The 44,725-nt window shown below is 55.5% G+C and carries 45 protein-coding genes (1 of these 45 cut by a window edge); 21 read left to right on the top strand and 24 right to left on the bottom strand.

Annotated elements, in window-relative coordinates:
- Both AC007G_RS23140 and AC007G_RS23145 read left to right on the top strand, forming a co-directional pair.
- On the top strand, nt 1–497 hold the end of the coding sequence (locus AC007G_RS23140) for an MFS transporter (protein ID WP_032696120.1). Its footprint begins 691 nt before the window's first position; the window shows 497 of its 1,188 coding nt (coding positions 692–1,188); the start codon falls outside the window, past its left edge; it ends in the stop codon at nt 495–497.
- Between the two features lie 18 nt (nt 498–515).
- Nucleotides 516–1,544 (top strand): alpha/beta hydrolase, encoded by a 1,029-nt coding sequence (locus tag AC007G_RS23145; protein WP_049267312.1) that lies wholly within the window; start codon nt 516–518, stop codon nt 1,542–1,544.
- Between the two features lie 231 nt (nt 1,545–1,775).
- Here AC007G_RS23145 and AC007G_RS23150 read toward each other — a convergent pair whose 3' ends face one another.
- On the bottom strand, nt 1,776–2,543 hold the full coding sequence (locus tag AC007G_RS23150) for an arylamine N-acetyltransferase family protein (protein ID WP_142630747.1): 768 nt from the start codon (nt 2,541–2,543) through the stop codon (nt 1,776–1,778).
- A gap of 38 nt (nt 2,544–2,581) precedes the next feature.
- On the opposite strand from AC007G_RS23150, the gene AC007G_RS23155 reads away from it, so the two are divergent.
- Complete coding sequence (locus tag AC007G_RS23155; RefSeq protein WP_142630748.1) at nt 2,582–4,078, top strand: aminotransferase-like domain-containing protein; 1,497 nt, start codon at nt 2,582–2,584, stop codon at nt 4,076–4,078.
- Nucleotides 4,079–4,313: 235 nt separating this feature from the next.
- Here AC007G_RS23155 and AC007G_RS23160 read toward each other — a convergent pair whose 3' ends face one another.
- The 3 genes from AC007G_RS23160 to AC007G_RS23170 form a co-directional block, all read right to left on the bottom strand.
- Entirely contained in the window at nt 4,314–4,826 is a 513-nt protein-coding gene (locus AC007G_RS23160) for an anti-virulence regulator CigR family protein (protein ID WP_032687546.1), read from the bottom strand.
- Nucleotides 4,827–5,121: 295 nt separating this feature from the next.
- Entirely contained in the window at nt 5,122–5,703 is a 582-nt protein-coding gene (locus AC007G_RS23165) for a cytochrome b/b6 domain-containing protein (RefSeq protein ID WP_142630788.1), read from the bottom strand.
- Between the two features lie 91 nt (nt 5,704–5,794).
- Nucleotides 5,795–5,941: a hypothetical protein gene (locus AC007G_RS23170; RefSeq protein WP_155417121.1), complete on the bottom strand. Its 147-nt coding sequence runs from the start codon at nt 5,939–5,941 to the stop codon at nt 5,795–5,797.
- A gap of 128 nt (nt 5,942–6,069) precedes the next feature.
- Here AC007G_RS23170 and AC007G_RS23175 point away from each other — a divergent pair, with 128 nt between their 5' ends.
- Complete coding sequence (locus tag AC007G_RS23175) at nt 6,070–6,849, top strand: MerR family transcriptional regulator (RefSeq protein WP_032696118.1); 780 nt, start codon at nt 6,070–6,072, stop codon at nt 6,847–6,849.
- A 217-nt stretch (nt 6,850–7,066) separates the two neighbouring features.
- Nucleotides 7,067–8,026 (top strand): YbgA family protein, encoded by a 960-nt coding sequence (locus AC007G_RS23180; protein ID WP_032696117.1) that lies wholly within the window; start codon nt 7,067–7,069, stop codon nt 8,024–8,026.
- Nucleotides 8,027–8,082: 56 nt separating this feature from the next.
- On the opposite strand, the gene AC007G_RS23185 is transcribed toward AC007G_RS23180, so the two are convergent.
- Nucleotides 8,083–8,646 carry a YagU family protein gene (locus tag AC007G_RS23185; RefSeq protein ID WP_004862371.1) on the bottom strand — a complete coding sequence of 188 codons (564 nt, stop codon included), beginning with the start codon at nt 8,644–8,646 and terminating at the stop codon, nt 8,083–8,085.
- Between the two features lie 56 nt (nt 8,647–8,702).
- Here AC007G_RS23185 and AC007G_RS23190 point away from each other — a divergent pair, with 56 nt between their 5' ends.
- Nucleotides 8,703–8,867, top strand: a complete 165-nt coding sequence (locus AC007G_RS23190; protein WP_155274634.1) for a hypothetical protein — start codon at nt 8,703–8,705, stop codon at nt 8,865–8,867.
- Nucleotides 8,868–9,039: 172 nt separating this feature from the next.
- On the opposite strand, the gene AC007G_RS23195 is transcribed toward AC007G_RS23190, so the two are convergent.
- The 4 genes from AC007G_RS23195 to AC007G_RS23210 form a co-directional block, all read right to left on the bottom strand.
- Complete coding sequence (locus AC007G_RS23195) at nt 9,040–9,375, bottom strand: TonB family protein (protein ID WP_048619437.1); 336 nt, start codon at nt 9,373–9,375, stop codon at nt 9,040–9,042.
- 147 nt (nt 9,376–9,522) lie between these two features.
- Nucleotides 9,523–9,951, bottom strand: coding sequence for a glycine zipper 2TM domain-containing protein (locus tag AC007G_RS23200; protein ID WP_032687540.1), 429 nt, complete (start codon nt 9,949–9,951; stop codon nt 9,523–9,525).
- A 78-nt stretch (nt 9,952–10,029) separates the two neighbouring features.
- Nucleotides 10,030–10,401, bottom strand: a complete 372-nt coding sequence (locus tag AC007G_RS23205; protein WP_046852789.1) for a Spy/CpxP family protein refolding chaperone — start codon at nt 10,399–10,401, stop codon at nt 10,030–10,032.
- A 498-nt stretch (nt 10,402–10,899) separates the two neighbouring features.
- Nucleotides 10,900–11,964 carry a LacI family DNA-binding transcriptional regulator gene (locus AC007G_RS23210; protein ID WP_032696114.1) on the bottom strand — a complete coding sequence of 355 codons (1,065 nt, stop codon included), beginning with the start codon at nt 11,962–11,964 and terminating at the stop codon, nt 10,900–10,902.
- Nucleotides 11,965–12,184: 220 nt separating this feature from the next.
- Here AC007G_RS23210 and AC007G_RS23215 point away from each other — a divergent pair, with 220 nt between their 5' ends.
- Together AC007G_RS23215 and AC007G_RS23220 are read left to right on the top strand one after the other, a co-directional pair.
- Nucleotides 12,185–15,292: a beta-galactosidase gene (locus tag AC007G_RS23215; protein WP_142630750.1), complete on the top strand. Its 3,108-nt coding sequence runs from the start codon at nt 12,185–12,187 to the stop codon at nt 15,290–15,292.
- 184 nt (nt 15,293–15,476) lie between these two features.
- Nucleotides 15,477–16,742 (top strand): MFS transporter, encoded by a 1,266-nt coding sequence (locus AC007G_RS23220; RefSeq protein WP_032696111.1) that lies wholly within the window; start codon nt 15,477–15,479, stop codon nt 16,740–16,742.
- Between the two features lie 42 nt (nt 16,743–16,784).
- Here AC007G_RS23220 and AC007G_RS23225 read toward each other — a convergent pair whose 3' ends face one another.
- A complete protein-coding gene (locus tag AC007G_RS23225; protein ID WP_142630751.1) occupies nt 16,785–17,825 on the bottom strand; it encodes an AAA family ATPase in 1,041 nt (346 codons plus the stop codon).
- A 101-nt stretch (nt 17,826–17,926) separates the two neighbouring features.
- The gene (locus AC007G_RS23230; RefSeq protein ID WP_015584254.1) at nt 17,927–18,190 is read right to left on the bottom strand and encodes a hypothetical protein; all 264 of its coding nucleotides are present in this window, start codon (nt 18,188–18,190) and stop codon (nt 17,927–17,929) included.
- A gap of 292 nt (nt 18,191–18,482) precedes the next feature.
- Here AC007G_RS23230 and AC007G_RS23235 point away from each other — a divergent pair, with 292 nt between their 5' ends.
- Nucleotides 18,483–19,358, top strand: a complete 876-nt coding sequence (locus AC007G_RS23235; RefSeq protein WP_032687534.1) for a class A beta-lactamase PLA-4 — start codon at nt 18,483–18,485, stop codon at nt 19,356–19,358.
- Nucleotides 19,359–19,466: 108 nt separating this feature from the next.
- On the opposite strand, the gene AC007G_RS23240 is transcribed toward AC007G_RS23235, so the two are convergent.
- Complete coding sequence (locus AC007G_RS23240) at nt 19,467–19,697, bottom strand: hypothetical protein (RefSeq protein WP_004862401.1); 231 nt, start codon at nt 19,695–19,697, stop codon at nt 19,467–19,469.
- Nucleotides 19,698–20,081: 384 nt separating this feature from the next.
- On the opposite strand from AC007G_RS23240, the gene AC007G_RS23245 reads away from it, so the two are divergent.
- Nucleotides 20,082–20,324 (top strand): DinI family protein, encoded by a 243-nt coding sequence (locus AC007G_RS23245; protein WP_032687533.1) that lies wholly within the window; start codon nt 20,082–20,084, stop codon nt 20,322–20,324.
- Nucleotides 20,325–20,482: 158 nt separating this feature from the next.
- On the opposite strand, the gene dcp is transcribed toward AC007G_RS23245, so the two are convergent.
- A complete protein-coding gene (gene dcp, locus AC007G_RS23250; protein ID WP_032696102.1) occupies nt 20,483–22,528 on the bottom strand; it encodes a peptidyl-dipeptidase Dcp in 2,046 nt (681 codons plus the stop codon).
- Between the two features lie 98 nt (nt 22,529–22,626).
- Complete coding sequence (locus tag AC007G_RS23255; protein ID WP_255379489.1) at nt 22,627–22,749, bottom strand: hypothetical protein; 123 nt, start codon at nt 22,747–22,749, stop codon at nt 22,627–22,629.
- A gap of 520 nt (nt 22,750–23,269) precedes the next feature.
- Here AC007G_RS23255 and ydfG point away from each other — a divergent pair.
- Entirely contained in the window at nt 23,270–24,019 is a 750-nt protein-coding gene (gene ydfG / locus AC007G_RS23260) for a bifunctional NADP-dependent 3-hydroxy acid dehydrogenase/3-hydroxypropionate dehydrogenase YdfG (RefSeq protein ID WP_142630789.1), read from the top strand.
- Nucleotides 24,020–24,111: 92 nt separating this feature from the next.
- The gene (locus AC007G_RS23265; protein ID WP_032687529.1) at nt 24,112–24,798 is read left to right on the top strand and encodes a GntR family transcriptional regulator; all 687 of its coding nucleotides are present in this window, start codon (nt 24,112–24,114) and stop codon (nt 24,796–24,798) included.
- 57 nt (nt 24,799–24,855) lie between these two features.
- On the opposite strand, the gene AC007G_RS23270 is transcribed toward AC007G_RS23265, so the two are convergent.
- The 5 genes from AC007G_RS23270 to AC007G_RS23290 form a co-directional block, all read right to left on the bottom strand.
- Complete coding sequence (locus tag AC007G_RS23270) at nt 24,856–25,287, bottom strand: universal stress protein (protein WP_142630752.1); 432 nt, start codon at nt 25,285–25,287, stop codon at nt 24,856–24,858.
- A gap of 308 nt (nt 25,288–25,595) precedes the next feature.
- On the bottom strand, nt 25,596–27,059 hold the full coding sequence (locus AC007G_RS23275; RefSeq protein ID WP_142630753.1) for a mannitol dehydrogenase family protein: 1,464 nt from the start codon (nt 27,057–27,059) through the stop codon (nt 25,596–25,598).
- A gap of 217 nt (nt 27,060–27,276) precedes the next feature.
- Nucleotides 27,277–28,653 carry an MFS transporter gene (locus AC007G_RS23280; RefSeq protein WP_032696100.1) on the bottom strand — a complete coding sequence of 459 codons (1,377 nt, stop codon included), beginning with the start codon at nt 28,651–28,653 and terminating at the stop codon, nt 27,277–27,279.
- 49 nt (nt 28,654–28,702) lie between these two features.
- A complete protein-coding gene (locus AC007G_RS23285) occupies nt 28,703–29,716 on the bottom strand; it encodes a Zn-dependent oxidoreductase (protein ID WP_032687524.1) in 1,014 nt (337 codons plus the stop codon).
- Between the two features lie 430 nt (nt 29,717–30,146).
- A complete protein-coding gene (locus tag AC007G_RS23290) occupies nt 30,147–30,473 on the bottom strand; it encodes a YnfA family protein (protein ID WP_004862432.1) in 327 nt (108 codons plus the stop codon).
- A 154-nt stretch (nt 30,474–30,627) separates the two neighbouring features.
- Between AC007G_RS23290 and AC007G_RS23295 the strand changes: the two genes are divergently transcribed.
- Together AC007G_RS23295 and speG are read left to right on the top strand one after the other, a co-directional pair.
- Complete coding sequence (locus AC007G_RS23295; protein WP_032687521.1) at nt 30,628–30,969, top strand: DUF1283 family protein; 342 nt, start codon at nt 30,628–30,630, stop codon at nt 30,967–30,969.
- Between the two features lie 61 nt (nt 30,970–31,030).
- The gene (speG, locus tag AC007G_RS23300; RefSeq protein WP_004862437.1) at nt 31,031–31,591 is read left to right on the top strand and encodes a spermidine N1-acetyltransferase; all 561 of its coding nucleotides are present in this window, start codon (nt 31,031–31,033) and stop codon (nt 31,589–31,591) included.
- On the opposite strand, the gene AC007G_RS23305 is transcribed toward speG, so the two are convergent.
- The gene (locus AC007G_RS23305; RefSeq protein ID WP_155032412.1) at nt 31,585–32,262 is read right to left on the bottom strand and encodes a YnfC family lipoprotein; all 678 of its coding nucleotides are present in this window, start codon (nt 32,260–32,262) and stop codon (nt 31,585–31,587) included. The genes speG and AC007G_RS23305 overlap by 7 nt on opposite strands.
- A gap of 135 nt (nt 32,263–32,397) precedes the next feature.
- On the opposite strand from AC007G_RS23305, the gene AC007G_RS23310 reads away from it, so the two are divergent.
- The 5 genes from AC007G_RS23310 to clcB all read left to right on the top strand — a co-directional run bounded on the left by AC007G_RS23310 (nt 32,398) and on the right by clcB (nt 38,292).
- Nucleotides 32,398–32,661: a DUF1161 domain-containing protein gene (locus AC007G_RS23310; protein WP_032687519.1), complete on the top strand. Its 264-nt coding sequence runs from the start codon at nt 32,398–32,400 to the stop codon at nt 32,659–32,661.
- 144 nt (nt 32,662–32,805) lie between these two features.
- Complete coding sequence (ynfE, locus tag AC007G_RS23315; protein WP_142630754.1) at nt 32,806–35,256, top strand: selenate/tellurate reductase subunit YnfE; 2,451 nt, start codon at nt 32,806–32,808, stop codon at nt 35,254–35,256.
- Nucleotides 35,257–35,310: 54 nt separating this feature from the next.
- Entirely contained in the window at nt 35,311–36,168 is an 858-nt protein-coding gene (locus AC007G_RS23320; protein ID WP_142630755.1) for a dimethyl sulfoxide reductase anchor subunit family protein, read from the top strand.
- A gap of 42 nt (nt 36,169–36,210) precedes the next feature.
- Nucleotides 36,211–36,819: a Tat proofreading chaperone DmsD gene (gene dmsD, locus AC007G_RS23325; protein WP_032699738.1), complete on the top strand. Its 609-nt coding sequence runs from the start codon at nt 36,211–36,213 to the stop codon at nt 36,817–36,819.
- 177 nt (nt 36,820–36,996) lie between these two features.
- Nucleotides 36,997–38,292, top strand: coding sequence for a voltage-gated ClC-type chloride channel ClcB (gene clcB / locus AC007G_RS23330; RefSeq protein WP_064385701.1), 1,296 nt, complete (start codon nt 36,997–36,999; stop codon nt 38,290–38,292).
- On the opposite strand, the gene bioD is transcribed toward clcB, so the two are convergent.
- The 3 genes from bioD to AC007G_RS23345 all read right to left on the bottom strand — a co-directional run bounded on the left by bioD (nt 38,245) and on the right by AC007G_RS23345 (nt 41,315).
- Complete coding sequence (gene bioD / locus AC007G_RS23335) at nt 38,245–38,940, bottom strand: dethiobiotin synthase (protein WP_032687514.1); 696 nt, start codon at nt 38,938–38,940, stop codon at nt 38,245–38,247. The two genes, clcB and bioD, sit on opposite strands and share 48 nt — an antisense overlap.
- A 127-nt stretch (nt 38,941–39,067) precedes the next feature.
- Entirely contained in the window at nt 39,068–40,288 is a 1,221-nt protein-coding gene (mlc, locus tag AC007G_RS23340) for a sugar metabolism global transcriptional regulator Mlc (RefSeq protein WP_032687686.1), read from the bottom strand.
- A 118-nt stretch (nt 40,289–40,406) separates the two neighbouring features.
- Complete coding sequence (locus tag AC007G_RS23345) at nt 40,407–41,315, bottom strand: LysR family transcriptional regulator (RefSeq protein ID WP_142630757.1); 909 nt, start codon at nt 41,313–41,315, stop codon at nt 40,407–40,409.
- A gap of 117 nt (nt 41,316–41,432) precedes the next feature.
- Between AC007G_RS23345 and AC007G_RS23350 the strand changes: the two genes are divergently transcribed.
- The gene (locus AC007G_RS23350) at nt 41,433–42,683 is read left to right on the top strand and encodes an MFS transporter (protein ID WP_032687512.1); all 1,251 of its coding nucleotides are present in this window, start codon (nt 41,433–41,435) and stop codon (nt 42,681–42,683) included.
- A gap of 34 nt (nt 42,684–42,717) precedes the next feature.
- Here AC007G_RS23350 and AC007G_RS23355 read toward each other — a convergent pair whose 3' ends face one another.
- Nucleotides 42,718–42,810, bottom strand: a complete 93-nt coding sequence (locus tag AC007G_RS23355; RefSeq protein ID WP_004862449.1) for a KPN_01571 family protein — start codon at nt 42,808–42,810, stop codon at nt 42,718–42,720.
- Between the two features lie 267 nt (nt 42,811–43,077).
- Here AC007G_RS23355 and AC007G_RS23360 point away from each other — a divergent pair, with 267 nt between their 5' ends.
- A complete protein-coding gene (locus AC007G_RS23360; protein ID WP_479466687.1) occupies nt 43,078–44,565 on the top strand; it encodes a carboxypeptidase M32 in 1,488 nt (495 codons plus the stop codon).
- Nucleotides 44,566–44,725 lie beyond the last annotated feature (160 nt).

Below are 44,725 nucleotides of genomic sequence, written 5' to 3' on the forward strand. Positions count from 1 at the left end.
AGTTCTCATTATTCACCTACGTACGGCCGTTTCTTGAAACCGTCACCCGGGTGGATATCAGCACCTTATCTCTCATTTTACTGACCATCGGGATAGCCGGTTTTATTGGCACGCTGGCGATCAGTCATTTTTTAAAGAGGGGCCTCTATTCGACGCTTGCAGCCATCTCTTCACTCATGGCTGTCGTCGCCGTAACGCTCATACTCACGGGCCAACACCTCGGGTTTGTCGTGCCGCTACTGGGGTTCTGGGGACTGATGGCGACAGCTGCGCCGACCGGATGGTGGGCCTGGATAGCGCGTACGCTGCCTGATGATGCCGAAGCCGGCGGCGGACTGATGGTTGCGGTTATCCAGCTTTCTATCGCCCTGGGTTCCACGCTTGGCGGTCTGACGTTTGATCACACCGGCTGGCAAAGCACTTTTGCTCTTAGCGGCGGGCTGCTGATTGTCGCAGCAGGGTTAACCATTCTGACATCACGTAAAACACACCACTGACAATTAAGGATAAACTCCATGAAAAATATGACTCTGGCGCTGGGGCTGTTAATCAGTTCGTTTGCCGCCACTGCGGCGGATATAACAAAAGGCGCCGACAACTTTTATAAAAGCGATAAGGTTATCCAGCAAAAGGTGACCTTTAAAAACCAGTACCAGATGAACGTTGTGGGCAATTTGTTTATTCCGCAAACCCTGAATCAGAATGCGAAAAACCCGGCGATCGTCGTCGGGCATCCGATGGGTGCGGTAAAAGAGCAAAGCGCGAATCTGTATGCGCAAAAACTGGCGGACCAGGGCTTTGTAACGCTGGCGATTGATCTCTCCTTTTGGGGGGAAAGTGCAGGTGAACCGGGTCATCTGATTTCGCCGGAAATTTATGCTGATGACTTCAGCGCGGCTGTGGATTACCTCAGTACCCAGCCGTACGTTGATCCTGAGAATATCGGTGTGCTAGGGATTTGCGGCAGCGGCAGCTTTGTTATCAGTGCGGCCAAAATTGACCCCCGTATGAAAGCGATTGCCACTGTCAGCATGTATGACATGGGAGCGGCTTTCCGCAATGGCCTGAATCATTCCCAGACGCCAGAGCAGCGTAAGGCCTTTATCCAGTCGGCCATCGAACAGCGAATGGCCGAATTTAAAGGCGCAGAGAAGGCGTACATTCCGGGGACCGTAAACCAACTGGATGATTCAACACCGGCCATACAGCGTGAGTTTTTTGATTTCTACCGTACAGCGCGAGGCGGTTATACCCCGCAGGGTGAGCAACAAGAGCTGACCACCAAACCTCTGTTAAGCAGCATCGGCAAATTTATGAACTTCTATCCGTTTAACGATATTGAAACCATTGCGCCGCGCCCGATGCTGTTTATTACCGGCGCCAATGCGCATTCCAAAGAGTTTAGCGAGGATGCTTACAAACGCGCCGCTCAACCGAAAGAGCTCTATGTCGTTGCTGGCGCAGGCCATGTCGACCTGTATGACCGCACTGACCTGATCCCTTTTGCGAAGCTGACGTCATTCTTTAAAAGCAATCTGAAATAGTGATACCCGCCGCTCCCGTAAAGGGGGCGGCAAATTGACCTTCCCGGGGGGGGGGTTAAGCGTTGCAGCGTATTGCGGTACCTGCACAATCAGCGAGCAGGCTTCGAAGCCTGCCCCGGCAGCATCAACGACATAATCTGCCAGGGTCTGTGGCAAGTTTCGGCCTCAGTGGTGAGGCCGTTTTCTGCAACGTGTCCGTGTAGCTGCAGACTTATCGGCCATTTGGCTTCATTAGCGGACAGACAACGCAAAACGGTTTTCAAGCGCATGCGCAATTTCATCTTCTGTCAGCGACTGCTTTTCTACCCTGTCTGCAGTAATGGTCTTCAGCATATTGCCGAGCAGAATAAAGCGCCCCTGGGGTCGATGCTGGATGACCAGCAGCTTTTGTACAAAGACCGCGTCGAGGTGCGTGGAGTTAAGGTAATTGGCCGGAACAAAATCAATCCATTCCTGAGGCGACAGGTCAAAACCGTATTGATCGCACCAGTTTCCCTCAACCCTGGCCTGAAGCAGATAGTATCCACTCGCATCACGACTAAGCCGGAACGTATCAAAATCCTGAATGATGTCCGTATCAAGTTCGTCTAAGGCCAGCGGCGCGCGGATACCGTAGCTACCAAACCCAAGGTCGCAAAGCCATTGACGACCATCAACTTCGGCGATGACCGCCATATGCGTTTTAGGCCGGCGCGCGGGATAGAACATTGGCCGTGCCGCAACAAAACGGTAGGTTATACCCAGCGTCTGCAGCGCCATCGTAAACAGCCCGTTGAGTTCATAGCAGTAGCCGCCCCGTCTCTGCTGTAATAACTTGTTGGCAATATCATCAGGTGCCATCGACACGATTTTACCTGCCTGTACGTCCAGATTTTCAAAGGGGATCGCAAAGAGCTGGTGACGCATGAGCGCATGTAGCGTCGCGGTATTAGCCGCCGCAGGTCCGCTATAGCCTATGCGCCGGAAATAGAGGGAAAGGTCGAAATTGTCGCTGTGCATGTGACTACCCTGGCTGGTTTGTGTGGCACACACTATAGATGGCGCCTCGTATCGCCTGTATAGTCAGATTTATCAAAAATCAGACTATACAGATTACGATGTCCGAGCCATCCCCGCCGACTCCCCACTACCGCCGAATAGCCGAAATGCTGCGGCTGACTCTGACTTCAGGCGCTTTGCGAACGGGAGATCGGATTATCTCCGCGCGTAAACTGGCCGAGCGCGAGCAGGTCAGTCTCCCCACGGCGCTGGAAGCACTACGTTACCTGGAGGCGGAAGGTCTGATTATCGCGCGCCCACGTTCAGGTTACTTTGTCCGCCAGATAATTCCCGCCGGGGAGACGCAGAGCACCGCTTCTGTCCCCGTACCCGTGCCGGTGACCATGTCCGCCATTGCCAGATCCCTGTTCGGGAGCGCGGAGGCGCGCCTGGTCCCGCTTGGCGCCGCGCTACCCGATCCGGCCTGGCTTCCCGTAGATACTCTGCACAGGGCATTGCAGACGGCAGGTCGTCGGCTTGATGCGCGCGGGCAGAGCTACAGCCTGCCCCCGGGAAGAGCAGACCTGCGCAGAAAGATTGCCGCACGCGCGGCACAATGGGGGGCTCTTTTTGGCGCGGATGGCCTTATCATCACCGCAGGCGCTACCCAGGCGCTGCGTCTGGCTCTCCGCGCCGTGTGCCGGCCGGGCGATGCCGTGGCGATTGAGCAGCCGGCCTACTTCGGCACGCTCCTGCTGCTGGAGGATCTGGGGCTGAAGGCATTGCAGATCCCCACTGATCCTGTTGAAGGGTTACTGTTAGCGCCACTCGAAGAAGCCATTCAGCGCCACCGTCCTGCAGCCGTTCTTGCCTCACCCACGGTGCAGAATCCGTCAGGAGCCAGTATGCCCGTCGCCCGCAAGCGGGAGCTGGTGGCTCTGCTTGCCAGTAAGGGCATCCCTTTAATTGAGGACGATGTGTATGGCGATCTGGCCGGTGATGCGCAGCGTCCGCCTGCGTGTAAAGCCTTCGACAGGTGCGGAAATGTTATTTATTGCAGCTCGCTGTCTAAAACCCTGGCGCCGGGCTGGAGAATTGGCTGGATTGCAGCCGGACGCTATCACTCAACGGTATTGCAGGCGCGAATGGCCGGAGAGTGGGCCGGCGCGCCGCTGATTGAAGCCGCGGCGAACGAGATCCTGGCCAGCGGTGATTATGACAGGCATCTGCGGCACCTGAAGCTCCACATTGCGCAAGGGATACAGGCTATCATCGCAAAGGTTGAAACAAGCTTCCCACCGGGCACGCGGGTCGCCGCCCCGGAAGCCGGTTTTCTGATTTGGGTAACACTCCCGTCACAGATAGATGCGCTGGAGGTACATCGTCGCGCACTCGCCCTTGGCATTGGTGTCAGTCCGGGCCCGTTGTTTTCCCCGGGAGCGGCAGAACTGAAAAACTTCCTGCGCTTGAACGGTGCGAATGAACCCACCCGCCATCTGTTGAATGCCGTGGAACAACTCGGTCTTTTGTGCCATGAGTTGGCCGCGGGACATTGACAGCGGAAGTGTTCTGCAGTCAGCGAATCCATCCTGTGAAGGCGCCAGAGGCTAAATGCTTGCTCGGTTCACGATACCAGCCTTGTGCCGGGGGCGGACGTTAGCGAGAGGTCTCCATTAACCTGATGAAGACAAATTCAGCCGCTCGTAAGACGCTTTGCCCTGTCTGCCCTGTGCAGCTTTCGCCGATAAAAAAGCCCCGCATTTGCGGGGCCTCAGAGCAAACAGGTTAGCGTTAGTCAAAAACACCATTAATAATTGATGTCACGATTGCCGTACTTAATGCGACCAGCACCAAATCATCGCCAACCGCACGCCATTCATATCCTGGGTAATACGGTAAATCGTTAATCATGGATGCCGGGAGCGTTTTCTTCGCAATCCCCGGAGGCAACGGTTTGCCGCGGACTAAATTCTTCGCGATACCCGGGGGAAGCGCCTTATAACCCACCAGACCATAATTGACTGCCAGGGAGCGCGCCCGCGAGAAGCTGATATCGGAGTCAACGTGGTCTGGTTTTCCGTAGTTCTTGCGGTTGCCATGATCCTCACCAGACTTCCCATTCCCCTGGCCTTTGTTGCTATGGTCTGCGCTGTTGCCATGATTGCCGCTGTTCCCGTGGTTACTCCCCCCATTGCCATGCCCACCGCCATTTCCATTTCCTGGGTTTGCATAAACCGGTGCAGCAACAACGACAAGCGATATAACCGCCGCAAGTGCAGTTTTGAGAGTGCGACGCTTAAACATGATGACGGTTCCTTAAGATTACGTGGACACTTTAAACATATGACAAAGCTATACCCTTAACAATTTCATGTTTTCTTATTTTTGGCAGATGTTGCAACCCGCATCATCTCCCATCGTACCTTCAGAGAATGAACCGGCATCATTTACCGGAAAGAAAAGTTCAGCATTCCAGATGGCCGCCAGGTAAAGTCCTGACGGCGGTTTGAGTGCCGGGAGAACGGTTATTTGAGAAATACAGTACAAGACATCGGCATTTGTCGGGCACAATAATGCAGCCGCTCTCTCGCTAACATAATTATTCCGTCACCGGGTTATTCCTTTGACTGCGGACTTTGAGGAAAATATGCAGTAATCCCATGGCTCCGTGGGCCCAGAAATAAGTCTCAATGAATACGGTCAGGAATCTATGCAAGCCCAGAACATCATGTGCCAGCGCAGAGGATGGACCAAACGCGGTATTCAGCACAAACCAGAGCCCGCCACACAAAGCCACGCCCAGCAGTGCCAGAACACCCAGTCCCTGAATGAATGCCGCCACTCCCCCGGCATGCGCGTCAGGTAGACGCAATGCAATCAGCGTCTTGAGATCGGCAGCCATGCCGCGAAAATCGAGCGTCAGCCAGGCAAAATAGTAATGAAAACCACGCTGTGTCAGCATCCAGATAAGCATCACAATACCCAGAGCAATCAATGTAAATCCAGAGATAACATGAAACCATGTCATGAACCCAACCAGGTTAACGTCGCCGAGGGCCTCGCTTTCAGTAAAGTCAGAGTTAATAATCTGCAATAAAACCAATACCGCTACGCTGATATGTAGCGCACGAAAAAAAGGGGTGTCGCGGTGAGGAAGTGCATTACATAACCGGTCTTTCATCATTTAACCATGTTGTTTACGGGAAGGTTGATTTCATCAGTATCGTTGCGGTTAATTAACGAAACCTTAAAACCACACTGAAGTTATCAATTTATTCCATTTCAGGATCCGCGGGACGCGCCTGCGGTTGTTCGCGAACACCGGTGGCCGGCGGGTGCCTGGAGTCGACGCCAAAGCGGTCGCGGAAAGAGGCATTTGACATCGTCGCGAACGCTGAAATAACGCCGTTCGGCGGCATGACCGGAGCCTGATATCATCTGCGCGATAGCAGCGACCGCGCAGGGCTACGCGGCCGTAGTCATTTAACATTTACCCGGCAATGATTCATAGTATATTGGGACTATCCTCTCTTTTCAGGTCTCCTTCATGTCTTACTCCATCGGTGAATTTGCCCGGCTTTGCGGGATTAACCCCACCACGCTTCGCGCCTGGCAGCGTCGATATGGTCTGCTCAAACCGCGGCGTACAGAGGGTGGACACCGTCTGTACAGCGATGATGATGTTCAGCAGGCGCTCAAAATTCTCGACTGGATTCAAAAAGGCGTTCCCGTCAGCCAGGTGAAACCTCTGCTGGATAGCCCCGTCACGAGGCGTACTGACAACTGGTTAAACCTGCAGGAAACCATGCTGCAGCGGCTTAAGGAGGGTAAAATCGATGCCCTGCGCCAGCTGATCTACGATTCAGGCCGCGAGTCCCCTCGCCCAGAGCTGGTAACGAAAGTATTGCGTCCGCTACGCGGTAAACTGTCTGCCCGCATCCCGACGGTGATGACGCTGCGCGAAATCCTCGACGGGATTATTATCGCCTATACCTCGTTTTGCCTCGAAGGCGACAAAAAAGCGCCGGGAGATAACTGGCTGATAACCGGCTGGCATCTCTCCGACTCCTGCGAAATCTGGCTGGAGGCCCTCGCCCGTAGCGGCCAGGGCCAGCGTATCGATCTCCTTCCCGTCCCGCCGGCGGCTCTGGCGCCCGAGGTTTTCCCGCAGCGCAACTGGCTGCTGGTCACCTCCGGAAAACTGACCGCAGCCCGCAAAAAACAGATTGCATGCTGGCGGCAGCAGGTCAATGCCCTCGACGTTATCTCCCTCTCCTGCGGCGATGCCTCGCCGGAAGCGGCCGCCGATACGGCTCAAGGAGATTGAGTCCTCCGCGCTTTTCCACATCGCCTGACGGAAAGGGCCGGTAAAAATCGTCAAATATAACTTCATGAATTAAATAAATAATAATAAATATCCTCGCCAATACTTGGACAAATATTAGTTATTGTGTAAGTTTTAGGTATGTGAAGACGTCGCGCGGCCCGGCAACCGACGCGGCTCCTGTTGTTCCTACAACCAATGCAATCATGAGGATGGCACCATGAACACGCAACCCGCGGTCGGCATCAGCGCATGTTTAACCGGCTCCGCCGTACGCTTTGACGGTGGACATAAACGGATGGGCTTTGTCATGGATGAACTGGCGGATTGGGTCGCCTTCAAACCCGTCTGTCCGGAGATGGCCATCGGCCTGCCCGCGCCTCGCCCGGCCCTTCGTCTGGTGCACACCACCGAAGGGACCATTGAGATGCGTTTTAGCCAAACGCCCCACGATGATGTGACGGAGAAAATGGCCGAATTTACCCGCTCATTTCTCCCCAGCGTGGACGCCCTCTCTGGCTTTGTTGTCTGTGCGAAATCGCCCAGCTGCGGTATGGAGCGCGTGCGGCTGTATGACGAAAACGGTAACCGCGGGCGTAAAGAAGGAGTGGGTCTTTTCACGCAGCAATTGCTCACGCACTACCCGTGGCTGCCCGTAGAAGAGGATGGCCGCCTGCACGATCCGGTGCTGCGGGAAAACTTTGTCGAGCGCGTCTTCGCTCTGCACCAGTTGAATACCCTGCGCGCGCAGGGACTCAGCCGTCGTGCGCTCCTGGACTACCATAGCCAGTACAAGCTGCAGCTGCTGGCGCATGACCAGGCGGGCTATCGCGAAATTGGGCCTTTCGTTGCCTCCCTTCATCAGTGGGAAGATCTGGATGCCTTCTTTGTCGCTTATCGCACTAAGCTGATGGCCATTCTGAAACAACCCGCTTCGCGGAAAAACCATACCAACGTGCTGATGCATATCCAGGGCTACTTCCGCGAACGGCTCAATAGCCGCCAGCGCGGCGAACTTCGCGAGGTGATCCTCAACTATCGCGCCGGTTTGCTGCCAATACTCGCGCCGATGACATTGCTCAAACACTACCTGGGCGAATTTCCGGACCGCTATTTGCTGACGCAAAACTACTTTAACCCCTATCCACAGGATTTAGGTCTGCGCCTGAGACTCCTCTGATGACGTAAAACGGGCCCGCCGTCGCGAGCCCGTCATTGCTGTCGCTTTTGCGGCAATTATCTGAACGGTGAATTCAGCGGAACTTCGGCATCAGGTTCATGAGTGATGCGGTTTCGCAGATCGCGACGGATCATCTCTATCGCCCAGAACCAGAAAATATGCCCGACCAGTTCCGAAATATATTCGTCGGCGGGGATATTAAGCAGAGAAGGCGTCAGACCTAATAAAGGGAAAGAGATCCAGTGAACGGCGATAGTGGCGACAATACCCGCCCATACCCCCTGCCATAGTTTTACTTTGGGGAACACTTCTGCCACCACGCAATAGCCAATGGCAAATACCAGCGAGAAAATAATATGTGTCACCATCACCGGATTGATGATGTGTTCTGAGAAGGTATAAACGGTGTGAGTAGGATCAATCCCCAGGTAATCACGTAAAAAAAGATAGGGCGGGTTAAACTCATCCCTGCCGCCGGAGAAAGTACGGGGCGGTAACGGAACTTCGGCCCCCCACTTCACAAATGCCGACATAATACCTGCGATAATCCCCACGCCTGTTGCCACGCCATAACGTCGGCGTCCGGGTTCCGTTTGTGCAAAGAAGTCCTTGATAGCCATCGAATACCACCTGATTATTTTTAGAATGAATACATTAGCTATGTTTAATGTTACTCATGGCTGGTCATATTGATCGCGATCACACTTTTGTCTATGAGAACAATTTTTATTCGTATCTCTTTGCTCGTCAGGTCAATGCTTTACCTTCTCACGGCATACGTTTCTCGCCGCAAAAAGTCGCCATCGGCCTTATTTTTATTGCAAAAATAGCGGCAAATTAGCGCACAACCGTGAAGTGACTTCGGGGAATCCAGCCGTTCTGGCCCTCGTCTTTGCCCTCGCTATCCCGGCACGCCGATGTTTTGCCTGAATGACAAAGGACGACCAACGGCAAAGAGATCCTGAACAATTCCGGGTGAACGTAGAACAGAAAGATCGGCTGCCGAATTAACGCTAACCGGCATTGTTTAATTTAAAGCGGATGGTTTTGGTCATTCCCTTATAGGGCTTATTGCTCTCAAAACGCCATTTTGCCACGGCGGAAATGACGGCATCATCGAAGAGGTGCTGTGGTTCAGAGGTTAATATCCACATTTTCTCCACTTTACCGTTGGCGCCAACATCAAAACGGATCTTCACTTCCCCATCAAGATGGTTGGCCAGAGCGTAATAGGGATAAACGGGTGGCGTGGAGACCAGCTGCTCAGGCGCAACTCCTTTCATCTGGCTGGTGCAGGCGGATATCAGGCAGCAGCCGGCAAACAGAAAGGCCCTGGATATTTTCATCATCAGCTTCCATATTGATAATAATTCTCAATACTATCACAAGAGGCTGATGCTCAGAGGATTTTTTCCTCTTTTTATGCGCAGTGAAGGCGTAACCGGCAAGCGGCAAAGAGAGAGGCCGCCTGCCTCTATCCGCAGGCGGCCTGCGGGTTACACGGATTTATCAACGTTGGTATTTGCACCGGAGGTCAGGATGCGAACCTTATCGCCTTTATTGAAGGTCAGTCGACCATCATCTGGCTGCAGCACCTGGATTAGCTGGCCAGATTGCGTTTTGATCGTCAGTTCGATCTGCCGGGCGGCCTGGCGCTGCGTTTGCCGGTGATGCGACGCGCTGGCTCCGGCAACCGCGCCCACCGCCGTCATCGCCGTTTGCCCGCTCCCGTTACCAAACTGGTGGCCAATAGCACCGCCAACCGCGCCGGCGGCAAGCGTTCGCAGCGGCTGACTGCGAGTCTCGCGGGTGATGATTTGACTTTGCTGCACAACGCCGTAATCCACCACGGTTTTGCTACCCGCAAAGCCGGGCTGGCAGGTAAAGGCGAGAAAGCCGAGAGCGATGAACAGGAATCTCTTCATAATGGCTCATTTTTCATTCTGTCGCTGGTGATGCGATCCTGCAAAAAGAGAATCCCGCCATTGCTGGCGGGTTCGAAATTAATTCAGCGCTTCCTGGAGATCTTTTTTAACCTGGGTACGCTGTTCCGGGGTCAGCACCTGGTTGACGCCAAAATAGTATTTCACGCGGTAGTAACGGACCTGCTGATCTAATTGTCCAAAAGCAGCCAGCTGTTGTTTCACTTTCGCCTCATCCCACTTGCCGGACTGGATAACATCGATCAGCGCGCCATCTTTGAAACCTTCGATTTTGATATTGTTGACGTTGGTTTCAAACTCCTGATGCAGACCCTTAATTTTTGTCACCTGATCGTTACTCAGCTTAAGGTGCTGCACCACCGGGTCCTGAGAAACCGGCGGTACTTCGTCAGCGGTGGCTGCCTGAGCGGCCATGGAGAAACCCGCGGTCATCGCCACGGCAAGCAGGGTGTTACGGAAAAGTTTATTCACAATCAATTATCCTTAATGTGCAAAACAAGAGATTTGATTATTACGATCAAATTGAAAGCCTTCTGTAACAAAGAGTTAAATTTAAATTTGGATCATAATCCGCTGGACATAGCGCCATTTTTACCGGCACGGAGAGCGGGATACTCCGCCCCTCTTCAGCAGCATTTTATGCTGGGTGAAAAACTATAACCCGCGAGAGTCGCCGCACCGCCGCCTTGCTAAACAGCGCTTTTATTCTTCTCAGTGTACGTTTAATGGACAAGTTGCAGAATAAAACAAAATAGCGATAGCTGAGGCGGGAATGGCGGCAAAAAAAAACCGCCAGATAGCTGGCGGTGAATAAATGCTTGCATGGATAGATTGTGTTTTGCATTTTACGTAGAGGCATTTTCCCTCTCCTTCTACGCCTGGCCATACGCTAGCATAGTTATCTTCAATGAAAGTTAAACCGACGTCCGCTTACAGTTTATCCACCAGCGCTTTGAGCTGCGCAATCAGCGGATCGCGGGAATATTCCCCCTCACGAGGCCAGGTTGACTGGCGGACGATCAATCGGGTGGGGAGCAGTTCGCGGATCGGCACCTGCGGCGCCGCCATCTGCTGGGTCAGCAGCTCCACCGCCCGTTTACCAAGCAGATCGAAGTTTTGCGCCACGGTCGTCAGCGGCGGCTGAAAGTAAAGACTGTCCGCCGTATCGTCATAGCCGGTGACCGAAACGGCACTGTTGCCGGTACGATTAAGCTGCGCCAGCGCGCTGAGTACCCCTAATGCCATCTGGTCATTAGCCACAACGATGGCGCTGATCCGTGGCTGCAGGTGGAGCAGTTCAAAGGTTTTCTGCCAGCCGCTGGCGGCGCTCCAGTCGCCAAATACCGTCACGGCCTGGCTCACGCCCAGGCGATGCAATGTCTCCCGCCAGCTACCGAGGCGCAACCGGGCAGAGACCGAGCTTTCCGGACCGGCCAGCAGGCCAAAATCGCGATGGCCGAGTTCCCAGAGATGCCGCACGCAGGCGCCGCAGCCATCACGATGATCAAAACGCACGCAGGAGACTTCCGTCTCCGGTGACACATCAAGAAACAGACAGGCGATATCGGGGTTTTCCTGCACCAGCCGTTCCGCGATGCTGCTCTCCAGCGGCAGGCTGATAATCGCGCCGCGAATATGCTGAGCGCGAAACTCATCCAGCCGGGTCTGAAGTGAAGCGTAATCGCTGCGTTCGGGCATGGCGATGGACACTTCCAACTGATGAGCCCCGGCATGGCTTTTCACCGCCGACGCGATTTGTGATGGCGCGTGCAGCGTCAGCGACGCCGTAATCAGCCCGATTGAAGGTGCCGCTTTCCCCGCCAGCAGCTGCGCCGATCGGTTGGGAACATAATGCAGCGCCTGCATCGCGCGGATCACTTTCTCGCGAGTCCGCGCGGAGACCACATCGGGACGATTCAGTACCCGGGAGACCGTTTGTTGCGAAACGCCGGCCTCGTGTGCCACATCATCTAAGGTTGCCGAACGCCGCTGCATAATCCCCCCCTCTCTGTGCAAAATCAGTCTGAATACGCCAAATGTCGTCCGCTAACATTTTATGTCTAACTGACGACAAAAATCAGCTCTGATTCTGAAGTTTCGTGATCGTGAGTCGGTTTCATTTTCGCCAGTATTGCGGCCTGATAGAAAATATCTGATAACGGCATCATCCTTGTCTAGCGAATGACATTTTTTCACTTATCCGTCAGGTATGCCTATGCAACAACATGACTCAAACGCGGTTCGCTCGTTGACGTTTCACGATGTACTGGCCCGTGAAGACTGGCAAAATCAGACCATTATTCACCTTAATCGCTTAGCGGCTCACCCCTCGTTTGCCAGCTGGCGATCGCTCGACGACGCCCGGGACAACCGCCCCTCCGACCGCCTCCGCCTGCTCGACGGGCTGTGGCAATTTTGCTGGTCCCCCAGCCCGTTTGCCGTCGATAGCCGCTGGATCGAGCGCGATCTCGAAACCAGCCGCAGCACGCCCGTGCCCTCTAACTGGCAGATGGAAGGCTACGACGCACCGATCTATACCAACGTCCGCTATCCCATCGAGACGACGCCACCGCGGGTCCCGGAAGAGAACCCGACCGGCCTGTACTCGCTGAACGTCACGCTGGAGCAAAACTGGCTGGCCGATGGCCTGACGCAGATTATTTTTGACGGCGTTAACTCCGCGTTTCATCTGTGGTGTAACGGCGTATGGGTCGGTTACTCCCAGGATAGCCGGTTGCCGGCTGCTTTCGACCTGACCCCCTATCTGCGGGCGGGCGACAACCGCCTGTGCGTGATGGTCATGCGCTGGAGCGCAGGCAGCTGGCTGGAAGATCAGGATATGTGGCGCATGAGCGGGATTTTCCGCTCGGTGTGGCTACTGAACAAACCGAAGCAGCACCTGAGCGACGTGCAGATTTCCCCGCAGCTGGATGCGCTGTATCGCGATGGTGAACTGCAGGTCAATCTGGCCATCGCCGCCGCTGATGCGCAGTTGGCCGGGCTGGTGGCGGAAGTCAGCTTGTGGGATGGCGAACAGCTGGTTGCACGCCAGCGCCAGCGCCCAGGTTCTGCGCCAGTTGACGAACGGGGCCATTATGCCGAACGGGCAACGCTGGTCCTGGCGGTGGAAAAACCGCGGCAATGGAGCGCGGAAACGCCCCACTGCTATCGTACCGTGGTTGCCCTGTGGCACGGCGAAGAGCTGGTTGAAGCTGAAGCCTGGGACATCGGCTTTCGCCGGGTAGAGATCAGCAACGGCCTGCTGCTGCTCAACGGCAAACCGCTGCTGATCCGCGGGGTGAACCGCCATGAGCACCACCACCAGCGCGGCCAGGTGGTGACCGAAGAGGATATGCTGCAGGACATTCTGCTGATGAAGCAGAATAACTTTAACGCCGTGCGCTGTTCGCACTATCCCAACGCCGCACGCTGGTATGAGCTGTGCAACCGCTACGGCCTGTACGTGGTCGATGAGGCGAACATCGAAACCCATGGCATGGTGCCAATGAACCGCCTGTCCGACGATCCGGCCTGGCTGCCGGCCTACAGCGCCCGCGTCACCCGGATGTTGCAAAGCCACCGTAACCATCCGTCGATTATTATCTGGTCGCTGGGGAACGAGTCCGGCTGCGGTGCAAACCATGAAGCCATGTATCACTGGCTGAAACGCGAAGATCCTACGCGTCCGGTCCAGTACGAAGGCGGCGGCGCCGACAGCACGGCGACCGATATTATCTGCCCGATGTATGCCCGCGTGGAACGCGATCAGCTGATTCCGGCAGTGCCGAAATGGAGCATTAAAAAGTGGATTGGCCTGCCCGGCGAACAGCGACCGCTGATTCTCTGCGAATACGCTCACGCGATGGGCAACAGCCTCGGTAATTTTGCCGATTACTGGCAGGCTTTCCGCGAATATCCGCGCCTGCAGGGCGGCTTTATCTGGGACTGGGCAGATCAGGCAATTGAAAAGACCTTCGAGGACGGCAGCGTGGGCTGGGCCTACGGCGGGGATTTTGGCGACACGCCAAACGACCGGCAGTTCTGCATGAACGGGCTGGTATTCCCGGATCGCCGTCCTCATCCTTCGCTGATTGAAGCGAAACATGCCCAGCAATATTTCCAGTTTTCCCTGCTGGCGCAGTCCCCGCTGCGGATCGGTGTGGCGAGCGAATACCTGTTCCGCGCCACCGATAATGAAGTGCTGAACTGGCAGGTGCAGTCCGCCGGTGAAACCGTGGCCAGCGGTAGCCTGGCGTTGAACCTCGCGCCGCAGGGCCAGGAAGATTTTACCTTATGCGACGGTCTGACCTTGCCGGCAGGCGCCAGAGAGGTCTGGCTGACGCTGGAAGTTGTCCAGCCGCAGGCGACGGCGTGGTCTGACGCCGGGCACCGCGTGGCCTGGGCGCAGTTCTCCCTTGCCGCCCCGCTGGCCTTACCCGCCCCCGCCGCCGTCGGTCCGGCACCGGAGCTGACCATCGATGATGAGAGCTTCACCGTCCGTCAGGGATCTCAGCAATGGGTTATCGATCGTCAGAGCGGCTTGTTAACTCACTGGCTGGCGGAAGGCGCAGAGCAGTTGCTGTCTCCGCTGCGCGACCAGTTCGTTCGCGCTCCGCTGGACAACGATATCGGCGTGAGCGAAACGGATCGTATCGACCCCAACGCCTGGGTTGAGCGCTGGAAAAGCGCCGGACTTTATGCGCTCGACGCGCGCTGCGTTTGCTGCACCGCGCAGCGCCTGGCACATGAGACCATCGTCGACAGCCGCTGGCACTATCTGCGCGGCGACGAAGTGGTCATCGTCAGCCAGTGGCGGATGACTTTTGATAGCGATGGCCATCTGCATCTGGCGGTGAGCGGAGAGCGGGCCGGCACGCTGCCGCCGCTGCCACGCGTGGGCCTCCACTTCCAGGTCCCAGACCAGCAGTCGCCGGTCTCGTGGCTCGGCTACGGGCCGCATGAAAACTACCCTGACCGGAAGAGCAGCGCCTGTTTCTCCCGCTGGCAGCTTCCGCTGGAAGCGATGGGCACGCCCTATATTTTCCCGACGGAAAACGGCCTGCGCTGCGACAACAAAGCGCTGGATTGGGGACGCTGGCACGTGACCGGTGACTTCCACTTCTCGGTTCAGCCCTACAGCACCGAGCAGCTCATGGCAACCGACCACTGGCACCGGATGGCCGCGGAAAAAGGCGTCTGGATCACCCTCGACGGCGAGCATATGGGCGTCGGCGGCGATGACTCGTGGACACCAAGCGTGCTGCCGCAGTGGCTGCTGCTCGGGACCCGGTGGCAGTACCAGCTCTCACTGTCTTTACGCTAAACCCTCAACGGGGGCTCTCGCCCCCTTTAAAACGGCTATACCCGCATATTCGGGATGCACCGTGGCGGAAATGGGCAGAATTCGGGCCGAAGCCCAGGGATGGCGAGTATCACCAAGGGAACAGCGTGCCGCCAGGATCAGGCAGCTGGAATGATGACGAGTATAATAACACTGGAACATCTCTATGAAATTCTCTGAACTGGCGCCACGCGAACGGCATAATTTTATTTATTTCCTGCTGTTCTTTTTCTTTTACTACTTCATTATGTCGGCCTACTTCCCGTTTTTCCCGGTATGGCTGGCGGACGTAAACCATTTAACTAAAACGGAAACCGGAGTTGTCTTCTCTGCTATTTCGCTGTTCGCCATTATTTGCCAACCGATATTTGGCTTGATATCCGATAAGCTAGGGCTGCGTAAACACCTGCTGTGGACCATCACCATCTTATTAATTCTGTTTGCCCCGTTCTTTATATTTGTCTTCTCACCGCTGTTGCAGGTCAATATTATCGCCGGGGCGCTGGTGGGTGGACTCTATCTGGGCATTGTCTTCTCCAGCGGTTCCGGCGCGGTCGAAGCCTATATAGAGCGAGTCAGTCGCGCCAACCGTTTCGAATACGGCAAGGTCCGCGTTGCTGGCTGTGTCGGCTGGGCGCTCTGCGCCTCAATCACCGGCATCTTGTTTGGCATTGATCCCAATATCACCTTCTGGATCGCCTCCGGCTTTGCACTGGTGCTCGGGGTACTGCTGTGGTTCTCCCGTCCGGAAAGCAGCAACAGCGCCCAGGTTATGGATGCCTTAGGCGCAAACCGTCAGGCGTTTTCTCTGCGCGTCGCCGCCGAGCTGCTGCGAATGCCGCGATTCTGGGGATTTATTATCTATGTGGTCGGCGTTGCCAGCGTCTATGACGTATTTGACCAGCAGTTTGCCAATTTTTTTAAAGGCTTTTTTGCCGACCCGCGGCGCGGAACCGAAGTCTTTGGCTTCGTCACCACCGGCGGCGAATTGCTGAATGCGCTGATCATGTTCTGCGCCCCGGCTATTGTGAACCGTATCGGGGCGAAAAATGCGCTGCTAACCGCCGGGATGATTATGTCCGTACGTATTCTCGGATCTTCATTCGCCACGACGGCGGTCGAGGTGGTTATCTTAAAAATGCTGCATATGTTTGAAGTTCCGTTCCTGCTGGTCGGCACCTTTAAATATATTTCCTCAGCATTTAACCCGAAACTGTCCGCCACCCTGTTCCTGATCGGTTTTAACTTATCGAAGCAGCTCTCTGGCGTCGTGCTGTCGGCATGGGTTGGCCGCATGTACGACACCGTCGGCTTCCATCAGGCTTATCTGATTCTGGGTTCGATTACCCTGGGCTTTACCGTTATCTCGCTGTTCACCTTGAAAGGCAGTAAAACGCTGCTGCCGACCGCCGGCTATAACAACGCCGCGTAAACCGCAAATTCGCGGCCCGTTGCGTAAGACGGGCCGCGAACATTATCCGGCCGCTGCGGCTTTGATTCGCGTCTCGCCGTCGCTGTTTTCCAGCTCGTATATCCGGCTCTCGGCCTGTGAGGAGATAAGCGCCGCCAGCTCGGCAGAGTGGCTGGTCAACCAGATTTGACTATAGCGGGAGGCCTCGACAATCAGCCGGGCCAGCGCCGGAAACATCTGTCGATGCAGGCTGTTTTCCGGTTCGTTAATTGCCAGGAATGCCGGCGGGCGCGGGCTCAACAGCGCTACCGCCAGACATAAAAAACGCAGCGTGCCGTCAGACATTTCCGCCGCCAGCAGCGGGCGAAACACGCCGTTGCGCCGCATCTTAATCGAGAAACGCGAGTTTTCGTTTTCGCAGAAGAACGCGCACTCCGGAAAAGCGGCGGCAAGATTATGCCCGTCGCTGTCGAGGACCGGTGAACGGTAACCTACCGTCGGATGCCGCAGCGCCGAATGTCGGCTGATGTTAAATTCGTGGTAGAAACGCCACTGGCGCATAGTTTCCCGAACGCGAGAAACTTCCGGGAAGCGGTGCGGCTCGCCCAACTGGCCAAAGATCGACTCGTTTTCATAAATCGTGTCGGTGAAGGTATTTTTCTCGCCGTTGACATCGAGCAGGAACGCGGCCTGGTTTTTGCGCTGCAAAACCCTGGCGGAAGGTCGACGGGAGAATCCCGCCAGCCAGATGGACTCCTCTTTGACAATCGGATCGAGCATAAACTGGGTGGGATAAGGCAGCTTTTCCGGGAAACCCACCTGGAGCTCGTAGTCAAACTCGGCGGTCAGACAGGAAATTTGCAGCCGACGCGGGTGGCGCGCCGTCGCTGCCGTTCGCCCTGACCACATCACATTTTCCAGGCCGCCCTCCTCACTGATATAGCCTGAGAACTTGCCGTCCGCGGAGGCGGTTAACAGGTGAATGGCTTTGTAAATGTTGGACTTGCCGCAGCCATTCGGCCCAAACACGATGTTGAGCGCGCCCAGTTCCAGCTCGATATCCCTGACCGATCTGAAATTTTGTATGCGGATATGGTGAATCATGGTGCTCCCGATGAAAAAACTCCGCGCTGCGGCAGTGGTAAACAAGGGGAATGATAACACGGTCAGGCCGGACGAAGGTCAATCGTCCGGCAAGGACGCACTCAGCGGAGAGACTTTTTCATGCCTCGGGTCAGGGCCACGCGTTTGAGCTTGTCGGCATCGTCATGGGTTTCGCTAAACACGCCGAAAAAATAGCGTTCGTCATCGATCGTTTGCGAAACAATCCGATAGCTCAGCGGATTGCCAGATTTCGCGCCATACTGCGCGGCGGTGACGGACAGTTCCGTCGCCGTGCCGGCGACGCTGACCAACAGGCCATCCGCCTTTCCCCCCACCAGCATGACCTTGATTAGCGGGTCCACCATGTTCCTCCTGGATGGATCAATGGTTAATATGTGATCGCCGACGGCGTAGAGCATTTACACAACCTTCAGTACATTCTTATAGTTCATACCAGCCCGAATGAAAAAAACTCTTTCATATACTGAGCTAAGCATTGATTATTACTGGTAAAAGCTGGCAGATGATGAAGGAAAAAAGAGAAATTGTGAATCTTCATAACTCTTATTTGTCTTTATTTTTTTGTTTATTTTCCGCGACGTCCACAAAACCCGCCAGATCGACTTGTGTACCACAACCCCAGGGAACCATTCCGCTATGCGTCAATATCGATTCGCCCTTCTCCCATTGTTAGCCGCCCTGGCGCTCCCCGGTTGGGCGCATCAAGCTACGGTGACGACGGTTAAACAAGCCGAAAGCCAGCTTCAGGGTCGGGTCGGCTACGCCGAACTGGATTTAGCTTCCGGGCAACTGCTGGCCGGCTATCGTTCTGACGAACGGTTCCCGATGATGAGCACTTTTAAAGTTCTGCTCTGCGGCGCAGTCTTGTCGCGTGTCGATGCTGGTGAAGAACAGCTCGATCGCCGTATCCATTACCGGCAGCAGGATCTGGTGGAATATTCGCCGGTGACGGAAAAGCATCTTACCGATGGGCTCACCGTGGGCGAACTGTGCGCTGCCGCCATTACCCTGAGCGATAATACGGCGGCAAACCTGCTGTTGACCACTCTCGGCGGCCCGCAGGGGCTGACCAGCTTCCTGCGCCACAGCGGCGACCAGACTTCGCGGCTTGACCGTTGGGAAACGGAACTCAATGAAGCGCGGCCGGGCGACGTGCGAGATACCACGACTCCGCAAGCGATGGCCAGGACACTGCGAAATCTGTTGACCGGTCGCGTGCTTTCCAGCGCCTCGCAGCAGCAGTTGCAACGCTGGATGGTAGAGGACAAAGTTGCGGGGCCGCTGTTGCGATCGGTGCTCCCGGCGGGCTGGTTTATTGCCGATAAGACCGGAGCCGGCAATCGCGGTTCGCGCGGGATCATCGCTGCTCTCGGTCCGGACGGTAAAGCTGCGCGCATCGTGGTGATTTATTTGACCGGGACCCCCGCCGCAATGGATGAACGCAATAAACAGATTGCGGCCATCGGCGCAACGCTGGTCACGCACTGGTCCGCAGACGAGAACAGACCCTAGCCGCGCCGCGGGCGGTCTCGAACAGGAACTCCCCGGACAATGCCTCCCGGACGTAAAAAAGCCTCGCAAACGCGAGGCCTGACGTGGAGACATCGCAGCGATGGAGGATTAGTTTTCTTCGTAACCTTCGAGAGCATCCTGAATGGCATCGGCTAAGGAAGCGACTTCCTGAGCCACATTACGTAAATCCATCTGGCTACGAATACCGGAATTTGCGGTTGATGAAGAGACGGCGGCTTTTGAAATTTCTAATGCTGCCTGAACTGCGAGCAAACGTTTATGTTTCTCGATAGCCGCGTCGCCACTATCACCATCAAATTGAAAGTATTTTTCTAACATAGCGGATCCTTTTCAGCCATTTCATTATCGGGGAGGATATTCTCGTCTAAGCGGAGGCAAATAAACAGCAAAAAAAATATTAATTACAAAGAGTTAATATTTACCTGTTTAACAACGCCGTTCCGGGCGCAGGGTGTCACTGAGGACAACGCCGGAAGAGGTCTGCAGGATGGAAAGAGAAAAAACCGCGCGATTTTCTTTGCAGACATCGGGATACGTTTAAACATCGGGTCTTTTGCTGATGAACTGTTTGACGGTTTCGCGAGCGGCGCACGAGAAACAATCGCGGCATCGCACGATTGACCTTCACGGCGTCCACTCAACTTGATACTGTATGCAACCACAGTAAAAATATCGTCAACAATTAACGCAGAGGGATGAAATATGTTTGTGGAACTGATTTATGACAAGCGGAACTTTGAGGGACTGCCCGGTGCGAAAGAGACGATTGCAGCTGAATTATCGAAGCGAATTCACCGTATATTTCCCGATGCCGATGTGCGTGTAAAGCCGATGATGACCTTACCGGCAATTAACACCGATGCCAGCAAGCACGAAAAAGAACAAATCAGCCGTGCTGTGCAGGAGATGTTTGAGGAGGCTGATATGTGGATGGTAGAGGACTGATGGAGAGAGAAAGTGTCATTGTCTCTGGCGTGTGAAGCTATCCCCCTCCTGACAACATTTTACCGCCGCCGCCGACATTCAGGAGAGATTTTGGGGAAGGAAAAACTGATAAAAAAACCGGGCCGCAAGCCCGGTTCTGTTTCCGACACAAAGTTGCCCTACTCACTCAGCCCGCGGTTTTCCAGCATCGGCTCAATCTGTGGATCATGTCCGCGCCACTGGCGATAAAGTTCCGCTAAATCAGTACTATTGCCGCGTGACAGAATCGCCTCGCGGAAGCGTTGACCGTTTTCGCGGGTCAGGCCGCCGTGCTCAACGAACCACTGGTAACCGTCGTCCGCCAGCATCTGGGTCCACAGGTAGGCGTAATAGCCCGCGGCATAGCCGCCGCCAAAAATATGTGAGAAGTAGCTGCTACGGTAGCGCGGCGGCACCGCGGCCAGGTCCATCTGCTCCTGACGCAACGCCAGCGCTTCGAAGCTATCGACATCACGCGGAATATCTGCCGACGAGAGGCTATGCCAGTGCATATCCAACAGCGCCGCCGCCAGCAGCTCGCTCATGTCATAACCCTTATTAAACTTCGCCGCGCGTAACATACGCTCACGCAGCGTATCCGGCATCGCTTCCCCGGTCTGATAATGGCGCGCATAGTGGGCGAACACCTGCGGTTGACTGGCCCAGTGCTCATAGATCTGCGACGGAAACTCGACAAAATCACGCGGCGTATTGGTCCCCGACAGACTGGCATAACGCTGACTGGCAAACAGCCCGTGCAGCGCGTGACCAAATTCATGGAATAAGGTGATGACCTCATCCCAGGAGAGCAGCGCGCTGTGGCCGGCCTTCGGTTTCTGGTAATTGCAAACGTTGTAAATCACCGGATGCTGCGCGAGCAGCGTGGATTGTTCAACGAAGACGTCCATCCACGCCCCGCCGCTTTTCGAATCACGGGAAAAGTAGTCGCCGTAAAACAGCGCCAGACCTTCCCCGTTGGCGTCAAAGATTTCCCATACCCGGACGTCCGGGTGGTAAACCGGAATATCAAACCGTTCGACAAAGCGCAGGCCAAACAACTGCGATGCCGTCCAGAACACGCCATCCTGTAAAACGCGCTCGAGGGAGAAATAGGGTTTTAACTGTGCTTCATCGATGGCGAATGTCGCCCGGCGCACCTGTTCGCCGTAGTATAACCAGTCCCAGGCCTCGGCCTTAAAGCCGCCGCCCTCGCTATCAATCAGCTGTTGGATATCCGCCAGCTCGCGTTCCGCTCTTGCCCGGGCGGCCGGGGCTATCCGGCGCATGAACGCAAATGCCGCCTCGGGCGTTGCCGCCATTTGGTCGGCCATCGACCAGCTGGCGTAATCCGTCACGCCCAGCAGTTCGGCTTTACGGGCGCGAATCTCCGCCAGGCGAAGCACCAGCTCGCGAGTATCATTCGCATCGCCCTTCTGATTGCGTTTCCAGCCGGCGGCAAACAGATTCTCACGCGTCTGGCGACGGCGTAAGGCGAGTAACGCCGGCTGTTGAGTGGTGTTCAACAAAGGCAACAACCAGCGGTCGCTTAGCCCTTTTTCCCGCGCGGCATCTGCGGCTTCAGCAATCTCTTCATCGCTGAGTCCCGCTAACTGCGCCGGGTCGTCAACCACCAGACCGCCGGATTTAACCGCCGCCAACAGGCGCTGCTGAAACTGACTCTGCAAAGCCGCAGCCTGGGTATTCAAAGCCCGCAGCTCCGTTTTTTGCGCGTCAGCCAGGGTCGCGCCGGCCAGCGTAAAACGCTGCCAGGTGATCTCCAGCAGCCGGCGGGACTCGCTATCTGGCGGCAAGGTGTCACGCTGCTGCCATACCTGCTTCACGCGCTGGAACAGCGCTTCGTTAAGCCAGATATCATTTCCCAGATCCGCCAGCTCAGCAGAGAATTGCTCATCAAGCGCCTGCAGCGTCGGGTTGGTATGCGCCCCGGCCATGGCAAAAAACACCCGGGTGACGCGCGCCAGCAGCTGCCCGCTCTGCTCGAGCGCGACCAGCGTGTTGGCAAAGTCCGCCGGCTGCGGATTATTCACTATCGCGGCGATCTCCTCCCGCTGACGGCGAACGCCTTCATCAAATGCCGGTCGGTAATGGGTATCGTCAATCAGATCAAACTGAGGTGCCTGATAAGGCAACAGACTGACGCGCAAAAAAGGGTTATTGTCGGCCATCATCATCTCCTGGACTCGGTAATCCAGTAAGATTAGGCAACTCATTGATTGACCGCAATCATTTCCGCCGGCTGGCGAGCGGCGCTAGCCGAACACGGTCATAACAAAAAAAAGACAACGCTGGTCAGCAACAGCGCGCCCGTTACGCCAAGAATATCGATTGCCGTGCTGATTATGGTGGCGTGGGTCGGAATGCTCTCTTCTTCTTCCCATTCGTTCATCGGAATCCTCCTCAGGCAAAAAAACGCCGACGCAAAAGGCCGGCGCGACAAGGATTTAAGTGTCAATCCTGCGCGCATCTATGGTGTGGCGGCAGAATAACAATCCCCATAATGCGTCGATGATCAATTCATGCCATGAATACATTCTTGTTTATTTTTCCACAAGGTTCGCATCATTGGCCAGCCGGCCACCTCTTTTCCCGCTAGCCAAAAGCGCCAGACCGCCCACTCTTGCCATAGCGATGTTTATCCCGGCGGAAGTCGCTTTCCCCCCGCTCACCGTCGCAATTACCTGTTTTGGAAACGTATTGCTTGTTCCACGGAGGTAGACTCTCTTTTCTTTTGTAGCTACAGTGCTGGTAACGAGCGGTTATCGTCATTGCTTAATCTTTTTGTGTTGTCCCCTGGCGCGCAGCAATACGCCGGCGGACCGTTTTTACGAAAAATATTAAGCAAGACGGTATTGAAATCCCCGGCATGAGACGGTTGGGGCATGATGAGAACATTGACAGGAGCGATGATGATTATTCTGATTACCGGTGCAACAGCAGGTTTTGGTGAAAGCATGACTCGCCGTTTTATCGCTAATGGTCACAAGGTGATCGCCACCGGGCGTCGTGAAGAGCGCCTGAAAACATTGCAGGATGAGCTGGGCAACAATCTCTACACCGCGCAACTGGATGTACGCAACCGCGCCGCGATTGAAGAGATGATTGCCGGGCTGCCGGCCGAGTGGCAGGCCATCGATGTGCTGGTCAATAACGCCGGTCTGGCGCTGGGCCTTGAGCCGGCGCATAAAGCCAGCGTTGAAGACTGGGAAGATATGATCGACACCAACAACAAAGGACTGGTCTATATGACCCGTGCCGTACTGCCGGGTATGGTTGAACGCAACCGCGGTCATATTATTAATATCGGTTCCACCGCCGGCAGCTGGCCCTATTCCGGCGGCAACGTTTACGGTGCGACCAAAGCCTTTGTGCGCCAGTTCAGCCTGAACCTGCGGACCGATCTGCACGGTACAGCCATTCGTGTGACCGATGTTGAGCCCGGCCTGGTCGGCGGTACTGAGTTCTCTAACGTGCGTTTTAAAGGCGACGATGCTAAAGCGGGTAAAGCCTACGAGAATACCCAGGCGTTAACACCGGAAGATGTGACCGAAGCGGTATGGTGGATCGCTAACCTGCCTGCGCATGTCAATATCAACACGCTGGAAATGATGCCGGTCAGCCAAAGCTTTGCTGGTCTGAGCGTCCATCGCGCGGGTTAAAACCGACAGCCTGGCCGCTTTGCGGCCGGGTATGGGCGAATGGACAAATAACGCGTAAAATAGCGCATACCCCCCAATAAAAGTAACCATCAATGGCCGCAGAATTGCAACTTAATCCGACACAGCCTGTAAACCAGCAAATTTATCGTATCCTTCGCCATGATATCGTGCATTGTTTGATCCCGCCGGGTACCCCGCTGTCTGAGAAAGAAGTGTCTGTGCGTTTTAGCGTTTCCCGCCAACCGGTGCGTGAGGCTTTTATCAAACTGGCTGAGAATGGTCTTATTCAAATTCGTCCGCAGCGCGGCAGCTATGTCAATAAGATCTCACTTTCTCAGGTTCGCAACGGATGTTTCGTTCGCCAGGCTATCGAATGCGCCGTGGTGCGTCGTGCCGCCGGAATGATCACCGCCGAACAAATCTATCAGCTTGAGCAAAATCTTAACCAGCAGCGTATTGCCGTTGAGCGTCAGCAATTAAATGATTTTTTTCAGCTGGATGATGAGTTTCACCAAAAACTGTCGCTGATTGCCGACTGTCAGCTGGCGTGGGATACCGTCGAGAATATTAAAGCGACAATTGACCGGGTCCGCTACATGAGCCTCGATCACATTACGCCTCCGGAGATGCTGTTGCGTCAGCACCATCAAATTTTTCAGGCCCTGGAAAACCGTGATGCCGATGCGGTCGGTACCGCGATGAATATTCACCTGCATGAAATCAGTGAATCGGTATTATTAATTCGTCAGGAAAATCGCGACTGGTTTAGTGAAGAGTAAATGATTCCGGCGGCAGCCAAATAAACAGCAACACTGCCGCCCTGATTGATAAATACGCTAACGAACAACCAGCACCGGTATTTTTGCGTAGCGCAGGATAGATTCGGCGTTTGAGCCGAGAAGATGGGTGGAAAGGCCCGGCGTGCGTGAGCCCACGACCATCACATCGAACTCGTCGGCATTACCGATAGCCAGTATTTCATCGCGAACATTGCCAAATACTACCCGGGTATGAATTCGCGCAGCGGGAATCGAGAACAGACGAGACAGCGTCTGCATTTTCTTTTCCGATTCCGCTTGCATAAAAGTTTCGAATTTCTGAATATCCGCAGCGAATCCGCGTAAAACCGAACGACTGCTGTTTGGCAATACGTTTAATAACGTAATTTCGCCCTCTTCAGCCGACGCCAGGAACTCAGCATGACGTACCGCTTTATCACTCAAATCCATTTCAAACACATCGACGGGCAAGAGAATTTTCTTGTACATGTTCGACTCCTTTTTTCGAGGCACTTAATTTCACTGCGCACATCATGACATATTTATTTTCAGTTCCACACCGCTAATAACCCTGTAATCTGACATATTCATTAAAATAAACATCAATTATATATAGTTAACTCTGGATAGCTAAAGTTATGTATATTCAATGTCCTCGATCAATATTTTATAAAATATTCAATAAATATTTTTATATTCCAGGAAAACAACCGACCCGGATGTTAACAGACGCGGATTGCAAAAAATAAGACACCCGAATGGGTGTCTTAATGTCAGGTCGACTGGGCGGGATAATGCTAGTGGGTCTGAGCCCAGGCGGCAACGGTCGCCTTCGCGCCCCGCTCTTTCAATGACAGCCAGGCGTTCGTCACGGCATCGACAAAACGGCCGTTCTGCGGCAAATCGTGGCCAAAGATGGCTTCGATACCCAGCAACGCTTTCACCCGTTCCGGCCCCTCCGCGCTGTTCTGGACCGCCTGCTGAATCACCGGCAGCAGCGGATCGCAGATCTCAATCGCCTGCCCCTGCTCATCAACGCCGCCGACATAGCACATCCAGCCCGCGATCCCCATCGCCAGCAGGCTGAAGTCGGTGCGCTGCGCGAGATGCCAGCGCACGGAATCCAGCATCCGCTGCGGCAGTTTCTGGCTGCCGTCCATCGCAATTTGCCAGGTGCGGTGCTTCAGCGCCGGGTTGCTGTAACGGTCGATGAGAAGCCCGGCGTAATGTTCCAGATCAACCCCCTGGACTTTCAGCGTCGGCGCCTGTTCGTTGAGCATTAAAGTGCGCGCCGCACGGCGGTAATTCTGATCCTGCATACAGTCATTGATATGCTGATAGCCGGCCAGATATCCCAGATAGGCGAGGAAAGAGTGGCTGCCGTTGAGCATACGCAGCTTCATCTCTTCAAAAGGCACTACGTCAGCGACCAGTTCGGCCCCCGCCTGTTCCCACGCCGGACGACCCGCCACAAAGTTGTCTTCAATCACCCACTGACGGAACGGCTCACAGGCTACGCCCGCCGGATCGCGCACCCCGGTCAACTGCTCGATTTTATCCAGCGTGTCGGCCGTCACGGCCGGCACAATGCGGTCAACCATCGTCGACGGGAAAGTCACCTGTTGCGCAATCCAGTCGGCGAGATCGCCGTCAATCGCACGCGCCAGGGCACAAACCACATTGCGCGTGACATGGCCGTTCTCCGGCATATTATCGCAGGACATCACGCTGAATGCCGGTAAGCCTGCGGCTTTGCGCCGCGCAAGGGCTTCAACGATAACGCCTGGCGCAGATTTCGGCTGGTGCGGATTCAGGATATCCGCAGCGATCAGCGGGTGTTCCAGCTGTATCTCGCCGGTGGACGGCGAGTGGCAATAGCCTTTTTCGGTAATCGTCAGGGATACAATCGCCACCTGAGGCTCACACATCTTCGCCAGCACGCTCTCCAGGCCGTCGACCTCTTCATGCATTGCTTGCTTAACCACGCCGACCACGCGGGCCGTCCAGGCATCCGCCGACATTTCGGCAACGGTATACAGGAGAGCCTGTTTCTGCAGATCGGCAATCTGCTGTTCGCCGCCAATCAGGTTAACTTCGGTGTAGCCCCAATCGCTCCCCTGTTCTGCCGCCAGAATATCGGCATAGACCGCCTGGTGTGCGCGATGGAATGCGCCAAAACCCAGATGGACAATGCGCGAAACCAGTTTGCTGCGATCGTAGGAAGGAAGCGTTGCCTTGGCTGTTAAAAGCGTGTTTTCCATGGTGACTCTCATTTTTATGATTACTGATCAACCATTCTCGAGGAGAATGCCTCTGTGAGGTGAACCATCTCATGCAATTGGTATAACATCTTTGATTTCCATCAACTACCATACAAGAAGATTTCACCATTCACAGTCTGTTTCACTAAGCGTGAGTTGAGGAAATAAAAAGCCGGGTTGCGCACCCGGCCAGCTTGCACGTCAGTCAGTCAACCGATCAGGTTAACTGACCGCTTCTCACCGCGCGATGTTGAGGAGTGGCATCCGCCGCATCGTCCAGCAAGCTCAGATCGCGGTCGCGCACTTCCGGCATAAGGAGAGCGGAGAGCAAACCAATAGACGAGTAACAAATCAGCATGGCGACAATCGGCCACCATGACCCCGTCATATTACAGAAAATACCTGCCAGCACCGGACCAAAACCCACAGCAACTAATCCACCGGTTTCTTTTGAAATCGCCATTCGCGTAAAGCGGTTACGCGAACCAAAGATTTCCGCCATCGTGATATTTTCCAGCGCGAACAGACCCAGCACGGCAATATTATGGATGACAATCAACGATGCCATAATTGCACCGACGCTGTAGCTCTTATCAACAATAATCGAGACCATCGGATATGCCAGTAAAATGGCGGTGATATTCACGATAATATAAGGTACGCGGCGACCGATTTTATCGGATAACCACCCGAGGAGAGGGATGGTGATAAAACCGATCCCGGAACTAATCATTAAGGCATCGGTTGGAATGGCTTTATCAAATAATAAGGTCTGTACCAGATAGCCGGCCAGGAACGTTTGCAATAACCCTGAATTACCCGCCTGACCAAAGCGTAACCCTGTTGCCAGCCAGAAGGATTTACTTTTCAGCATCGCGCCAAAGGTAGCCTCCCGATCCGCAGCGCCGGTTTGCAGCTCGCTTCCCTCGTTGACCTGTTCAAATACCGGACTTTCTTTAAGGTTCAGACGCAGCCAGATAGCGAATATCATCACCACTGCGCTGGCCAGGAACGGGATTCGCCATCCCCATGCCACCAGCTCTTCACGGTCAAGAAGGAAAAACATGATTGCCCAGATAGCCGTTGCGCTCAGCGTACCGCAGTTGGTACCCATTGCCACCAGCGACGAAATGATGCCGCGTTTCCCCTTTGGCGCATATTCGGCCAACATGGTACCTGCTCCGGAGATTTCAGCCCCGGCGCCCAGCCCCTGGATAATACGTAAAGTCACCAGCAACACGGGCGCAAAAATGCCTACCTGCGCATAGGTAGGCAACACCCCAATCAGGGTGGTACAAATGCCCATCATCGTAATAGTGATAAAGAGAACTCTTTTACGTCCGATCTTGTCCCCCATCCGGCCAAAGATAAAAGCACCGACGATTCGCGCAATATATCCCGCACCATACGTCCCCATTGCCAGAATGAGCGCCATGGCGGCTGATTGCTCAGGAAAAAAGATTTCATGAAAAACCAGCGCTGCCCCTAAAGAATAGAGTTGAAAGTCCATGAACTCCAGAGCGGTCCCTAACCACCCAGACACAGCCGCACGGATGAGATCGGCCGTTGTTCTCTCATTATTTACTGTAGTCATCATTATTTTCTCTAATTGTTAGAAGTCGAGCTTGCATTTATTATTAGAGTCAAAAGGTCAATAAAACCTTACAACAGCTCTTTCTGTCTTTTTCAAAAATTTCGATAGCGTCAACAATATTCTGATATTCAAAAGCATGGGTAATAAGTGCTTCAGGATCAATTAACCCCTGCTCTAACCATGCTAATACAACGGGGAATTTATGCGCATTCAGCCGCGATGAAAATATAGACAGTTCTTTACCGGTAATACCTTGCTGGGCAACCTGAGAGGGTTCAGTTGAGAATCCCATGAGCACAATTCTGGCCGCCGGAGAGGCCAGCGTCACTGCCTCCTGAAAAATTGACGGGTGACACGCCGCATCAATAATCAGCGTCGGTTTAATGCCTTTATCCTGCAGGCATTCAGCTAATGACGTCTGACCGTTGTTGATAGTCCAGTCGGCACCATTGCGCTTCGCCATTTGCAGGCGTTCGTCGATCTGGTCAGTCACAATCACCTGCTTAACCCGATAGACCCGCTTTAGCACCTGAATCGTTGTTAAGCCCATCGGCCCGGCGCCGAATACCAGCGCGATGTCCTGATCCGTCGGTTTAACCTGTCCGGTGACGTTGGCAGCAATGGTGAAAGGCTCGACCATTACCGCGTGCCGATCGGGTACCGTGTCCGGCACTAGCCAGCAATTTTGAGCCGGCACAACCACATACTCGCTAAAACCGCCATCCCGGTGGACACCGAGAACCACCAGAGAAGTGCAGACGTTAGGTTTCCCCACTGAGCAAGGATAGCAATGACCACAGCTAATCACCGGGTCAACGCTCACCCGCTGGCCGACCTTCCTGTCCGTCACCCCATCGCCAACGGCGTCGATAATGCCGTAGAATTCATGGCCAATAACGCGGGGATATTTAGCAAAAGGATTATGCCCGCGGTAGATATGGCTATCGGAACCGCAAATCCCCGCCAGCTTAACCTTTACCCGCACTTCTCCCGGTGCAGGTTCCGGCCGCGCGCGTTCTTCGATGACCAGGTCATCAGGCTGACGAATCACAATACTCTTCACATTTCTCTCCTTACCAGTTCCACAAGTCTTCACTTCCAGTCCGGCCACAGGCATACAGGCTGGTTCATACGGGATTTCGCAACCCGTTTTTCATCAAACACGATGCCCGGCACAGCTTTCTCCCGCGGACATATAGCCGTCGCAGCAGGTCCATCTGTGTGGTAAATCGCCATCAATTGATCAAAATTAAAACATCAGACCTACTACCATACAAGTATGAAGTTAAAAAAAGACGCGTTGTGTCACACTCTTACGGCGACGTGAAGGAGATGAGTGAGGTCCGCTGTAGCGCCGGAGACGGCAGGAAGCGAGGCGGTGAAATGCGCTTAGCCAGCGGGATTAACGGGACGCCGACGAATCGTCTCACCCACCGCGCTTAGCGAATGAACATCAGCGATATGGCTGTCTGCGTCGATTTTTACCACGCGCGTTAAGCGCGTCCCCAGCCAGCGACAATAATCAACATGCCGCACAGCGCAATCAGCGCCCCCGCCCAGTCATAATGGCTAAGCTTAACGCCATCGACAAAACGCAACCACAGCAGCGCGGTGCAGACATATACGCCGCCGTAAGCGGCATACACCCGCCCGCTTGCTGCCGGATGCAGCGTCAGCAACCAGACAAACATCATCAGCGCCAGACCTGCCGGAATTAACAGCAGCGGCGTTGCGCCGCGTTTTAACCATAGCCAGGGTAAATAACATCCGAGAATTTCACAGAGCGCGGTGGCAAAGAAAAGCAGCGTTGTTTTGAACATTAAAGACACGTAAAGAGAGCAGGTTGTTGGCCCATTTTACGCAATAATCTCCCTCTTCCACACTCTTTTGTCGGGTATGCCGGCGAAAAGAGATGTAGTAAACTGCCTGCAGATTGCAGGGGCTTCCCCTTTTTATCACTCAAAGGAAACCGTGATGAAAATGACACAGAACACACGTTGCTGCCTGACGGCTATGCTGGCGCTGAGCGCCGTACTTTTTACCGCATCGTCTTTCGCGCAAACCAGCAAGCTGGTGATTGAATCCGGCGATAGCGCACAAAGCCGCCAGCAGGCCACCATGGAAAAAGAGCAGTGGAACGACACTCGCTCTTTGCGTCACAAGGTCAACACCCGCACCGAAAAAGAGTGGGATAAGGCTGACGTCGCTTTTGATGCGCAGGACAACTGCCAGAAGAGCGCGAACGTCAACGCGTACTGGGAACCGAACACCCTGCGCTGCCTCGACCGCCGTACAGGTCGCGCCATTGCGCCCTAATCCGTCACGCATCCATGGCGCCCGCGGGCGCGATATTTAGCTTTTATCGACAGGAACAGCCATGACCGACGCATATTCAATCAAACTTCGTCCGCTCGAGCGTGAAGACTTACGTTTTGTCCACCAGCTCGATAACAATGCCAGCGTGATGCGCTACTGGTTCGAAGAGCCCTACGAAGCCTTCGTTGAGCTCTCCGACCTTTACGATAAACACATTCACGATCAGAGCGAACGCCGGTTTGTTATCGAATGTAATGGTGAAAAAGCCGGGCTGGTGGAGCTGGTTGAGATCAACCACGTCCATCGCCGCGCCGAATTCCAAATCATCATTTCACCGGATTATCAGGGAAAAGGTCTGGCGACACGCGCGGCGAAGCTGGCGATGGACTATGGTTTTACGGTTCTCAATCTGTACAAACTGTATCTCATCGTCGACAGCGAAAATGAAAAAGCCATCCACATCTACCGCAAGCTTGGGTTTATGGTAGAGGGAGAGCTGATTCATGAATTTTTCATCAACGGCGAATATCGCAACACCATTCGTATGTGCCTGTTCCAGCATCAGTATATTAGCGAACACCGCACCCAGGGGCAGTCGCTGCTGAAGCCCACGGCTCAGTAGTATTCGATACTGTTTTTGATGGTATAACGACGGGTCAGCGGCGGCTGAACGCTTTCATCGACCACCTGCAGCTGGCAATCAACCGGGTTATCGTGGCTATCGTAGTCACAGGTTTGACGCACGTTCCCCAGTTGACGATCGTTAAAGGTGCTGGTCGCCGTGTAATCCAGCTTTTTACGCGGATCCGTCGCCGGCGTGGAGACCACCGTAAAACGCTCATTTTTCGCCACGGTGGTTTTACCGGTCGGATAACCCTCGCTGTCATACCGGTAGGTGGCCGTCGTCTCTTTGCCACGCGCGGCCACCACAAAGCCGTTATCATCCGTCTCCCAGGTAATGCCTGCCGACGGCAGTTCCGCAAGCTGGCATTTTCCCTGCAGGCGCAGGCGTTTCTCGCGGGTGCGGGCATCAAGATAGAAGTTGGCATCCAGCATCAGCGTCGCGCCGGTATTATTTTCCCGATCTTCCAGGTCCAACAGATCGAAACAGCCCTCCCTGGACAGGCTTGCACTCACCCGTTTAACCACCTCATCGTGTTCGTCGAACAGCGTCTGGCTAAAATCTTTCACCGGACCACGCAGCGGATCGAACTCGAACTCATTGGAAAAACTCGCCATTTCCGGCGTAAATGCTTCAGGCTTTTTCTGCGCATCGCAGGCGCTGAGCACCATCACCGCCGCTATCAGCAATAACCGTTTTTTCACGCCGAATCCCTTTTGTGTACATTGCAATCATATTAGCAAATACAATTGTTTACACCAGTTCTGCTATGCTTAAATCTGGATAACATTAATAAGGAGTCTATGATGAAACGCTCTCTCTGGCTATGCGCCGCTCTGCTGCTGGGTTCAACCTCGGCGCTGGCCGCTCCCGATTCCTGCGAACGCGTGAAGAACGATATTCAACAAAAGATCGTCAACAACGGCGTGCCGGCCTCAGGCTTTACTTTGGCGATCGTACCCAACGATCAACCCGATCAGCCCGGTGCCCAGGTTGTCGGCCACTGCGCTAACGACACCTTCAAAATTACCTATACGCGCAGCGCCGATTCCGACAGCGAAGTTCGTTAAGCACTTATTTTCATTCGAAGGATATTATCCCTGAGTTGACCAGGGATAATATCCTTCTACCCCACTTTGCGTATGATTGCTCGCCCATACACCGGAAAATGATACCGGCGATCTTTCAGCGGCAACACAACGATGGGGTGAGCCATGTCCAGTCAGGAACATTCTGGCGGCGTCAGCCGACGCACGTTAATCAAATCGTCTGCGATAGGCTCACTGGCGCTCGCCGCCGGTGGACTCTCGCTTCCTTTCAGTCTGCGTTCCGCTGCGGCGGCCGTTCAGCAGGTGACACAAAGTGAAGAGCGCATCGTCTGGGGCGCCTGTTCGGTAAACTGCGGCAGCCGCTGCGCGCTGCGTCTGCACGTTCGCGATAATGAAGTCACCTGGGTAGAAACGGATAATACCGGGATGGATAATTATGGCGATCATCAGGTACGCGCCTGTCTGCGCGGCCGCTCTATTCGCCGGCGAATCAATCACCCGGATCGCCTGAATTACCCGATGAAACGCGTCGGCAAACGCGGTGAAGGCAAGTTTGAGCGCATCAGTTGGCAAGAAGCGCTGGATACTATCGCCGGCAATCTGCAAAGAGTCGTCAAAGACTACGGCAACGAGGCGGTTTACATTAACTATTCGTCGGGGATTGTCGGCGGCAATATGACCCGTTCCTCGCCTTCGGCCTCGCCGGTCACCCGCCTGATGAACTGCTATGGCGGGTCGCTGAATCAGTACGGCACTTACAGTACCGCCCAGATTGCCTGCGCCATGCCCTATACCTACGGTAGTAACGAGGGCAACAGCACCTCAGATATCGAAAACAGCAAACTGGTGGTGATGTTCGGCAATAACCCGGCGGAAACCCGCATGAGCGGCGGCGGCATTACCTGGTATCTCGAGCAGGCCCGCGAACGCTCCAACGCGCGCATGATTGTCATTGACCCCCGCTATACCGATACTGCCGCCGGGCGGGAAGATGAATGGATCCCGATCCGTCCAGGCACCGACGCCGCACTGGTAGCCGGTATCGCCTGGGTACTGATTAACGAGAATCTGGTCGATCAGCCGTTCCTGGATAAATACTGCGTCGGCTACGACGAAACAACCCTTCCCGCCGACGCCCCGCCAAACGGTCACTACAAAGCCTATATTCTCGGTCACGGCGAGGACGCTACCGCCAAAACGCCGCAGTGGGCGTCGCGGATCACCGGGATCCCCGTCGACCGAATCATTAAGCTGGCCCGCGAAATTGGCACCACCCGACCCGCCTGTATTTGCCAGGGCTGGGGACCGCAGCGCCAGGCTAACGGGGAGCTGGCTTCCCGGGCGATTGCCATGCTGCCGATTCTGACCGGTAACGTCGGCATTAACGGCGGTAACAGCGGCGCGCGCGAATCGACCTATACCCTGACCATTGAGCGCCTGCCGGTGCTGGTCAATCCGGTCAAAACCGCCATCTCCTGCTTTAGCTGGACCGACGCCATCGCGCGCGGCCCGGAGATGACCGCGCTGCGTGACGGCGTCAGAGGCAAAGATAAGCTGGATGTCCCGATTAAGTTTATCTGGAACTACGCCGGGAATACCCTCGTCAACCAGCATTCGGATATCAACAAAACCCACGAAATTCTCAAGGACGAGAAAAAATGCGAGATGATCGTGGTGATCGAAAACTTTATGACCTCTTCGGCGAAGTATGCCGACATTCTGCTGCCGGACCTGATGACCGTCGAACAGGAAGACATTATCCCTAACGACTACGCCGGGAACATGGGCTACCTGATTTTTATTCAGCCCGCGACCCCGGCAAAATTCGAACGCAAACCGATATACTGGATCCTCAGTGAAGTGGCAAAACGCCTCGGCGATGATATTTATCAACGTTTTACCGAAGGTCGCACCCAGGAGCAGTGGCTCCAGTATCTGTACGCTAAAATGCTGGCCAGAGATCCGGCGCTGCCCTCCTATGACGCCCTGAAAGCAATGGGGATTTACAAGCGTAAAGATCCGGACGGCCATTTTGTCGCCTATCGCGATTTCCGTGCGGACCCGCTCGCGCACCCGTTAAAAACGCCCTCCGGCAAAATTGAGATTTACTCCAGTCAGCTGGCGGATATTGCTGCCCGTTGGCAGTTACAAACGGATGAAACGATCGACCCGTTGCCGATTTACGCCTCCACTTTCGAAGGCTGGGATGACCCGCTGCGCGACCAGTTCCCGCTGCAGCTTTTCGGTTTTCACTACAAAGCCCGAACCCACTCCAGCTACGGGAACGTCGATGTGCTGCAGGCCGCCTGCCGCCAGGAGGTATGGATCAATCCGCTTGATGCCGGGAAGCGCGGAATTAAAAACGGCGATCTGGTACGCGTCTTCAACCCGCGCGGCGAATTGCATATTCCGGCGAAAGTTACGCCGCGTATCATGCCCGGCGTAGCGGCCATGGGCCAGGGAGCATGGCATGACGCCAGCATGGACGGTGACCGCATCGATCGTGGCGCCTGCATTAATACCCTGACCACCCATCGCCCTTCACCGCTGGCCAAAGGAAATCCACAGCATACGAACCTCGTTGACATCGCCAGAATCGAGGGCCCGGCGTCATGATCTCCCGGAAGCAATGTCACGCAGACGGCCTGACAACACGCAAGGAGATCGTCCATGGGTAGTGGATGGCATGAATGGCCGCTGGTGCTGTTTACGGTGCTCGGTCAATGCGTGGCGGGAGCAACTATCGTCAGCGGTCTGGGATGGCTGTCGCTGACAGATAACTCCGAGGCCCGGCAGCGTCTGGTCAAGCGCATGGTCTTCCTCTGGCTCATGATGGGGGTCGGTTTCCTGGCGTCGGTTATGCATCTGGGATCGCCGCTCCGGGCATTCAACTCTCTTCATCGCATTGGCGCCTCGGCGCTCAGTAATGAAATCGCCAGCGGCGCCCTGTTCTTCGCCGTCGGCGGCTTCTGGTGGTTGCTGGCGAGGCTCGGCAAACTGCCTGCCTCCCTCAGCCGCCCCTGGCTGCTGCTGAGCATGCTGCTGGGCGTCATGTTTGTGCTGGCGATGACCCGGGTGTACCAGATTGAGACCGTCCCGACATGGTATAGTGGCGGCACGACAATATCCTTCTTTCTGACGATGGCGCTGAGCGGGCCGCTGTTCGCCGCGCTATTATTGCGGGCAGCTAACGTCGAGTTCAACGGGCGCTTTTTCGCCTCCTTGAGCGTGCTGGCGCTGTTTGTCAGCGTTGCGCTGGTGATTCAGCAGGGCGTTGAACTCAACGAGATTCAGAGTTCAGTGCAGCGCGCCGGCGCGCGGGTGCCAAATTATGCCGCGTTACAGATCTGGCGCATCGCGCTGCTGGCATCTGGGCTGGGCTGCTGGATCTGCCCGCTTTGCCGGAACCAAACCCCGCGCCCAGGCAGTTTGTTCATCGGACTGCTGCTGGTTCTGGCCGGAGAACTTATTGGCCGCGGTCTGTTTTATGGTCTGCATATGACCGTCGGCGTGGCGATTGCTGATTAATATTCAGGCGTGGCGCCGTCCCGCCGCAGTAAGGAAGCGTACATGATACAAGCTCACTACCGCGACGCCGTCGCGTTGAGCGCCCGCACCCTGGGCGCCCTGTTTTCATTTACCCCGGAAAGCGAGCAGGCCGCACCGCTGGTAGCAGCCCTACGAGACGGCAGCTGGCGGGCGCAATGGCCGTTTCCGGTAGCCGATTCGCTGGCGACCGGGTTTGCCGACGCCAGCGATGAACCGCTCCCCCAGGCCTGGCAACGCCTGTTTATTGGTCCTTGGGCGCTGGCCGCGCCGCCGTGGGGTTCGGTCTGGTTGGATAAAGAGAATGTGCTGTTCGGCGACTCCACTCTGGCATTGCGGGAGTGGATGCGAGCGAACGGAATTGGCCACGCGGCGCAGAGCCAGGAGCCGGAAGATCATTTCGGCACGCTCCTGCTGCTGGCCGCCTGGCTGTGCGAGTCCGGGCAGGAGGAGGCGTTTTCGCAGCTTCTCGCCTGGCACCTGCTTCCCTGGTCCGGCCGCTTCCTCGAGGTGTTTATCGCCGGGGCCGGGCACCCCTTTTATCAATCCCTCGGACAGCTGGCTCAGGTGACCCTAGCCGAATGGCAGCGCCAGCTTCCCATTGCCGTCGCCGACAAACCGCTTTATCGCTAAACGCACCGCCATGTCGGGAAGACTGACATGGCGTTTTTAGTGACAACGTCACGCAGACAGCTTATTTAAGCGCCCGCATCCGCTCGCTGTTTCAGCGTCACCGGCATTTATAGCTTTTGCGTCTAAGCTTATTTCCTATCACAATAAGCTTATGTTTCCCGCTAACCGTAACCGCTGATGCACCGTCTGCATAATTATCCTGCTGTTCAGGTCATGTTCCGTCGCCTGCTGATTGCGACTCTGGTCGGTATTCTGGCGGCGCTGGCCGTTGCGTTATTTCACTCGTCGATGGCGATCCTGGAACGGCTCTTTCTCAACGATCATAGCGGGAGTCTGGTTAATGCCGCCGAGGGACTACCCGGCTGGCGACGTCTGCTCACGCCGGCGGCGGGAGGACTGGCAGCCGGCGCCCTGCTCTGGTTCTGGCAATGTCGGACCCGCCAGCGCCCGCATGCGCCCACCGACTACATGGAAGCGCTGGACACCGGAGACGGTCAGTTAGATACCCCCGCCAGCCTGGTTAAATCCCTGGCGTCCTTGTTAGTGGTGACCACCGGCAGCGCGATTGGTCGCGAAGGCGCGATGATTTTGCTGGCCGCCCTGGCCGCGTCGCTGTTCGCCCGCCGCTTTACGCCAAAAACAGAATGGAAGCTGTGGGTCGCCTGTGGGGCCGCCGCCGGGATGGCCAGCGCCTATCACGCACCGCTGGCGGGTAGCCTGTTTATTGCCGAAATTTTATTTGGCACGCTGATGCTTGCGTCACTGGGTCCGGTGGTCATTTCCGCGGTTATCGCCCTGCTGGTCACGCAGTTGATCAACGGCGGCGCATCGCCGCTGTATCAGGTGGAGTTTCATGAGACGCTGACCGCACTCCACTATGCGCTGATGCTCGCTACCGGACTGCTGGCCGGACTTTGCGGGCCGCTGTTTATCGCGATGATGAGCTACAGCCACCGCTGTTTTTTACGCATGAAGCTCTCACCGCCGTGGCAGCTGGCGCTCGGCGGAATGATTGTCGGCCTGCTGTCGCTGGTCACGCCTGCGGTGTGGGGTAATGGTTACAGCACGGTGCAGCATTATCTGCAGTCACCGCCGCTGTTTAGCGCCATCGCGGTGGTCCTGGTGTGCAAACTGTTTGCGGTGCTGGCCAGCAGCGGATCCGGCGCGCCGGGCGGCGTGTTTACCCCTACACTGTTCGTCGGGCTGGCGATGGGCATGCTGTTTGCCAGCTTCAGCGGGCTGTGGCTGCATCACGATCAAGAGCTGGCGATTATGATTGGTCTGACCGGAATGGCGACCTTTCTGGCGGCCACGACGCATGCGCCGATTATGTCGACATTGATGATCTGTGAAATGACCGGGCAATACCTGTTACTGCCCGGCTTATTGATTGCCAGCGTACTGGCATCGGTGCTCTCCCGGACGTTACGCCAGGACTCTATCTACCGCCATCACGTCGCCGAGCATGGTTAGGTCTATATACTGGCTCAGCTCACGCTGTTCGGCGCGCGGCAGGTAGGGAAGCTCGCCGATCAGCGGCCCAGGCAGCTTTTTACTCAGCACCTCGATGATTTCGGCGTAATGCGCTAAGCCTGGGTTAATGCGGTTTGCCACCCAGCCAATCATCGGCAGACCGTCGTTGGCAATGGCCTGGGCGGTCAGCAGAGCATGGTTAATGCAGCCTTCCTGGATGCCTACGACCATCACCACCGGAAGCTGCTCCTGCACCACCCATTCCGAAAGCGGACGCAGGTCGTTCATCAGACTCCGCCAGCCGCCGGTCCCCTCAACCACCACATGATCGACCTGCCCGCTCAGGCGCTGAAGACCATCCGACAGCAGCCCATAGTTTATCGGGCAGCTGTGCGCCACGCTGCTCTCATCTTCGCTTAATGCTATGGGATTGACAGCATCATACGGTAACGCCAGCGACGACACGCTTTGTAAAATCAGCGCATCTTTGTTACGCAATCCGTCCGGCGTCTCTTTGCTGCCCTTCGCCACAGGCTTGTATCCCGCGACGCTTTTGCCGCTGGCAGCAAGTGCCTGCAACAGCGCACGAGAAACCACTGTCTTCCCGACAGAGGTGTCAGTACCTGTTATAAAGAAACGCTTAAACATCATTAACCCCACAGTTATGTTGATGATTTATACAGAAGAGAAGGAATAAACTGTGGGAAAAGTCTACGCGAAGCCGCCGGATACCAGCTTGAGATAGCGCAATTTTTGGTGTGACTATGAAAAAATGTTAACCCTGTAACAGTCGAATTAGCAGAGATCCGTTATAGAGGGCATCCTTCACCAGCGCTGCGCCGGCCATCGTTCCACGGTTAGAAAACTGCGTGCTTTCAACGGTAATATGCCGACTGTAGGCAGGCAGGGATTGTTGCCGAATACAATCTGAAATGGCGGGAAATAAGATATCGGCCGCCAGACTAAACGGCGAGCCGATGAGGATTTTTTGCGGGTTGAACAAATTGACCATGATCGCCAGAATCCGCCCGACGTGCTGGCCCACGCCGCTAATAATATCCCGCGCCAGCAAATCGCCCTGCAGCGCCGCCTGGCACAGCCACTCCACGCTCAACGGCTGCTGATGCAGCATCGAACTCATTGATTTCGTCATTCGCACCTGGGCCAGCTCCAGCACGCTTTCGACGCTGGCGATAGTCTCCAGGCAACCGTGGTTACCGCAGTAGCATCGCTTGCCGTAGGGATCGACCTGGGTATGACCGATCTCGACCAGACTGCTGCTGCCCGCATGCAGCAGGCGACCATCGGTAATCACCCCGGCGCCGACGTTATGATCAATCACCACCTGAATAACGTCCCGCGCCCCGCGGGAGGCGCCAAACAGCGACTCCGCCATCGTCCAGGCGCTGATATCATGCTGGATATAGACCGAGACGCCGGTGTGGTTCGCCAGAACCTCGCCAAGGGGCAGATCTTTGACCTCTTCATAAAATGGCATCCGGTGAATCACGCCGTTTTCGGTATCAATGATGCCCGGCATGGTAACGGCGATGGCGGTCAGACGTTCCAGTTTCTTTTGATGGCGGATAAAGAACTGGTCGATATGTTCAACAACACGCGTCAGGAACGGCTGTTCATGCTGGAGCGCCAGCTCGAGCTGCTCCTCAACCACCAGCTTGCTGCTGAGATCGCGTAACGCAAGGTGAATTTCACCGCGGCTGATTCGAACGGAGAGATAGTGCCAGGCCTCGGTCTCAACCATCAGCCCTACGGCGGGACGCCCGCGACTCCCCGGCTCCTGGATTTCCGTCTCCTGAACCAGATGCGCTTCGAGCATTTCACGCACGATTTTTGTAATGCTGGCCGGCGCCAGTTGCGCAAAACGGGAGAGGTCGATGCGCGACACCGGGCCAAGCTGATCAATCAGGCGATATACTGCTCCTGCATTGGTCTGCTTTATTTGATCGATATGGCCTGGCTGACTGTCCGCTACCACCATTGACTCCCTTTATTTTCGCGCTTCGAAATAAACTTTTAGCTATGGTGAAGCACTTGGGTAGCACTCGTCAAATTTTTACTTAGCCTTGTGATTTACCGCACATTTTTGACTGTTTTTAGTCATAATTATTCACCGCAGCGGCGGCAAGAAGGTATTCACGAAAGCGTTGCGCCGCCTGGCTCTGTTCATGATGCTTCGACCACACCAGCCACATTTCCGAAACGGCATCCTGTTCTTTGATGGGGAGCCAGCGCATCTCGTTGAGCTGCACCCGCTTAAACGACGCCGGTAATATCGATACCCCCAGTCCGGAAGCCACCAGGCCGATAATCGTCATCGCCTCGCCCACTTCCTGGGCGATCATCGGCGTCTGACCATAGCGTCGCATCAGCCCCAGAATGTCGTCATACAGCCCGGTACCGACGTGCGGGTCAAAAAAGACGAACGGTTCGCGAGCCAGCTCGATCAGGCTTACCGCCTCCTGACGCGCCAGGGGATGGTCGCTCGGCACCATTGCCAGCAGCGGTTCGCGCAGCACCCGTTCCCAGACTAGCGTCTCCGGCAACTGCGTATTGCGCATCAGCCCCAGATCGAGGGCGCCTTCATTCAGCGGCACAATCTGCTCGCGGGTATTGGTTTCCCGGGTTTGGATATGCACGTCCGGGTAACGGCGGCGAAAGGTGGACAGCGTATCGGAAACCGCCTTGATGAACGGCGCGGAGGAGGTAAAGCCGATGTGCAGCTCCCCGGTTTCACCATGATGCAGACGGCTTGCGCGCGCCGCCGCGTCGTCGACCAGGCTGAGGATGTGCCGGCTATCGGCAAGAAACTGCCGGCCCGCCGCCGTCAGGCTCACGCTGCGGTTGGTTCTGGCGAAGAGGCGTGCGCCAATCTGCTGTTCAAGTATCTGAATCTGCTGGCTTAACGGTGGCTGGGAAATGTTCAGCCGTGCCGCAGCCCGACCAAAATGGAGCTCTTCGGCGACGGCAATGAAGTAGCGGAGATGGCGCAGCTCGATATTCATATCTAAAACGTCTTATTTGAGATTATTAATATATTAGACAGAATATTTACATTTTCATACCCTTAAAATGTGATCTGTGATGTTTCCTAACTCTGTGTTCTCAGCAAGGATTTTTCCGTGAGTCGTACAACTACCGTTGACACCGTGCCGGCAAGCGAGGTCAGCGACAATGTTATATCCCAGCCAAATCAGTTTATTAAGCGCGGTACCCCCCAGTTTATTCGGGTCACTCTCGCCCTCTTCTCCGCCGGTCTGGCCACTTTCGCCCTGCTCTACTGCGTCCAGCCGATTCTGCCGGTGCTCTCGAGCGAATTTGGCGTGACTCCCGCCAGCAGCAGCGTTTCGCTGTCGATTTCCACCGCGATGCTCGCCGTTGGCCTGCTGTTTACCGGCCCGCTTTCGGATGCGATCGGCCGTAAACAGGTGATGGTCACCGCGCTGGTGCTGGCCTCATGCTGTTCTTTACTGTCTACGATGATGTCGAGCTGGCACGGTATTTTGATTATGCGGGCGCTGATTGGCCTGTCGTTAAGCGGCGTAGCGGCGGTCGGGATGACCTATCTGAGTGAGGAGATCCACCCCAGCGTCGTCGCCTTTTCCATGGGGCTGTACATCAGCGGCAACTCGATTGGCGGAATGAGCGGTCGTCTGCTGACCGGGGTTTTCACCGACTTTTTCGGCTGGCGCGTGGCGCTGGCGGTGATCAGCTGCTTTGCGCTCGCCTCGGCCATTATGTTCTGGCGAATCCTGCCGGAATCGCGACACTTCCGCCCGAGTTCGCTGCGCCCTAAAACCCTGCTGATTAACCTGCACCTGCACTGGCGCGATCGCGGGCTGCCGCTGCTGTTCCTTGAAGGATTCCTGCTGATGGGGTCTTTTGTCACCCTCTTCAACTACATCGGCTATCGCCTGATGATGTCGCCATGGTCGCTGAATCAGGCGGTGGTTGGCCTGCTCTCCGTCGCCTATCTGACCGGCACCTGGAGTTCCCCGAAGGCCGGAGCGATGACCGCACGCTACGGCCGCGGCCCGGTGATGCTTGCCTTTACCGCCGTCATGCTGGCCGGGCTGACGCTGACCCTGTTTTCCTCTTTGTGGCTGATATTTGCGGGCATGCTGCTGTTCTCCGCCGGTTTCTTTGCCGCCCACTCGGTAGCCAGCAGCTGGATTGGTCCTCGTGCGCGCCGCGCCCGCGGCCAGGCATCGTCGCTGTACCTGTTCAGCTACTATCTCGGTTCCAGTATTGCGGGGACAGTAGGTGGAGTGTTCTGGCATAACTACGGCTGGAACGGCGTGGGTGGTTTTATCGCGCTGATGCTAATGGCCGCACTGCTTACCGGCGTTTGCCTGCACAAACGTCTGCAATAATCTCTCTTTACGTGGCCTTTATTGGCCACGTCTTTCACCACATGCCCAGTACCGACGACGCACCCAATAACTCTCTGACGGCATCGATAGACAGCAGTGCAATAAACAGCATAGTGAACGGATTCATAATGACTCCCGAACTGCGGCCTGTGCTTCAATAAGTTTAGCTGCTGCTCAAAAAGAATCCGCTATTCTGGCCACATCAATGTGACAATATTGCGATCCTGCCTCCGGCCGGGCGAAAACTGGCGCTATCGTCCGTCATGCCCCGCTCGCGCGTCGGGCCGGCGGCACGGCGCGCCTTGCGTCTCGTGTGGAAGATTAGCGCGGATCAGGATAGTGTAGAGGCCAACGGGCAACGCCTTTCGTTCACTCGCCACAGGCCAAACAAAACATGACTGACAACAAAAACTATCAGCAGCTTACCCGCACTTTCCAGCGTCTTTCTCGCTTCTCGCATCTCGGCGCTATCGCCGGCTGGGATATGTTCGCCATGATGCCGCCGGGCGGCAGCGCCGCGCGAGGAGAGGCGCTGGCAGAACTGGGCGTGCTGCAACATCAAATTCTGACGGATAAGAGCGTGGCTGAAGCGTTGCGCAACGCACGCCAGGAAAACCTGAATGACGTTGAACAAGCTAATCTGCGCGAAATGACCCGCCAGTACGAACAGGCGGCGCTGCTGCCGGAAAGTCTGGTTGAGGCCAAATCACTGGCGGGCAGCCGCTGTGAACACGCCTGGCGCAGCCAGCGTCCGGCGAACGACTGGGACGGTTTTGCCGAAAACCTGCGCGAGGTGGTGAAACTGAGCCGTGAAGAAGCGGCGATTCGCGCCGGGGCGAAAGGCGGCTCTCGCTATGATGCCCTGCTGGATATTTTCGAACCGGATATGACCAGCGCGCGGCTTGACGTGTTGTTTGCCGATCTCAAATCCTGGCTGCCGACCCTGCTCGCCAGCGTCGTCGAAAAGCAGTCCCTGAACCCGCCCGTTGCGCCGCAGGGGCCATTCCCGATCGCCGGGCAGCGTGAGCTGGGACTGGAAGCGATGCGGATTCTGGGCTTTGATTTTGATGGCGGGCGTCTGGATATCAGCGCCCATCCGTTCTGCGGCGGCGTGCCGCAGGATGTGCGCATCACCACCCGCTATAACGAAGAGGACCTGCTCAGCGCCCTGTTCGGGGTGATTCATGAAACCGGTCATGCGCGCTATGAACAGAACCTGCCGCGAAAATGGCTCGATCAACCGGTGGCGCTGGCCCGCTCAACGGCGATTCACGAATCGCAAAGCCTGTTCTTCGAAATGCAGCTCGGACGCAGCGATGCTTTCCTGAAACGCCTGCTGCCGGCCGTGCGTCAGCGTTTTGGCGAACAGCCGGCCTTCAGCACTGAGAATTTCATTGCCTGGAACCAGCGCGTTAAGCCGGGTTATATCCGCGTGGATGCTGACGAGGTCAGCTATCCGGCGCATGTTATCCTGCGCTATGAAATTGAACGAGCGCTGATCGATGGTGACATCGAGGTGGAGGATATTCCCGCGCTGTGGGATGAGAAAATGCGCAGCTGGCTGGGACTCTCTACCACCGGCAATTATCGTAATGGCTGTATGCAGGACATTCACTGGACCGATGGCGGGTTTGGTTACTTCCCGTCTTATACCCTCGGCGCCATGTGCGCCGCACAGCTGATGGCCGCCGCGAAGCGCGCGTTGCCACAGCTGGAGACCAACATTGCCAACGGTGATTTCTCGACGCTGTTTGCCTGGCTACAGCAGAATATCTGGCAGCACGGCAGCCGGTTTAGCACCTCACAGCTGATCATCAACGCCACCGGGGAAGATCTGAACAGCGACTATTTCCGCCAGCATCTTACCGCGCGCTACCTGTAAAGCCCTCCGTCGCGCCGGGGCACTCCCGGCGCTCAGCGAAATATCCTCGTCTCCGTTTCGGTTGTACATATCGTTACACGCCGATACCAAACACTCACGGAAAGCCAGAAAAGACAGGCATATAGTTCTTTCAACGGCCCCGCAGTGGGGTTCATTGAAA

The sequence above is a fragment of the Klebsiella sp. CSG-1 genome, assembly GCF_056521145.1.

Bases quoted from the DNA above. Each gene is read 5' to 3' on its own strand.
- AC007G_RS23175 (WP_032696118.1), top strand. From the start codon at position 6,070: ATGTCTTACTCCATCGGTGAATTTGCCCGGCTTTGCGGGATTAACCCC.
- AC007G_RS23310 (WP_032687519.1), top strand. From the start codon at position 32,398: ATGAAACGCTCTCTCTGGCTATGCGCCGCTCTGCTGCTGGGTTCAACC.
- AC007G_RS23360 (WP_479466687.1), top strand. From the start codon at position 43,078: ATGACTGACAACAAAAACTATCAGCAGCTTACCCGCACTTTCCAGCGT.
- AC007G_RS23305 (WP_155032412.1), bottom strand. From the start codon at position 32,262: ATGGTGCTCAGCGCCTGCGATGCGCAGAAAAAGCCTGAAGCATTTACG.
- speG (WP_004862437.1), top strand. From the start codon at position 31,031: ATGACCGACGCATATTCAATCAAACTTCGTCCGCTCGAGCGTGAAGAC.
- AC007G_RS23355 (WP_004862449.1), bottom strand. From the start codon at position 42,810: ATGAATCCGTTCACTATGCTGTTTATTGCACTGCTGTCTATCGATGCC.
- AC007G_RS23200 (WP_032687540.1), bottom strand. From the start codon at position 9,951: ATGAAGAGATTCCTGTTCATCGCTCTCGGCTTTCTCGCCTTTACCTGC.
- dmsD (WP_032699738.1), top strand. From the start codon at position 36,211: ATGATACAAGCTCACTACCGCGACGCCGTCGCGTTGAGCGCCCGCACC.
- AC007G_RS23185 (WP_004862371.1), bottom strand. From the start codon at position 8,646: ATGGCTATCAAGGACTTCTTTGCACAAACGGAACCCGGACGCCGACGT.
- AC007G_RS23180 (WP_032696117.1), top strand. From the start codon at position 7,067: ATGAACACGCAACCCGCGGTCGGCATCAGCGCATGTTTAACCGGCTCC.
- AC007G_RS23190 (WP_155274634.1), top strand. From the start codon at position 8,703: ATGGCTGGTCATATTGATCGCGATCACACTTTTGTCTATGAGAACAAT.
- AC007G_RS23165 (WP_142630788.1), bottom strand. From the start codon at position 5,703: ATGAAAGACCGGTTATGTAATGCACTTCCTCACCGCGACACCCCTTTT.
- AC007G_RS23150 (WP_142630747.1), bottom strand. From the start codon at position 2,543: ATGCACAGCGACAATTTCGACCTTTCCCTCTATTTCCGGCGCATAGGC.
- AC007G_RS23265 (WP_032687529.1), top strand. From the start codon at position 24,112: ATGGCCGCAGAATTGCAACTTAATCCGACACAGCCTGTAAACCAGCAA.
- AC007G_RS23195 (WP_048619437.1), bottom strand. From the start codon at position 9,375: ATGATGAAAATATCCAGGGCCTTTCTGTTTGCCGGCTGCTGCCTGATA.
- AC007G_RS23245 (WP_032687533.1), top strand. From the start codon at position 20,082: ATGTTTGTGGAACTGATTTATGACAAGCGGAACTTTGAGGGACTGCCC.
- AC007G_RS23225 (WP_142630751.1), bottom strand. From the start codon at position 17,825: ATGATTCACCATATCCGCATACAAAATTTCAGATCGGTCAGGGATATC.
- AC007G_RS23320 (WP_142630755.1), top strand. From the start codon at position 35,311: ATGGGTAGTGGATGGCATGAATGGCCGCTGGTGCTGTTTACGGTGCTC.
- AC007G_RS23160 (WP_032687546.1), bottom strand. From the start codon at position 4,826: ATGTTTAAGCGTCGCACTCTCAAAACTGCACTTGCGGCGGTTATATCG.
- clcB (WP_064385701.1), top strand. From the start codon at position 36,997: ATGCACCGTCTGCATAATTATCCTGCTGTTCAGGTCATGTTCCGTCGC.
- dcp (WP_032696102.1), bottom strand. From the start codon at position 22,528: ATGGCCGACAATAACCCTTTTTTGCGCGTCAGTCTGTTGCCTTATCAG.
- AC007G_RS23155 (WP_142630748.1), top strand. From the start codon at position 2,582: ATGGCGCCTCGTATCGCCTGTATAGTCAGATTTATCAAAAATCAGACT.
- AC007G_RS23255 (WP_255379489.1), bottom strand. From the start codon at position 22,749: ATGAACGAATGGGAAGAAGAAGAGAGCATTCCGACCCACGCCACCATA.
- AC007G_RS23170 (WP_155417121.1), bottom strand. From the start codon at position 5,941: ATGCCGCCGAACGGCGTTATTTCAGCGTTCGCGACGATGTCAAATGCC.
- AC007G_RS23220 (WP_032696111.1), top strand. From the start codon at position 15,477: ATGAAATTCTCTGAACTGGCGCCACGCGAACGGCATAATTTTATTTAT.
- AC007G_RS23240 (WP_004862401.1), bottom strand. From the start codon at position 19,697: ATGTTAGAAAAATACTTTCAATTTGATGGTGATAGTGGCGACGCGGCT.
- AC007G_RS23295 (WP_032687521.1), top strand. From the start codon at position 30,628: ATGAAAATGACACAGAACACACGTTGCTGCCTGACGGCTATGCTGGCG.
- AC007G_RS23205 (WP_046852789.1), bottom strand. From the start codon at position 10,401: ATGACCGCGGGTTTCTCCATGGCCGCTCAGGCAGCCACCGCTGACGAA.
- AC007G_RS23210 (WP_032696114.1), bottom strand. From the start codon at position 11,964: ATGCAGCGGCGTTCGGCAACCTTAGATGATGTGGCACACGAGGCCGGC.
- ynfE (WP_142630754.1), top strand. From the start codon at position 32,806: ATGTCCAGTCAGGAACATTCTGGCGGCGTCAGCCGACGCACGTTAATC.
- AC007G_RS23235 (WP_032687534.1), top strand. From the start codon at position 18,483: ATGCGTCAATATCGATTCGCCCTTCTCCCATTGTTAGCCGCCCTGGCG.
- AC007G_RS23275 (WP_142630753.1), bottom strand. From the start codon at position 27,059: ATGGAAAACACGCTTTTAACAGCCAAGGCAACGCTTCCTTCCTACGAT.
- AC007G_RS23230 (WP_015584254.1), bottom strand. From the start codon at position 18,190: ATGGTGGACCCGCTAATCAAGGTCATGCTGGTGGGGGGAAAGGCGGAT.
- AC007G_RS23215 (WP_142630750.1), top strand. From the start codon at position 12,185: ATGCAACAACATGACTCAAACGCGGTTCGCTCGTTGACGTTTCACGAT.
- AC007G_RS23345 (WP_142630757.1), bottom strand. From the start codon at position 41,315: ATGAATATCGAGCTGCGCCATCTCCGCTACTTCATTGCCGTCGCCGAA.
- AC007G_RS23290 (WP_004862432.1), bottom strand. From the start codon at position 30,473: ATGTTCAAAACAACGCTGCTTTTCTTTGCCACCGCGCTCTGTGAAATT.
- AC007G_RS23280 (WP_032696100.1), bottom strand. From the start codon at position 28,653: ATGACTACAGTAAATAATGAGAGAACAACGGCCGATCTCATCCGTGCG.
- ydfG (WP_142630789.1), top strand. From the start codon at position 23,270: ATGATTATTCTGATTACCGGTGCAACAGCAGGTTTTGGTGAAAGCATG.
- bioD (WP_032687514.1), bottom strand. From the start codon at position 38,940: ATGTTTAAGCGTTTCTTTATAACAGGTACTGACACCTCTGTCGGGAAG.
- AC007G_RS23145 (WP_049267312.1), top strand. From the start codon at position 516: ATGAAAAATATGACTCTGGCGCTGGGGCTGTTAATCAGTTCGTTTGCC.
- AC007G_RS23270 (WP_142630752.1), bottom strand. From the start codon at position 25,287: ATGTACAAGAAAATTCTCTTGCCCGTCGATGTGTTTGAAATGGATTTG.